Raw genomic sequence first — 57671 nt, forward strand, 5'->3', positions numbered from 1 at the left:
CCGGCTATGGGAAAAGTCTGGATCTCGCAGGGATTCATGTAGCCACATCGGACCACCTCCTTGGCTTCCGTCAGCTCAGGAGGATAATGGCTCTCATCGTCCTTCTCGTCCATATAGAGTCGGTAAACCCCGCACTCCTTTTTCACCTCCTTCAGCTCGAAGTCCCGAAGGATCTCCTCCGGGACAAAGCCGATATCAGCTCCCTTATCTCTGCTGTTTCCATAGCCTCTTAACAACTTCCTCATCTATCATCCATTGTCTCCTCAATAAAGGTAAGCTCTTTTCCACTCCCAGCACATCAAAATGCGAATTAGCCGTAGATTGCGGAATCTAAGATCGTGACGCTTACTTAGTAACGCAAGTGTCTCGCCCGTACAAACCATTTCGCGCAAGACTTTTAATTTGAATTTGTCGTCGTAGCTCCTCTGTTTCAGACCCGTTTTTTTGCTCTTCCGAGAGGTTTCTCCCGACTTTTTCGCTTCATTCTTGTTGTTCATTTTTTCTCCTCTATGTGTGTACTTTTCTATTGCACCACAGCTTTTGGTCTGCTAAAAAGTCGGGACACAAGAAAAAACAATCAATAAGTACCCGACTAAAGCAATAAAAACTCAGCCTGCGGAATTGAGGTGACAAGCAAAAGTTGTGAATAAAGAAATAAAAGAGTACATTCGTGGTAATGAAAATATGCTTTCATACAAAAAATAATTTAGCAATAGCCGTTTGTGAAACTTGGAATTATGAATTGCAGGGATAAAGTGCTTCAACACCTTGAGAGGTATAGAGTCAAAAGAATTAGTGAGTTTGGGACTGAAAAAGGAGAGTATGGAAAAGGATATTACTTTCATATTCTGCCTAAAAATGATGCAGATAAGAATATTATTGATCGAGGGTATCAAAACGATATTTTGGGTTTGCTGAAGTCTGAGAATATAAAGCGACATTATGGCTTTGCTAACTTAAATTCATCACAAGCAATGACACTCAATCTGTTTGGTCCGTTATGTGTGGAAAGAATCCTATCAACAGTAATACCACATATCCAAGATCAAGTACAGAGTGAGGCTTTGGTATATCAGTTTGAGAAGAAAGAAATGGACTTTTCTGAGATTGACTTTTACGTAGAGTCAGGGGATAAAAAGTTCTATCTTGAAGTAAAGTTCACGGAAAAAACTATAGGAACTAAAAGTCAATCACAACATAATGATGAAAGGTGGAATATATACTATAATGAGCCGATGAGGATAATTTTAAAAGATGAGTATAGGCCGTATGCGAGGAACATATTCTTTGATAAATATCAATTGTGGAGAAATGTACGTATGGTTAGTGATCCAGATAGTTTCGTATACTTTGTTTTTCCTCGCTTTCGTCGAGATTTAACTATAGAAGTCGAAGCTTCAAAACAATTTCTTCTTCCTAGTTTTGCAGATAAGGTCAAGGTCTTATATGTAGAAGATGTATGCAATACTATACTAAGTGAGTATTTAGATAATTGTAAGCTAATGGCACACTATACAGAGTTCCATGAGAAATATATCAGCGGAATAGACTGATTGCAAAACTAGGTGAGTTGTCTTATGAGTCCTATTTATAGGAAATAAAGCGAAAAAAGTGCTTTTGCAGTTCAAATAAGCATTCTGCATTACTCAATTTTTGGAATACTGCCTATGATCTTTTAGTGCCCTAGATTCCGCAAGCTGAGTGAGGGGCAAAAAAAGAAGGGTGAGTTATCTTTCGATTTCTCACCCTTTGTCGTTAGAAATTGTTACCTTTATCTTGTCGTAAATAAATGAATGACAATATCTAACACCCTATTAAGGCATAGCAATTATACAAGTAATTACTGAGGGAGCACATCAAAATGCGAATTAGCCCTTCTGTGCCACTCAGAAGCCTCCCCCCTCTGGTTGCTTTTTGGTCAAGGAATTGATATTGGGTATCTTTGGTTATCCACTAAGTGTTGTCATCTCAAAAAAAGATTATCACCATAAATCAATGAAAGGGAATTTGACCGACTACATGACTCTCCCAAGATTGAGCATAGCCTTTGTGGCACTTTTGGTTTTGTGGGCTTCATGCACGCATAGAGAAACGGGAGATGATCTTCTACAGCCGTACGAGCTGCGCTACAAGGCAAGCTTCCGATCGGTAGCTCTTACTTGGCAGAAAAATGATCAGATGGGAATCTTCTCACTCTCGGATGGTGTGGTCTTGGATGACAATATCCTATATACTTCAAGTGCGGGAGATGGTGTTTTCTTCTCCACATCACCAGTCCATCGATCGCCATCGTCCCCTCTTGAGATCATCGCGTACTATCCGTACACAGCAGAGGCTTCGCAGGGACAGATCCCGATGAACTATGCAGGTCAGGCGCAAGGAAAGGCTCCCGACTACTTCTATGGGAAGCTCTCCGACGTTACTTGGGTGGCGGAGCCGAGGGTTACCCTTAAGCGTATCAATGCTCTTCTGCAATTAGTAATCACTGCATCGCCGGACTTCGGTAACTTGTCGCATCTGGCTGTCGAGGCTGCTGATGTTCCTCTCTCAGCTTGCTTTGATCTGGTGTCAGACCAATTCCAGTCTCAGGGTGCGAGGGGTACACTTGATCTCGCTGTACGAGGTCGTCGCGCTCAAGCTGTGGCTGCAGCTGTGGTGGTGCCGGGCATTAACTATGGCGATCTGGCTGTGACCTTAAGTTTTGGTGGGCGCACAGTAAGGTGGCGTCCCTCTACTTATGTGGGGAAGGCGGGCGAAATGGCTACCTACCACCTGACCCTCTCCGGTAGTGGGAGCGGACTCTATGTACTCGAGACCAAAGGACCTGGTGAATTGTCTCAAGAGGCTCCCGAGGGTCCTATCGTGCTGACGCCGGACGGGCTGAAGGGCGAGCGCTACGATCCGTATGACCCAAAGTATGGCGCTAAGCCTATTGACCCGAGTGCCGGGATTGATCCTGTCCAGCCCTCACCGGTAGAGCCATCTGTCAAGGATAGTGAGGGTGGTGGCGTGCCAATAGATCCCAGTGCAGGCATCGACCCTCTCGCTCCGGCTGATATGGAACCCTCGATCAAGGAGGGAGATGAGCCCTCCAGTGGAGTGCCGATTGACCCGAGTGCGGGGGAAATCCTCCCTCTTAACCCCGGTGGTGACTTCACCGTCAAGGATCAGGATGCAGTACCTATTGATCCCTCCACTCCCGGGATCGATCCCACAGATCCGGATGAGCCCACGCCGGGAGTCGACCCCAATGACCCGCTTGGTAATGTCCGCCCCGGTGTGGTAGCGCAGTATCGAGAGGAGGCTGTGGCACAGAGTGCCAGACTGCTGGATCATGCCCTATTTGTTCGCCATATGGCGCCCGATGCATGGTTTACTGACGGAGGCGGTGGCACGAGGCGGAATTACTCCATTCTCTTTGATACAAAGTATCGTAGTCCCAGGTACGTTGCCTTCCCAATGTATCCAGGTGTAATAGGAAATACCAAGCGGTCCAATAGCTGGGACTACGATCCTGATCTCTCGAGATCCATTCAGCCTAACCTCTCCAAGTCTTATAAAACCCGTGGCTTGTCTCGAGGACATATGCTGTCTAGCGGGTCGAGAACAGCCTCCAGACCTCTGAATGAGACAACATTCTACTTCTCCAATATGCTTCCTCAGAATCAGTCTCAGAATGGCGGTCAGTGGCAACAGCTGGAGGGTAAGGAGCGCACTTGGGCTCAGCAGGTCTCCAAGTACGACACACTCTACGTAGTCTGCGGCCCGGTGTATAGCAGGGAGCCCCTACAGATGACCAAAGACCAAGATGGGAAGCAGATCCCGGTCCCGGATGCCACATACAAGGTCTTCCTCCGGCAGGAGAAGTCTACGGGCAACTGGCATAGCATTGGCTTCATTATGCCCAATAAAGCTCTCCCCGGTACGAAGTATAGTGATTACTCTGTGCCGGTCTCTGAGGTGGAGCGACAGACTGGGCTCCAGTTCTTCACCCACCTCCCGAAGGATAAGGCAGTGGGGGTGAAGTCGCAAAATGATCAGTCCCGCTGGAAGTAATCTCATCACGTCCCGAATCAGTATAAACGAATAGATAAATATGTCACGTCACACGATCTATCACACGCTACTTGTCGCAGTGTGCTTGCTCTCACTTGGGCTCTCCTCGTGCTGTCGGGGTCCGCAGTCCTGCTCGGCAGGCTGTGCTCCCGATGATGTCGAGGATCCGTATCTTATACGGTCCGGCAATCTCCGCTTGACAGGTATTCTCAAGGGCAACGACCTGCAGGCTGGCGCTCGCTGGCACGATCGTGATGCCATAGGTGTCACAGCGCTTCTTGATAGCAAGACACTGGTCTCTAATGTCAAGTATACTACGATGACATCCCTAGGAGGTCACTTCGTCGCTGCCAGGTCGGGCATTCGTCTGCCGGATGGTAAGAGTTATGAGTTGATTGCCTACTATCCATACACCGAGGAGCTTGCAGATGGGGAATATCTCCCCTTGACAACCACCTCTGCCCTCTACCTCTCTCGCCCTGTGACGGGAGTGGCTGCCGATCAGACTGAGACAGTCTTGGAGTTCTATCCCGTCCTCTCGGCTCTCAAGATTAGTCTCTCGGGCGTTGATCTCTCCGGTGCGAGACTGGAGCTGATCGGGGTAGCCCTGTCAGGTATGGTCAGTGTGAGGGATGGCTCGGTGACCATCGGGGAGAAGAAGGGTAGCTCCACTGCGTCCATCACTACCGATGGACCACTCTCCGGGAGTGCTGATCTGCATCTCCTCCCGGGTCAGAGCCTCAAGGGGATGACCCTGCGGATCTTCACCCGTGAGTATGTCTTCACTTTTCCAATCACTCAGGAGATCTTGCTCAAGAGTGGGACTCAGACTACCATAGAGCTGAAGCTGACGGATGGTGGTGATACCACCTCCGGCAAGATCACCACCTCGGAGGGCACCATCCTGCCGATGCAGGACGTGATCATTGACGCCGGCACCATATCAGTCGACTGAGTATCACACAAAAGAGGTTTTGACTGAGTATTTGCTTTTACTGCCAATCATAGAAAAAGGTATATATGTTTAGACGAAAATTAGTAGCGGCACTCTCGCTCATTCTTACTGTCTCCGGGGTCTCTCCGCTCTTGGCGCAGGAGGAGTCTCCCGATCCGGTCATCATCGGACGGGTAGTGGAGAGTGAGGGTGGTGATCCGGTCGCCGGTATACGTGTCCATCTGGAGCGGAGCGGTCTCTCGTGGATCACCTCTTCCGATGGGCGATTTAGGTTTGTCGTCCCCTCCACCGGGGTGGAGTACTTGAACCTATCAGGGAGTGATATTCTTGATCAGAGGATTGAGGTGACTATCTCCGACTATGGAGTTACGGACTTGGGAGATCTCCGGGTGCACGTGACTAAGATGGAGGCCGATCAGTCCCTCATCGGCATCGTCGATGCCTTGGAGGTGGGAGAGACGGGCAACGACCAGACGATTAGCCCCACGGTCGTCCTCTCCAATGACCTTTTTCTCAAGACTGCCGGCTTCCGCTTCTCCCAATTTCGCTACCGCAATAGAGGGTATGACAGCCGATATGAGCAGCGGTACATCAATGGCGTTGCCTTCAATGACTTAATACGTGGGGTCTTCAATTACTCCTCCATCGGGGCCATCAATGACCTTACGAGAAATGGTAATGTGATCAATTATGTAGGGCCATCGGACTTCTCCTTTGGCGACCTTGGAGGGTCACAAAATATCAATATGCGTCCCTCAAGCTACAGCCGAGAGGGTAAGCTGACACTCACTGGGACCAACCGCAATTACTATGCCCGGACGATGGTCAGTTACAATACCGGTCTGATGGACAGTGGCTGGGCTTTTACCGCTCTCCTCGGTGGTCGGTATGCCCATGAGGGGGTAGTGGAGGGCACTTTTTATAAAAATCTCTCCTATGCTCTCGGAGCAGAGTACCAGTGGGATGAGGGGCGTCAGGCACTCAGTCTGATCACCTTTGGCTCGCCGGTCCGTCGAGGTCAGCAGGGAGCCTCCGTCGATGAGGCGGTCCGTCTCGCAGGATGCTACAGCTATAATCCCAATTGGGGCTGGCAGAATGGCAAGAAGCGCAACTCTCGCATCGTCACCTCCTACGACCCCACCGCGATACTTACCTACGACTGGAAGCCCGATATGCTCACCAGCTGGACGACAGCGCTCGGGGTCCACTACAGTCACTACCAGAAGAGCTCCCTCGACTGGTTCAGTGGTGCTGATCCCCGCCCGGACTACTACCGCTATCTGCCCTCCTACTTTGCAGGAGCACCCGACGTACAGGACTACTATCGCTACCTGTGGCAGTCGAGGCGTATCTCTCAGATTAATTGGGATCAGCTCTATCAGATCAATGCGCTGAATAACCGGAATGGAGACGGCTCGGCAGTCTATATGGTACAGGGTCGCAACAATGACCTCTTTGAGGTCACTCTCAACTCAACCCTAAGTAAGCAGATCACATCTACCCTCAAGGTGACCGGTGGGGTAGGGTATCGCTTCGGTCAGGCAAGACAGTACCAGACGGTCGAGGACCTGATGGGTGCCCAGTATGCTCGCGATGTGGATAAGTTTGCTGAGCGGGACTTCCCCGGTGATCACGACAGGATCCAGAATGACCTCAATCGTGCGGACAGAAGAGTCTATGAGGGAGATGTCTTCGGCTACGACTACGGCTACGACCTGCACTCTGCTGAGGCGTGGGTGCAGAATAGCCATACCTGGGCTCACCTGGACCTCTACTATGGCGGTCGAATCGCCTACACGAATATGGTCCGTGAGGGGTATATGCGCAATGGTCGCTACCCTGATAGCTCTTATGGCAGAGGGCGCACCTACGGCTTTGTCACCGGGGATGCTAAGGTGGGCTTTACGTATAAGTTTAGTGGACACCATTTCCTCCTTGGTAATGCCGTCTACCAGTCACGCCCGCCATTAGTGTGGGATATGTACGTCAATCCTAACGTTACAGAGATCACTGTCGATGATGTCAAGCCCGTTTGTGATGCATCTGTCGATCTCAGTTACGTCTTCTCGACTCCTCGAGTGACGGGTCGACTTGGGCTCTTCTACACCAAGTTCTGGGACGATATGCGTAAGATCGCGTACTACAACGATGTGGAGCGGACGTTTGTTTACCACACCCTATACGATATGGAGAAGGTGCATCGTGGCATTGAGGCGGGCATCAGCGTCAAGGCTACAGACGCACTCAGTCTCGACCTCGTCGGTACTGTCTCCCAGTATTTCTACGCCAATGACCCGATGGGGGTTATGAACTCGACCAATGGTAAGATCGAGAATCGCGAGGAGAGGGTCTATATGAAGAATCTGTACATCGGAGGACGACCTCAGATGGTCGGCACCCTGGGTATCAATTACTTTGTTAACTATTGGTTCCTCAACTTCAATGTCAATGGCTTTGGGTACAACCACATAGATCCGGCACCTATCCGCCGACTTGCCTCCAGTTACATCGGTGTGCGCCCCGAGGGCGTCCCGGGGTATAATCCTGAGGAGTATGCAGCCTTCCGGAGCTTCACCACTCAGGAGCGCTTCAAGGGTGGATACACCCTTGATCTAAGCATCGGTAAGATCATCTACCTCCCCGGTCGTCAGAGGGTCAACCTCAATTTTTCCATCCAGAATCTCACCAATCGGAGGGACATCATCACCGGTGGGTACGAGCAGGGACGTGTCAATCTGAAATACCCCGAGCGCTTCGGCAATAAGCACTACTACATGCAGGGCATTAACCTCTTCTTTAATGCCGGCTACATCTTTTAATCACCAGACAATCCGAGATATACTACGATATGAAACAAGGACTAAAATTACTGGCACTCGCCGCAGCAGCTATCGTGACGATCTCGTCCTGTAGCGACCTGAAGTACGATGCACCGCTCCTCACTGAGCCTAAGGTGGAGGGTCTGACGCCCAATGTCACCATAGCTGAGCTCAAGAGAGAGTACTCTGACCTCGCTGATCGCACCTCTAAGGAGATCGAGTATGAGTATGTCCTCAAGGCGGTCGTCTCGGCCAACGACGTCTCCGGAAATATCTATAAGCAGATCTACATCCAGGATGAGACCGGAGGTATCGCTGTGAGTATCGATCAGAATGAGATCGCCGGGACCTATCCTGTGGGGCAGGAGGTCTTCATTGACCTCCATGGTCTTGCGATCAGTATGTATGGCGGTCAGCCGTCCATAGCTCATCCCACAGCTCAGAAAAATCGGATCCCCTTTGAGATCGTAAAGAAGAAGATGCTGCCCAACGGATGGCCCAATGCCGACCTCGTGCAGCCTAAGACTGTCAAGATCTCTGACCTCACCGATGATCTCGTGGGTCGCCTGATCCGCATTGACAATGTCTATTTTGAGCAGAAAGGTCAACCCTTTGCCCCAGCACAGGAGACTGTCAATCGTCTCGTTACTGACGCCAAGGGCGCATCAATCATTGTCCGTAATAGTGGTTATGCCGACTTTGCTGCCGACAAGCTACCTGAGGGTACCGGCTCGATCGTTGCGGTCCTCTCCAAGTTTGGCAACGACTACCAGCTCTTCCTCCGCTCTCGTGAGGATGTGATCGGCTTTGCGCCCGGTAACACCCCCCCTGATCCATCAGATAAAGGCGGTAGCGATACGCCGACACCCGAGACCGGGGGGGTGATCTTAGACGCCCCCTTCAGTAAGGATCTTGCACCCTTTGTGGCAGTAAGCGTCAAGGGCGAGCAGTCCTGGAGGATCAAGCACCAGAGCAATAAAACCACCGGTGAGGTTTATGACCACTTTGCTTTCATGAGCGGTCACGATGGCACCACCGGTCACGCCAACGAGGACTGGCTTATCTCTCCGCTCCTTGATCTGACCGGTGTCACCTCTGCGACCTTGACCTTCAAGCAGGCAATCAACTTTGCTACCTCCGCTACGATCAAGGAGTGTCATCAGCTAGTCGTCTCCACCGACTACAAGTCTGGCACACCCTCCTCCGCCACTTGGACCCCGGTCACCATTACACTGCCCGAGGGTAAGGGCTGGAAGTTTATGGACACCACGATAGACCTCCCCAAGTCCGTCCTCGGTCAGGGCGCCGTCCGCTTTGCCCTTAAGTACACCTCTCCTGATGGTCAGACCTCCTCGTGGGAGATCAAGGAGCTCAAGCTAAAGACTCTCGGAGGTGGCAAGGTAATCTCTGAGGGCTCCGGCTCTACAATAGACTCAATGAAGACAAAGAACTATGATATCGCCAACTAAGCCAAGGCTATCTCTCCTTGTGGGGATTCTCTTTCTCCTCACACTTACCACCTCTTGTGGCTCTTCGCGTCACTCAAGTGATCGGACCGCTACGTCAGAGACCAAGTATGAGGCTTATGCGGTCGCCTTCTATAATGTGGAGAATCTCTTCGATGCAGAGGACGATACTGACAACAAGGGGGATGATGAGTTTCTCCCCTCCGGTCCCTACAATTGGACCCAAGCGAAGTATGAGAAAAAGCTCCACAACATTGCCTCGGTGATTGCCCGGCTGGGGCGTGAGGTGACCCCCGCCGGACCGGCTATCATCGGTCTCGCTGAGGTGGAGAATAAGCGGGTCTGCGATGACCTCGTTTCTCGTCCGGAGATTGCCGATATGGGACTGCAGGTGATTGATGTCCCCTCACCCGACTGGCGAGGCATCGAGACGGCTCTGCTATACAACCCCAAGCTCTTCAAGGTCACCGACTACAAGGCCTACCATTATCCTGAGATCGACTTCCGCCCCGGCTACCGCACACGGGACCAGCTGCTTGTAAGCGGAGTGCTCGCCGGTGAACCCTTCCACGTGCTCGTCTGTCACTGGCCCTCTCGCTACGGAGGAAAGTCCTCCAGCATCTATCGTGAGACTGCCGCCAAGCTCTCCAAGCACATCGCGGACTCTCTATACAAAGACAACCCCAAGGCAAAGCTCATCATCATGGGGGACCTCAATGACGATCCGGTGGACAATAGTACCGCCAAAGTCCTGGGTGCCAAGCGTACTCCCGAGGAGGTTGGAGAGAGAGGATTCTTCAATGCCACCTGGGAGCCCTACGCCCAAGGTATAGGGACACTGACCTATCAAGGAAAGTGGAACCTCTTCGACCAGATGATCCTCACCGAGCCACTTCTTGACAACTCTCGGAAGTCGCTTAGCTTCTGGAGGGTGGAGATCTTCAATCGCTCCTTCCTCATTCGGCAGGAGGGCAGCCGTAAGGGGACACCGCACCGTACCTTTGAGGGAAACACCTTCATCAATGGCTACAGCGACCACCTCCCTGTGATCACCTACCTCGTCAAGGAACGGCAGTAGGGTAGCTCAACCTGATGCCCATCATAAGAGTGTATGCAGACGCATCGTCTGTGTACACTCTTTTTTTCTCTTGGATATAGTGTCATCCCCTTATTCCTCAGAGGTATTTCTATTACCGGTGTTAGTCGACACTAATACCGGTAGTAGTGCGCACTAATATCGGTATTAGAAAGAGGGCTGAGTCTAGTATAGTGGCCCTGCATGGCTCACCGACATCTTAGTCTCGGTGAGCTACTCTTTTCCTGACTATATGTAGCTAAAATCGTACATTTGTCCTACCAACCAGATACAGAAATTGCAGTATGAAACGAAATATAGAATGCCAAGTGGAGGGAATGATGTGCGAGGGATGCGCAAAGCATGTTCGTGAGGCTCTCGAGGGGCTCTCAGGTGTAGAGTCTGCAGAGGTCTCTCTTGAGGATGGTCGCATCTCAATCACCTACGATGATGAACTGACCGATACTAAGGAGCTTGAGGCTACTGTGCGTGATGCGGGCTACACTCTGGTGCTGCCCGGTGAGGATCCTGCGACTCCTAAGGGTGCCACTGCTCACCCCACCGATGAGCCCGAGGTGTCACAGAAGCGACTCTTCACCGTGACGGGGATGCACTGTGCCGCATGTGTAAGTGCCGTGCAGGAGCGGCTCCTCAAGACAAAGGGCGTGCGCGATGCGGAGGTCAATCTGATGGAGGGTCGGACACTCATCTCCTATGATGATCGAGAGACCTCTCCAGTCAAGCTTCGGGAGGCTGTACGGTCCATCGGTTACGATATGCTGATCGATGAGGACACAGAAGTACAGGACAGAGAGCTGATGAGCTCGCAAGAGAGAGCTCTTCGCCTTTTGCTGCGTAAGCTGGTCCTCACTGCCTTGCTGTCGATCCTTGCCATGGGTTTGATGATGACCCACGAGAGCATAGGTCTCTCTTCTAAGCTTACCTATATTCTCTCCTTTGCCATCGGAGCAATTATCTACATCTATGCTGCCGGGGATTACGTGCGTAGGGCGATGAAGCAGCTCACCAAGGGATCCTTCACGATGGACACCCTCATTGCCATAAGTACCACTGTCGCCTTTCTCTACAGCACCATCCGCTTCATTTTTGTAGAGGAGCCGGCACAGGTCGGGCTGATGCATACCTACTTCGATGTCATAGGGATGATTATGACCTTTATCCTCCTCGGTCGATACATTGAGGAGCGAGCCAAGAGACGGACTACTGACTCTCTCCGCAAGCTGATGTCCCTCGCTCCACAAGAGGCTATGGTGATGGTGGGTGAGAGCTTCGTCCGTCGCGATATTAAGGAACTGAGGATAGGGGATGAGGTCATGCTACGTAAGGGGGATCGGGTACCCGTGGACGGCATCCTCCTCTCAGAGGGTGCCTTTGACGAGAGCAGTATCACAGGCGAACCTATCCCGGTGGAGAAGGTGGCCGGAGATGAGGTCTTCTCAGGCTCTCTCTCTGTCGGCAGGGCTGCCATCATCCGTGCCACCAAGGTGGGGCGTAAAACACTTCTCGGCAGGATCATTGCTACCGTCCGTCGAGCGCAGGCAAGTAAGGCACCCATTCAGCGTATTGCAGATAGGATAGCATCGGTCTTTGTCCCTGCTGTGCTTTTCATCGCACTTCTTACTCTCTGCCTCTGGGGGTTCTGCTCTGACGCCCCGGAGCCTTGGCTTAGAGGACTGGATCATGCGATCAGCGTCCTGGTAATCGCCTGCCCCTGTGCCCTGGGGCTTGCGACTCCTACCGCCATCACCGTTGCCATGGGTAAGGCCTCTCGCAATGGTCTCCTCATCAAGGATGCTGTCGCTCTGGAGCAGCTGGGTAAGGTCACCGATGTCGTACTAGATAAGACAGGGACCATCACCATCGGACAGCCCAAGGTGGTCGATGCCAAGTGGACCACAGAGGACAACCATCTGCTGAAGTCGCTCTTGGTGCAAGCGGAGGAGAAGTCATCGCACCCGCTCGCGAGTGCGATCGTCTCTCGGTACGGTCATCGGGTGGAGGAGGATCTCCCCGTGGAGGTAAGGGAGACTGCTGGGGGAGGGATCGCCTTCGATTACAAGGGTAAGACTTATCGGGCAGGTCAGCGGCGATTTGTCGGCGATCCTGACTTGACTGAGGATATGCAGCAGCTGGAGAGCCTCCACCCGGATAGCACCCTTATCTATTACACCTGCGACGGAGAGCTGCTCGCACTGCTTGTCCTCGAGGATAAGCTGCATCCCGAGACTGAGATAGCTCTTAGTCGACTGAGAGAGCGGATCGGGGTAGAGCTACACCTCCTCTCGGGCGACACTCAGGCTCGGGTTGATACCATAGCAGCTCCCCTCGGCATTCAGAAGGCTCAGGGCGGCATGCTGCCCCTCGATAAGAAGAGCTATGTCGATGACCTGCGCAAGGATGGTAGGGTAGTTGCTATGGTGGGCGACGGGATCAATGACTCCCCGGCGCTTGCCTCTGCCGACCTTAGTATTGCTATGGGCAATGGCAGCGATATAGCGACGGACGTAGCACAGGTGACAGCCCTCGGCAACTCTCCCTTTGCTATCGAGCGCGCCATCCATCTCTCCAAGTCGACTATTCGAATCATCTATGAAAACTTCCTCTGGGCGTCCATCTACAATATTGTTGCAATCCCACTTGCTGCTGGACTATTCACCTCTGTGGTGATCGATCCGGCAGTGTCAGCCGCTGCGATGGCCTTCAGCTCCGTCCTAGTGGTGCTCAATTCGCTTCGACTCCGCTCAGTGCGACTGTGATCCTCCTTGGTATCAAGGTGTTTTACTAATAATAGGATCTAATAGGGCTCTGTGTGTTGCGGTAGCATTAATACGTCACGAAAAGAAGAACCAAAATCGGGGACGCAACACATTAGGCTATTAATTGCTACTTTTGCACGAAAGTAAGCAATAGTAATCTCAGAGCAAGTAATAATGGCCAATCACCTCCTTATCGTTGAGTCTCCTGCTAAGTCGAAGACAATCGGCAAGTTTTTGGGCAAGGACTTTACCGTCCTGCCCAGCTATGGACACATCCGTGATCTTAAGAAAAAGGGTATGGGTGTGGATGTGGAGCAGAATTATGATCCGCAGTACGAGATCTCCGATGATAAGAAAAGCGTAGTCTCAACCCTCCGCTCCGCGGCGAAGAAGGCAGACCACATCTGGCTCGCATCCGATGAGGACCGCGAGGGAGAGGCCATCGCTTGGCACCTCGCAGAGGTGCTGGGACTGAGTGAGAAGGAGAAGAATAGGATTGTCTTCCACGAGATTACTGAGTCTGCCATACAGAATGCTCTCAAGAACCCTCGAGCCATCGACCTCAAAATGGTTGATGCTCAGCAGGCGCGCCGCGTCCTCGATCGCTTAGTCGGCTTTGAGCTCTCGCCGATCCTCTGGAGGAAGGTCCGCCCCAGCCTCTCAGCCGGTCGAGTTCAGTCTGTGGCTGTGCGCATTATCGTGGAGCGAGAAAAGGAGATCCAGGACTTCGAGCCGGAGAGTTCTTTCCTCGTACGAGGCCTCTTCGTCACTCCCGATGGCGAGACATTCAGCGCTGACCTCACCGACCGCCCCGGATCTGCCTCCGATGCTAGAAAAGTCTTGGAGGATCTCATAGGGTCCACCTACACCATCAGCCAAGTGAGCGTCACTCCCGCTAAGCGGCAGCCGGCACCGCCCTTCACCACCTCTACACTCCAGCAGGAGGCGTCGAGACGCTTAGGCTATCCCGTCGGGCTCACGATGAGCCTGGCGCAGAAGCTCTACGAGGCAGGGCACATCACCTATATGCGTACCGACTCCGTGCATCTCTCCACTTTTGCCATCGGGGCATCTGCCTCTGTCATTGAGAAGGAGTATGGCAAGGAGTACGTCCGGACGCGCAACTATGCGACTCACACCAAGGGCGCTCAGGAGGCGCACGAGGCCATTCGGCCGGTCCATCCGGAGGCACCCTCAGCTGGAGCTACAGCCCAGGAGCGACGGCTCTACGATATGATCCGTAAGCGCACCCTTGCCACCCAGATGGCTGATGCCGAGCTGGAGCGCACCACTATGACTATTGACGCCTCCGGAGGACACTCCTTCCAGGCCAAGGGTGAGGTGATCACCTTCGATGGATTTCTCAAGGTCTACCTCGAGGGACGCGATGACGAAGATGATCCCGAGGAGAGTCAGGATACGTCTGCCCTACTGCCGCGGATGAAGGTCGGTGATAAGGTCTCAGCAGAGGATATCGAGGCTAGAGAGCGCTTTACTATGCAGCCTGCCCGTTACACTGAGGCTTCACTTGTCAAGAAGCTTGAGGAGCTCGGCATTGGTCGACCCTCCACCTACGCCCCTACCATCCAGACGATCCAGAAACGAGGCTATGTCGATAAGCGCACCCTCGAGGGTGTCGATCGGAGCTACCAAGTGCTTAAGCTAAGGGAAGGCAAGATCACTAAGTCCACCGGCAAGGAGCGTATAGGGGCCTCTAAGGGTAAGCTCTGCCCCACCGACACAGGGTTAGTGGTTACCGAGTACCTTGTGGAGCACTTCCCCAAGGTTATGGACTACCACTTCACAGCAGAGGTGGAGGAGGAGTTTGATGCCATTGCCGATGGGGAGAAGGAGTGGACTGAAGTGATTGACCACTTCTACCGCTTCTTCCACAGCAATGTCGAGGAGGTAATGAGTGAGAAGGAGGACCACAAGGTGGGCGAGCGTTACCTCGGTGACGACAGCGAGACAGGTCTCCCTATTTACTCCAAGATCGGTCGCTATGGACCAATGGTGCAGCTGGGTAAGTCGGATAAGGATGGCGAGAAACCACGCTTTGCCTCACTCCCCAAGGATCTCTCGATCGCTACCATTACCCTCGAGCAAGCTATGAAGTTGCTTAGGCTGCCCCGCGAGATTGGGGAGCACAAGGGTGAGGTGGTGACCGTGGACGTTGGTCGCTTTGGTCCTTACGTGCGCGTCGGTAAGTCTTTCTTTGTCAGCATACCCCGTGAGATCAGTCCCTACGAAATAGAGATGGATCAGGCCACTCCTCTGATCCTCGAGAAGGAGGAGCGTGAGCGTAATAAGTACATCGCCGAGTATGGTGAAGGGACCGATAAGCTCGAGATCCTCAATGGTCGCTATGGTCCCTATATCAAGTACAAGAGGAAGAACTACAAGATCCCTAAGACTACTGATGCGAAGACTCTCACCGAGGAGCAAGCACGTGCTATCGTTGCTGAGATAGACAAGAATGGTGGACCATCTAAGCGTCGCACCTCCTCGTCTACCAAGTCACGCAAGACCTCGACTGTCAAGAAGAAGTCGACCACCTCTAAGGCCAAGAAATAAACGTAGAGACATAATTATGAACGAAGAATACTATCTGCTCCTCGACACCTCCACTGAGGTCTGCTCTGTAGCCCTTGGCAGTCGGGATGAGATCGTGGACTACGAGGAGTCCAGCGGAACCAATAAGCACGCCGAGCAACTTGCTGCGATGGCAAGTCGTATGCTCAACCGATTCGATTACCGTCGGGACCTCCGCGGTGTCGGGGTCGCAGGTGGTCCCGGTAGCTACACCGGACTTCGCATAGGCGCCTCTTACGCTAAGGGTCTCTGCTGGTCTCTCGGCATACCACTCGTCTCCGTGATGACGACAGAGCTCCTTGCAATGACGCTCTTCGATATGGAGGATGAGCTTGACTACCCTAATGCACTCCTGATGCCGATGATTGACGCTCGCAGGATGGAGGTCTACACCGCTATCTATACCGGCAGCTATGGAGCTGACTACTCCGGTGTCGTTGTCCCTCAGACCGACATTGCTGCTGTGGTCCTCACTGATGAGAATAGTCAGCTCAGGATTAGAGAGATCGTCGGTGACAAGCTACTCTATTACTTTGGCAATGGGGCGGAGAAGGCAAAGGGGCTCTTTGATGAGCTTTTACCCGGCTCCCATCTCATCTATGACCTGCACCCTCGTGCCGATGCTATGCTCAGTCGTGTCATTGAGAGCATAGCGCATGGAGCGACTGAGGATGTCGCCTACTGGGAGCCCTACTATCTCAAGGAGTACGAGGCAAAGAAAAGTATCAATAAGGTACTCTCCCGTCTCATGCACGATGCCTAATCCGCAAAGCCGTATTCGGCTAAAATAGAATCTTAAGAGCTTCGGGCTTGATTGCGTATCTAAATGCGTGACTGAGCCCGAAGTTTTTCACCCCCCGACTAATCACGTACCTGATCTGGAGACGTCAAATGGGGCATATGGTTTGAAATGATCGGGCTAAGGAGGTATCATTGCACCCGCCTGCACATAATGGAATGTGGATCTTGGTGCATCCGTATGGGGAATTGTCGCTGAGGTCAACGGGATAAAGCCAAACTCTAATTAAGAAATAAATAATGGGAACGCTTAAAGACTTGGGAGAGAGTGGTATTATTCAGATGCTAAGAGCACTGACTCGGGAGCATATGCCCGGCTTAGCGCTTGGCATAGGGGATGACTGTGCGATGTTTAGCTTCTACGATGATGCTTACTACTATCTTGTCTCGACGGATATGCTTGTGGAGCGAGTCCATTTCAAGGTGGGGCAAATGACCCCATACCAGCTTGGTCTGCGGTCTCTTGCTGTCAATCTTAGCGACATTGCTGCTATGGGTGGCACACCTATAGCGAGCTTTCTCTCCTTGGCGTTGCCTCCGCACCTGGACGAGAGCTGGATCAAGAGCTTCAGTGATGGATATGCTTACCTGACCAACCTCCACCACACTGCCCTGCTGGGTGGCGACACGGTGCGGAGTAATGGAGATATAGTGGTTAGTGTCACGATCCTCGGCAAGGTACTTAAGGGGGATGAGAAGATTCGAAGTACCGCTCAGTCAGGTGATCTCATCGTGGTATCCGACACGCTTGGTGACTCTTGCGCAGGACGCTTGATCGCTGATGAGCGGAATAGGAGGGTTGAGGTCCATGGCACCGAAGAGCAGACCCACCTCCTCCAGCGGTACTACGAGCCCTCTCCTCGACTAGCTCTAGGTCAGGCACTCTCTAAGATCCCCGGTGTGCACGCTATGATGGATATCTCCGATGGACTTGTCTCCGACCTTCCCAAGATTCTGTCTCAGTCGCATGTTGATGCCACAATACAGCTAGATAAGCTACCCATCTCTGACGAGTTGGAGACAGAGTGCTCCAAGCGTACCAAGTGGAGCAGCGAGACTATGGCTGTGACCGGAGGCGAGGACTACGAGTTGCTCTTTACCATATCCGAGAGTGATCTTGACCAGTTGCCCGAGCCGGACCGAAAGAGTGGCATCCCGCCTCTTACCGTCATAGGCAGAGTCAGCTCTATGCAGGGTGGTGAGCCTGTGATCCACTGGGAGAGGAAAAAAAGGCATGTGACGAGGGACTTCCGCCCCTACAATCACTTCCGATAAGAGACACCCTTACCCATTGAGAAAAAGAAGAGTGTGTTCCTTACCCGGGTGGGTGGGGAACACACTCTTTTTTCTCTCAAAAGGGAGGACTTACAGTTGCTTGTCGATCAGACTGCGAAGCTCATCAAAGGAGCTTGCCCTCGCTACGATATCCCCTTGAGCATTGATCAGGAAAAGGGCAGGGAGGGAGCCTATGTTGTACAGCCCGATGAGTGAGGAGTATACCCCATCGGCGTCTCTCACATTGTGCCATGGCTGCTGAGCTACTCTGTTTTTCCACACATAGCTGTCCCCGTCAAAGCTGACCTGGTAGATCCTGAGACCACGTCCGGTGTAGGTCTGATAGAGGCTACTGATCTGACTCTGATAAGCTACGCTCCAGTCTGTGTCCATAGTGGTGAAGCTCAGCAGTGTCATATGATCCTTAGCTACTTCCGAGAGACGGACCTCCTTGCCATCGATGTTAGGAAGCGCAATGTCAAAGTAGCCGATTCGGTGAACCTCTGGACTCGACAGGGAGTCTACCTTAGCGATCTCCCGGGCGGCCTTCTCCTGCTGACGCACGACAGCTATTGAGCGAAGTGCAAGGTTGTAGAGATGGTCTCTCCGCTCACTCTCAGGATAGAAAGTGTCGTAAACATTAGCCACAGCGGCAAAGATGCGTGAGTCTTTCTTGTCGTAGATATTGAAAATAAGGTTGCCATCGATCTGCTGAAAGAGAGCAAAGTAGGCAACAGGGGACTTCGGATCCTCAAAGATCACCTCCTGGGCCACATCCTTGTAGCTCTGAAGAATGCTGTCCCTATGGCTGGCAAAGTCTACATAGGAGATCTTGCCGGCATCGTACTTCTGGACAAGCTGCGACATGGCAACATTAGCATCCAGCTGTGCGAGCCAGACGTGCTTGATCTTCTCCGCAGGGATCGAGCCCTCCACGGTGTACCCTGTGGCAAAGCTCTGTGCATCGCTATTGATGGTTATCGTCTCAATGGAGTCGACGCTGAAGGGGATCACTTGCTTCTCCAGCCGGAGTCGGTAAAACTCTGGGTACTCAGGCGCCGCACCACCCATCTTGTACTTCCCTCGCTCATCGAGTACGACAGAGTCGATCGGCTCGATGGCGGTCAGTCCCTGGTGCTCTAGGAAGAGTGTCTTGCCGACTGCACCGGTGATTGTCCCTTGGATCCTAAACTTGTTGCCCTCTCCGCTGCAGGAGGGGAGCATCACCAATAGACCCATGAAGAGGGTCGCTATGTGAGAGGTAAATAAGGTCTTATGACTCATTATACTAGGTGTTAGATGGCTGGAAATAGTGTCTTTAAAGTAAGTTGCTCACTACCGGCATCAACGTGGATGACAAGTACCCCCATACCCTCCAGCATCTGCCGGTCGAGGATGGTGGATCGGGAGGTGATGGTCTTGGTGTAGACCTTTTGTCCCTGTAGTGTGTATATTGAGAGGTCAGCTCCGCCCTCTGCACGATCGGCAAGCTGCACCAATACCTGCTCCCTACTTATGGGCGTGAGGGTAAAGAGGGGCTGGCTGGTCGCTGATCGGTCGGACTCGGGATCACCTATCAGCGGATCCATCCAGAGAGCGATGGTGCCGCTCTTGAGTGTCCTCTGGCTCCATTTGTTTCCCGACCGGGTCATCATCTGTCCGCCGGCTCCTCTGTATTGCTGGTGAAGTATGGAGACACCCTTGGGAAGAGACCGGGTGGGTATCGCCAGTATCAGCTCGCCCCTGTCGGACAGCTCAAGGGGTTGATCAAAGGGGATAAAGACCTCTCGGTACTTGATTCGGTCGTTCTCAGAGACAAGCGTACCGTGGATGATCTTGCTGAGATCTACCGGCAGAGTGAGTGCCGGTGTGTCATCCCCGGTGTATACCTCGAGGATCATCGTCTCCTTGTCGCTCAGCTCATTAGGCTTCACCTGAGACATATCCAGCATCACATAGGCTCCGTAGAGTAGGGTGTGAGGCTTCAGGATGTAGTGCTCACCGACCGCATCCGCACTGCCGAGGATCTCCACAGCGCTGAGCTGAGTACCCGGCCCGGAGAGAGAGTCTCCTGTCAGGGCGGAGGAGACATGGGTGATACGCTTTGCTCGGCTTCGGGGTGACCCATAGGGGTCTCGACCATCACACGTGAGGACACCGGCACCCCCGGGAGAGAGTGCACGTACAATGCTCTGTGTCGCTTCGCGATTCTGTGCCCAGACATTGGCAAGGGAGAAAAAGTAGTCCGCTGCCTTAGTTGAGCAAAAGGAACTACCGGCAGAGAGACCACCCATTACCCTCTTCTCCCTATCTATAAGAGGTGATCCCGATGAGCCGGCAGCCGTAGTCCCTACGTCCCAAGCGGTCACTTCGTAGTGCATATGGTCACCGAAGTAGTGCATGTCCGTCTTGCATGTGACATTGACCTTGACGTCCTTATTGTAGTAGTTCACCCTCTTCGTCATAGCAAGTGGGTGATGGATATTGATGTAACTCCCTTGCGGATGACTCTCTGCCGTCCAGCCGAGGTAATAGGGGCGGTAGCTCTCCGGGGGGATGTTATTGAGTCGGATCAGGCAGGCATCGGTCGGCTTGTCAAATCCCACAACTACGGCACCGCTTACCGACTGAGACATATCCGGCATCACCTCACCGCTACAGGAGGGGGACTCGTAATTAAAGATCGCCACAGTCCGCTCAGCCTGATGCTCTATGTCCATATGATTGAAGTTGACGGACAACACGTGAGCCGCTGTCAGGAGGTAGGGCGTGTTGTCTCCTTGAGTATTGCTGACCATAGTGCCACTGCCGATACCCACGCCGTTGATGACCACGACCACAACAGCACGCTTCATCTCATCAAGCCCCGGCATACAGACCACCTCGGGTGTACAGGAGAGTGACCTGCTGCCCCGACCAAAGTTAGAGCCAAAGATTGCCCGTGTGGAGAACGGTCTTACGCCATAATTGACCTCACTCAGGTGAAGTATCGGTTGCGTACCCGCCGGAGCCTGTAGCTCAATGACTACGTCATCCGACTCGATCGGCTGTGTCGCCAGAGTACCTGAGGGATTTACATTCTCAGCTCCAAAGCCCCCGAGGATCTTGCTTCCGTCACCGGTGTAGACGAAGAGCAGAGCTCCCTCCGGGAGGCTCACACGGTCAAAGAAAAAGCTCAGACTGAGTGCTCCGGGTGAGCTGATCCTGTACTGCCACACCTGTCGCCCGTCCCTCAGACCGGTGTGCTGACCCAATGTGAGAAGGTCAATGTCCGTCTCCTCCTTGTGTGCGAAGAGATAGACCCGGAGAGCCTCCTTATCTGCTGCCTCCATAGCATGCAGAGCAGAGTCTCTGTCAAAAGTCCCAAGTCGGGACACCGGAAGGTGCAGCACGCTTCTTGTCGTCTCCCCTCCACCAATGCCGACCGGGCGGCTACCCGGTGTGGCAATCTGAGCCGAGCAAAGAGCCGAGACGAGGAGGGCTACTCCGACTAATATATAGGTACGTAGTCTCATATCGCTACAAAATTACCTATTTTTTAATCTTAATCCGATCTGTTGGATGTTCATCGGTCAATTCTTTTACCGGTATTAGTGCGCTCTAATATCGGTAAAAGAATTCTCTAATATCGGTATTAGTCCGATCGCTCAGGGCTGTGGTCTGTCGGGCTGGATATGAAGGGTTTCGCTCTTCCCCTCTCCATAAGTGAGGATGAGTGTGAAGGGGACATTGCTGTGGACTGTGACCCTCGGTCTCTCCCCGGGTGCGCTTCGGCGAGCGCAGTGGAGGTCGATGGATCCCTCGGGACCGAAGGGGTATCGATCGATCCCGTGCGCCTCGAGCTGGCGGATGTCCCAGGTGATAGTCTCCTCCGGGTAGTCAGCCTCAATGCCGATGAGGTACTCAATCAGTAGAGCGATCGGTGCCAATCCACCCCAGCCGACAAAGTGATCCCGTGCCATAAATCCCGGCTCTATCTCCTCGGGTGCGTAGTACTCGTAGAAGGTACCTGTCCGCCTATAGACCTCAAGGACAGACTCATAGTGTCGCTTCGCAATCTTGTACGCAAGGTCTTTATAGCCTTGTCGCGAGAGACCCTTGATGACCATATAATTGGTCCCCGGCCAGACGCCTCCCTGCCAGTATCGACCATTGGGTCGGTACTTGGGATGATCGGCGGAGAGAGAGGGAATGGGGTGAGGACGGGCAAATTCGCACTCCTCGGTGAGGTGTGCGACGAGGCGATCCATACGAGGTCTGTCCAGCACGTCAGTCATCAGTGCCCAGAAGGCTCCGATCCCTTTTGCATCGCAGAGTGTGCCATCTCGATATTGGTCGTAGAGAAATCCGCTCTTCTCGTCCCAGAGCTGAGTATTGACATAGTCCTTAAGAACCAGAGCCTCAGTCTCATAGTCCTCGATCTCCTGCCACCGCTCGATGTAGAAGCCCATCTCAAGGAGCTGGTAGGCGGTCATGATCTGCTGGAGATTGGTGTCGAGCCAGATCATATGTCCGTGAGAGTAGATTGGGTTGTATCCCTCCGGCACACGTGGCATATTGTCCATCCCAGTTCCCCAGCCACTGCTCCAGTATGTCCCGTTGCGCCAGGTGCGATTGAGCCGCAGCCAGTCGTAGTAGCCACAGAGCACCGGGAAGACGCGGTGAAGTCGCCCAAGGTCTCCGTACTGATGGTAGTAGACCATCTCACACCATGGGAGAAGGTTGGGGCCGGTGGAGGTGGGGTCGTACCGCTCAAAGCAGTCGGCACCATCCGCTTTGATCTCCCTACAGATGAAGCCATCGGGGTGTTGCTTGGCGTAGAAATTGTCGAGCGTCCTCTGGAAGGGGAAGAATCGGGCACCATAGCGGGCAAACATCAGGATGAAGCAGTCGTCCCACATAAAGAGATTACCATTGTATGCTGTATCAATGTAAGTGGCGACAAATCCCGACCCTGCATCGGGCTGACGGATATTATTGACCGCGATCTTCCAGGCGTCCCAGTACATACGGATCTCAACGTCGTGTCCCTCCCAGTGTGGCAGAGGCAGGATTTCTCTTGCTTCGTCAAATGAACCGGGGCGAGTGATCTCCGGCTTCATCGTCCGGAAGACATTGTCTGTGACGAAGACATTCTTGACATAAGTATTCTTGTAGGGCAACTTGTAGATGGAGTCGTTGCCTGAGCTGATCTGCGATGAGGCGATGAGGGAGGAGACCACAAGGGTCAGTAGGAGGAGTGGTAATCTATTTCTCATAAGCATTATGGGTGTGGGGTATCAGTGAGTTGATTGGTCGGACTATCTGCAGTGGTGCAGTGATGTATGCGACGGTACTCCTGAGGAGAGACCCCGAGGACTGAGCGGAATTGTCGGGAGAGGTTCTTCGGGCTGACAAAGCCCATCTCATCGCTCAGCTCAGTGATCGGCCGGTCTCCTGTGAGCAAGAGGTGGGCCAGCTTATCCACCCGGTATTTCATAATGTATTTCTGGATCGTCTGTCGGGTAGCGCGCTTAAATCGCACCTCCAAGTGTCGTCTCGAGAGAGGCACCTGAGCCACGACATCCATGACCGACAGCGGTTGGGTGGCATGGTCGTGGATGAAGCGGATGGCAGTGGCTACCTCGTGGTCATTGATGGAGAGGATGTTACTGGAGGTCCGCTCAGTGATGCGGATGGGGCGCACGACCACATCCTCAAGGCGATCACTTCGCCCTGATAGGTAATGGTCGATCTGAGTGGCCGCTTCGTACCCTCCCTGTACAATGTCGAGTGCTATGCTGGAGAGGGGCGGATCAGCCAGACCACAGATGGTCTGGTCGTCGTCCACACCAAGGATGGCCACGTCTTGAGGAATGCTGATACTCGAGACGCTGCAGAGCTCGGATACACGGATCCCCTCATTGTCATCGCAAGCGAAGATCGCTGTCTCGGGTGGAAGACCCTCGAGGAATCGGATCAGATCCTCCTGGCGGAAGTCCCACACTTCATCGATAGAGGTCTCTCTGTAGTCGGTGAGCTGACTGCTCAGTCCCACCCTCTCTAAGTAGGACTTAAATCCGTAGTATCTCTCCTGAGACCAGAAGACATCCCGGTAGCCAATGAAAGCAAAGGAGGTGAACCCCTTCTGCACAAAGTACTCTGCTGCCATCTCACCGGTCCCTCGGTAGTCTCCCGTGACCGCTGAGAGTGAGGGGATAGGGACCTTGTAGTCCTGCGCCATGGCGAGGATACCCGCCTCTCTGAAACACTCGACCCGATCACCGGGATCAAAGCGCCCGATGATTGCATCAGCGCCCCAGGCTTTGGCCCACTGGAGGACACCATCTAGACCATGCTGGCTCTTGTAGCTGGGGGGCATACGGCATACGGCCCAGCGGTCGTGCTCCTGTGCATAGGCTTGGATGCCAGCGAAGAGCTTGTAGGAGTAAGACTCTGTAAAGTCTGTCAGGAGGATCAGTCGTATCATATCACTTGTCAGATGGCTCAAGGTAGAACATACTCTCAGGGATGGGCTGCCGCAGTAGACTCTTTCCTGTCAGTCCTACCTCGAGTGTCTGTCCCATATAGTCCTCGAAGTAGTCAATCCTCAGCCGGTGCAGACCTGCCTCCAGAGCGACTACTCCCTCACGTAGGCGAGCGCTGTGACCTCCGTCATTATCTACCACCTTAGCTCCATCAATGTAGAGCACAGAGCCATCATCTGAGTAGGTATAGAAGCGGTAGAGCCCACGCTCGGGTATGCGGATGAGGGACTCGAAGATGTAGCCAAAGTGGTCCTCACGATCTGCTCCCTCAATAGAGGGGTAGGGCAGGGCTCCCTCCTTGACAAGTGTGGCGGTGGGGATCTGATCAGTCTGCTTGATCGTCCCGGTATAGTAGCGGTACCTCACCCCGTGTGTCGCTGAATCGAGAGATAGTGCCGGCAGATAGTGGGCTGACTCCTCCTCGTTGGAGTCAAAGCCGGAGGGGTAGTAGAAGGTCGCTTCTCGGCCGCCGTCCGGGGTGACTATCCAGCTGTCAAAGCGCTGCTCGCCCTCGTGCAGGACGATCAGGCGTCCACCTCTCGGGAGGTCTCCATAGGCGTCCAGACCACTCACCCGGCCATATCCGAGAGTGATCCCGTCTCGGATCGACAGTGCATCATTGGCATGGTCGTGTCCACAGAAGACACCCATTACGCCACCTAAGTCCAGTAGTGTGCTGAAGAGTCCGCTATTGAGCGTGGAGGAGGAGATGCCTTCGCTGATATGCCCTTTTCCTTGATCTTTTAGCATCTCAAACTCCGGTATGGGTATGTGGAAGAAGATCATCGATGGAATGCTTACCCTGCCGCTCTCGTCAAGGGTTTGGGTATGAGTTTTCCTAAGCCAGTCGATCTGGTCGAAGTGGATGTGGTCGTAGTGGCTGACGAACTGGTTCCTGTAGTACTGTCCCGAGTCCAAGAGGTAGAGCAGGGCGGCGATCTCTCCACCGGTGGAGCTCTCTATGCGGATCTCTTGATTGCCCTTCCCCTCAATGCCCTCCGGTCCCCTGAGACTGACGCAATAGGGCGTCCCCTCGAGGAGATCATAGATGGAGTCCTTGGATAGTACCTCTGCGTCGTGGTTACCAAGGAGAACGCCGTAGGGCTGCCTCTCCTCCTCAAAGAATCGAGCGAGAGACCTCCAGCCCTCTACCGCAGGTCGCTCCGTGACTACATCACCGGTCAGCAGGACAAGGTCCGGTTGCTCTGAGCGGATCACCTCCCGAAGGATCTCGTAGGTGCGTGGTGTATTGGCGGAAGTGGGGTCGATGTGAAGATCAGTAAACTGAGCGATCCGAAACGTGCTGTCGGCTCTAAAGCGTAGCACCCCACGCTGATCTTGTGCCGAGAGGGTGCTTAGGCTCAGGAGGAGTAGGACGATGGGTATAAGTAGTCGCTTCATGGCTTGATGGTCTCTTGGGTGCATCGCTCGGAGAGTCCGAGTAGGTGCATAACTTTATGGTAAATCTCGGTATTGTGGTATATGCCGGTGAAGTGGTCTGCTGACGGACCATAGAGGTATATCGGTACCAGCACGCCACTATGCCCCCCGGTGGAGAAGTTTCCCTCTACTTCGCCCCTCTCCTCGTCTCCCCCGAGGATGGTGAGTCCTCCGGTCTCGTGGTCTGCCGTGACGATGACGAGCGTCTCGCCATCGCCCTCCGCCCACTTCATGACTGTCCCTATGGCTCGGTCAAAGTCTGCCGTCTCCTGCATCAGTAGGTCGAGATCGTTGGTATGTCCGTAGTCGTCCAGCTGGGATCCCTCAATCATCAGGAAGAAACCCTCTGGCGTCTGCTTCGCTAAGTGATCAAGGGCAAGTCGTGAGGCCTCAGAGAGTAGTTCGCCTCGCTCCAGTGGTACAGGTACGTCCTTCTCAGCATAGACACAGAGTTCGCGTCCGGACGGACTCTTCTCACCTGCGGAGAAGTCCTTGAGGCTTCGGGTGACGCGATACCCTTTCTTCTCCATCTCGCGGAAGATATTGCGCCCATCAGGTCTGTCGGTAAAGACCTTTGCGCCTCCGCCCATGATGAGGTCACAATTGCTACCGGGGAATTGCCCGATGATCTCATAGGGTGCCTCTCGCTCAGCGCTGTGGGCGAGGAAGGCAGCCGGGGTGGCATCGTAGAGACGGCAGGTGCTGATCACTCCGGTACCGAGACCGGCACTGTGGGCGTGATCAATGATGGTGGCGTAGGGGCTATCGAGACTATCCACAGCGAGGGTGTGGTAGCGAGCCTTGTGCCCTGTACTCATCGCAGTGGCGGCTGCGGCGGAGTCGGTCACGAGCTTGTCGAGTGCTGTGGTGATGACCAGTCCGGTGGCCTGAGCGTTTGAGAGATTGATGTGTCCCTTATTGACAGTACGGAGGGCAGCAATGTGGGCTAGGCTCATACCATCGCCGATCATCAGGACGACGTTACGTACCTTCGTCCCTCCCACTGGGCGAACAGTTACGGTCTCGTAGGTGGAGGGTAGAGTGACAGTCTGACGGCTCGGCTCCTGTGCCGAAGCAGAGAGACCTAAGAGCAGAAGGCTTATGAGGAGGTGTTTGGCTGTAGCTTTCATGGATTATTTGTGCTTGAGGGTGGGTGTGGTGTAGTCTGTCTGACCGCGTCGACGGTACTCTAAGCGAAGACCCTTGCCCTCGGCACCTTGCCAGTAGAGTAGGGTGAAGGGGTGGAGTCCGCGACTGAGTGCAACCTTGCCGGTTGCTGAGACGAAGGCGTGCGAGCCGTCATTGAGGACAATCGGTCGGTCGTGTATCCGTAGGACGGATCCATCATCGGAAGTGAGCCGAAACTCGTAGACATCGGTCTCCGGCACCTGGATAAATCCTGTGAAAGTAAGCGCAAAAAGGTCCTCCCTGTCTCGCATCTCGATCGAGGGCTGCTCGCAGACGCCGCGCCCGATGATGGGGAGCGAGGCGATCTGATCCGTACTCTCGACCGCCCCGGCGTGGAGCGTCCAATCGGCACCATCGGCACCTGAGGAAACATCTTGCGCTTGGGCGTACTCTGCCTTCGTGACGATGAGTGTGGTCGTGGGAGACGGGTCCAGTCCGTCTTTCTCGGCATAAGCTCGGAGGGTTGCGCTGCGAGTGAGGGTGATGGGCGTACCGGTATACTCCTTTTTCTCCCCCTCATCGATCGTGTAGTAGATTGTCGCTCCCGGGGTTGCTGAGGCTAAGCTTACGCTCACTTGGTCGTGGAAGAGCGTGATGTCATCCGAGCTGTAGACGGGAGACACGAAGTCCTTGCGGGTCATACTGTAGGGCCTCTCCTCTACCACGAAGTCATCCACAGGTTTGTCGGAGAGTGTGAAGGCGAGTGTGCCACCCTCAGTGAGCTCCTTGATGGTGACGAAGAGGCGGTGAAGCTCCTTCCCATTTAGGCTGATGAAGCGGACATAAGGATACTCTGCTGGATCCTTGTCGGTGGTAATGGTGAGCTTGCCTTTCGGGAGCGTCAGAGTCACCTCTCGGAAGCGAGGGGTGGTGATCTGGAGCTCTCCACTCACCGGTGTCACCGGATAGAGACCGAGGGCGGTGAAGAGATACCAAGCGGACATCTGACCGCAGTCTTCATTGCCGCTAATACCCTCCGGGGTGTCGTCGTACAATTCATCAAGGATCTGACGCGTCAGCTCTTGTGTACGGGAGGGACGACCGAGGTAATTGTAAAGGAAGGCAAGATGATGGCTCGGCTCATTGCCGTGAGCATACTGCCCGATGAGCCCTGTGATGTCCTGGAGGTCTCCTGCCGGTGTGGTATCGCTAAAGAGATTGTCGAGGGCATCGAGCATCCCGCCAGCTCCACCATGGAGAGCGATCATTCCCTCCACATCGTGCATAGGAGCGAAGCGATACTGCCAGCCATTGGCCTCGGTGTAGTCTTTGCTTACCTCGTAGGGGTCAAAGTCGGCTCCCCACGATCCGTCCTCATGTCGTCCGCGGAAGAACTTAGTGCTGCCGTCGAAGAGGTGAATGTAATTGTGAGCTCGCTGGTAGTAGGTGTCCGCAATCTCTTTCTCCCCGAGTGCCTCCGCCATTCGAGCTATGCACCAGTCATCGTACGCATACTCGAGAGTGCAGGAGACGGACTCGTTGTGCGTATTGGCGGGAATGAACCCCAGTCGGGTGTAGGCATCGGAGCCTTTCTTATTGATGTTGGAGGACTTGATCATTGCCTCGAGTACCTCCAATGGATCAAGATCCCCAAGCTGTCCGCTGAGGTAGGCATCAGCCAATACGGAGACAGCATGGTAGCCGATCATAGTGCGGGTCTCACCACTATAGAGCGGCCAGATGGGCAGCTCTCCTCCCTCGCGGTACATCTGCATCATAGATCGGCAGAGATCCGGTACTACCTCCGGGTAGAGCAGGGTAAGGAGGGGGTGCTCCGCACGGAAGGTGTCCCAGAGCGATAGGGTAGAGTAGCTCACGCCGGATGCCCGGTGGATCTCATCGTCCATACCCCGATAGCTTCCGTCGGCATCACTTATCCTATTGGGCGCAACAAGGGAGTGATAAAGGGCGGTGTAGAGGCAAGTGAGGTCCTCCTTCTTCCCCTCTTTTACCTTGACTTTAGAGAGAAGAGAACTCCACTGCTTTTCTGTATCGGCTTGTACTTGATCGAAAGTCGCGCCACATCTTGAGAGTTCCGCATTGAGATTGGCCTCCGCAGCCTCCATAGAGGTCTGTGAGAGCCCGACAAAGATCTCCACTATGCCTTCATCGCCGGCATCTAGAGACAGTATGGCCCGTATGGAGTCGCCCCTTGCGATCAGTCCATCGACCTCTTCTCCATTAAGGAAAAGCCTGGCTTCTCGTATCGGACGACTCAGGTGGGCGGCAAAGTAGACGTGCTGCCGAGGTACCCAGCCATTGGTGATCGTGTAGCCCCTCAGTGTACTCTCTGAGGTCAGTTCCAGTCCGCTCTCTACGATCTCGTCCCCTTTGATATTGACTAAGTCGATCAGGAGAGATGCTTCCTCTGCCCCCTTTGGGTAAGTATAGCGATGGACACCCATAAGGGAGCTGGCAGTGAGCTCGGCCTGAATGCCGTTATCAAGCTCCACGCTGTAGTAGCCTGCATGTGCCTCTTCGCGATCGTGGCTAAATCCCACCTTAGGTAACCGCTCCTCGTCAATGTGCTCAGTGTAGCGCTCGCTGTCGATGGTGGGGAGGAAAATCACATCCCCGAGGTCACTGCATCCGGTACCGGAGAGGTGGGTGTGGGCAAAGCCGTAGAGCGAGTAGTCATCGTAGTGATAACCTGCGCAGGCATCCCAGCCCTCCCAGCGAGTCTCCGGACTTAGTTGCACCATTCCCATCGGAGCCGTAGCTCCTGGGAACGTATGACCGTGAAACCCGGTCCCTACAAAGGGATCTACCCACTCATAGAGCTTGTCCGGATTAGGGGTGATCAGTTCTTCTTTGGTCCCCTTACCGCAGGAGCAGAGTAGGGAAAGTGTGAGAAGTAGTCCGAGCTGTATGGATGGTTTCATCTTCATGTCTTGGAGTTCTTTTTCTTACATAGCGTCATGATCGCCCGAGCCTCGGGCATCCCTGCGAAGTCCACAAAGTAGATCCCCCCGGGGATGCTCGCTCTCTTACTGAGTAGATAGTTCCCAAAGGGGTTGATGACCTCTGCTACCCTCTGTGGAGTGGTGTCGCCGGTACCGCTCAGGTAGATGAACGCCCAGTGATCGGTCTTCTGATCAGCAAGATCAAGCGCACGCTTTAGAGCAGTCTTCTTATCACTCATGTCAAAGGTGTCACTGACGATATACTCATCCTCCACCAATAGATCTAATGTACCGCCACATAGATTGACTAAGCGAGCCACAAAGGTGGTGTCGTCCTGAAATCCATCAAAGTAAGGCAGACAGACCTCCTCATCAATCCTTGTGCGGAGCAGGATGAGCAGATTGCCACGCACTTCCGAGACCTTGGTCTCTCGAGTAAGCTGTCCTCTGTAGAGGAGCCGAGCTACTTCGGGTCTCTCCAGCGCACGCCGAAGAGATTGACTGTATGCCTTCATATCTTCCTGTGAGCAGCGATCGTCATCCTCCTTTCGGAGTGACAAGATAACGAATTCGTCCGGATGGGTGGTGAGAAATTGGGTGAAAAGTGGCAGAACCTCCTCTGTGAACTCTAGTCCAAGCGACTCCTCACCATGATACAAATCCATATACCCGGACCCGTCGTACCTGTCAACGAGTCGGAGGTCAAAGGCTCGGACACCGACCTCCAGCTGCTCCTCCAGCGTCAGGTCTTGGCACCGAAGCTGAGGCGAGGCGCTAAAGGCTGCGGCATCATGCGTCCCCACGATCGCGAGGTCGATCAGTCTCGTCTCTGGTGCCCTCCCACAGCCTCCTATCATACCTAACGTCAGCAGTAGCGTGAGCAAGGTAGGAGTCAGTCTACTCTTCAGTTCGGGGAAAAATGATTGCATTTCTCATTGATAAATATAGAAATACCATACAGCCGCCTAGTAGAGAGCTGATCTAACTCTCGGCTAGGCGGCTGAATAATAAAAAGGTTAGGCTGACTTTAGACTCATCGATCTACAGCAGCTTCTACTTGCAGACGCAAACCTACGACCTTTCCCTCTTGGAGGTCAAAAAGCTTCTCACTTGACCTTAACAGATAAGACTTAGGGGCCATAATAAAGAGGGCCATGTCTCCGTTGCCAGAGAGGTTTACCATCTTTTTCTCATACCCCTTAATCTCATTGATCTGGCTAATCATTGACTTGCTTCCTGATCCAAGTAGGAAGATCGAGGAGGGAAATTTAGTTTCCGTCAAAAGTCGTTTGTTAAGAGCGTCCGGATCTCCGCTCTCCTTCAGTGTGACGAGACCGAGGTTTACGTCATAGCTGAGTTGCTTTTCCCCGGTTGCCATAAGCTTCAGACCGGCAGTAGTCAAGAAACAACCAGTTCCGGATAGGGATTTCCCTTCAAACTTTTGAGCCAAGTCCTTAGCTAAGAGGAGATTTCCGCTCTTTAGGGAGCTTGGGTTAAATATCGGGAAGCACTTAACTGCATCCGAAATGACCGCATTAGGGGAAAACTCTCGTCCATCCTTGCTGTATGGACTAACGCCCATAAGCATATAGGCAGATACTTTTTCTCTTGGGAGTGAAACTAATTTTCTGCACACAACTTCGTAGTCTGATAGAGAGCTCCCCAGATTTTCGCCATCCTTATTGGTAACAACCAAGAGAGATATGGTACGATTCTTATTCCACTCCGGAGTTTTTGTCTCCTCATTCGTGTCAGGAATTTTAGGCTCCGGCTGGGGGCTTGGTGAGGGCTTTTGTCCCCCACAACTGCTAAGAAATAGCAGGCAGCAGGCAGCCAAGGCAACCTTACTATTCCTAATCCTTCTATCAACTCCTATCATAATGTAAGGTCCATATATACGGAGGCGTGATCGGATATATCATAGCTGGCACCCTCGTGATTGATGCGAAAGGGATCAACCTTTGGGGATCCACACTTGATATCGGGTGTGGTGAGTATGTAGTCCACCCAATGGTTTGCTGTGATAGCGAGCTTATTCCCAAAGAGACCGAGCGCGTAACTAACCGTGCCGGGGTCAGTATTGAAGTCGCCCATCATAATTATGGGGCGATTTGTCTCAAAGACCTCGCTTCTCTTGAGAATTTCAGAAAGCTGCTCCACTTGCCCTCCTGTATGGTCCAGGTGGGTACCTACTACACGGATCACCTTCCCATTAGGCAGAAGGAGATCAGCCCAGAAAACGCTCCGAGGATCAGACGATCCCGTAGGCATTGACAGCCTACGGCAGTCCATCCGGATGATCGGATAGCGAGAAAGGATTCCATTCCCATAGAGTCCTGCACCTCTATTGAGCTCCGAGCGGTCGTAAGACTTACAGAAGTAGTAGTGCATTCCCAAATGCCCCGCAAGCTCCGCCAGTGGGTTACGATCGCCAAGAGCATCCGTGTAGACCTCAAGCTCGTTAATCACGCAGATGTCGGGCGATACTTTGTCAAAGGCATCAAAGAATGGCTTCATCACATACTTGTGACCGAGAGTAGTCTCAACAGCCCCCTCGAATGACTTGACATTATAGGTCATGACACGTATCGTCTGCGCCTCTGTTGTCCACGACAGCCATTGGGCAGTCAGGGCAAGAAAGAGTGCTATAGCGATCCGTCCTGCTCGATTAGTAGCCAACATTTTGCTTCAGGTGCTTAGAGCCGTCAATAGCGGACTGCGGGATCGGGAAGACCTTATTCACAGCAGGATTAAACTTACGTGCCGGCCAGACCTCGATCAGCTTCCTCTCACCCTTGCCTGTTGTAGGATCGTAAGTATTCCCATAGTAATTGAGATCAAATCCGTGTAGGGGTTGCTCTAGGAGATCAAAGTCACCCCAGCGCATCAGATCAAGCCATCTCGGGGTCAGGAACTCAAACGCCAGCTCACAGCGACGCTCTTGCTTGAGCTCCGCCTTGGTCCCTTGAGAGTTGGCAGACAGCCCGGCACGGGTCCTGATCTGGTTGAGGATAGAGACCGCCTCAGCATTTCCCTCTCCCTTCGTCCAGATCAGAGCTTCTGCTTTCATAAGCAGGATATCAGCATATCTCAGAACTACCATTCCGAGAGTAGTACACATAAAGTTACCATTGTTGAAGAACTCCTTACCTGCATTGTCAGCCGTCCTATAGGGACTGATCCACTTTGTCAGGAGGATATTCGCAGGGGTGGACGGCTGGCGTTTGTCATCAATGGTTCGGATTTCCTTTCCTTGCTTATCCTTGGAGATCTTGGGCTCTCCCAGCTTAAAGTCCAGATCCATAAATACTACTCTGTCACCGGGGCCTGCAAATGACGCTTGGCGACGCACATCACCCTCCTCGTATGCTTCGTAGAGTTCAGCTGTGGGGCAAAAGTATCCCCATGTGTTGAACCTCCCGAAGCCTCCGTTCTGGAAACTCATCCCATGCCACTTGGGTCCGGCTGCTGCTGTAGCTGATCCGAGGAATGAAAAAATGTACTCGGAAGAGAAGTTATTCTTGGCAGTGAATAGTGTTGAGAAGTCCGGGTACAGAGACCGCTTATCGACTCCTGAGAGTTGGATGATCTTATCGCAGTACTCTATCACTTTGTCGTAATACTTCGCATCGAATTGGGATGCATATAGCGCTGCTCGGGCGGCAAGGCCCCATGCTGCTGCCTTCCACGGACGCCCGTATTGGTCATCAGATTGCTGGGAGAAGAGAGGTAGGTGTGCAGCCGCCTGATCCATATCCGAGATGATCAGATCGTAATTCTCAAGGACACTCTTGGGTCGCTCGGAGTCCATTTCTGATACCGGTGTCTTGTCAGTAATGATGGGGATCCCTCCATTGGGACCATCATCGCCGTGCCAGGGAGCCAGCCAGAGATAGGCCATTCCACGATAGAAGTAGGCGTTGCCAAGGACGTAGTCTCTTAGCTCTCCATCTACATGGAGATTGTCTACAGCCTTGATCAGCTCGTTGGCTGAGCTGATCACCTGATACATACGATCCCAGTTCTCATTCCAGTCACGACCATTATTGGCGTCCATAGTGAAGTTCTTGATCTGAGCTGCTTCGGCTTGATTACGACCGGTGATGCAGTTGTCAGATGCGTTCTCCATCCACATGTAGCCACGACCTGTCGTTCCTTCCTCGCTCGTGAAGCGATTGAGTGCATCTACTGCGAGACGGAGGTTGTTTGGATCCTTGTAGAAGTCCTTATTTGTGTCTCCGTTGGCATAAGGCTCGTGATTGAGGAAGTCGCTATCAGCACACGAGGTAATGAGCGATCCGCTGCCGATAAGTATCAGCCCGGCGCAGAGTCCGGAGAGTATGCTTTTTGTATTGGGTGTCATAGTCGTATTCGTTCTTATTCGATCCATTATAATCAGAGACTGAGATTAAGTCCCAAGGAAAAAGTGCGAGACAGTGGATAGCGTCCGGCATCCACTCCATATCTTCCTACCTCGGGATCAATGCCACTATACTTGGTAAAGGTAATGAGGTTGGATCCATTGAGATAAAAGCGTACCGTTGCCCTGGGCATAGATATAGCCTCCATCCAGACCTTAGGAAGCGTGTAGCCGAGGGTCACATTCTTTAGTCTCAGGTAGCTGCCATCCTCAAGGAAGTAGCTGTTGGCGCTCGAGTAATTGCCATTCTCATCCTTTGCCACACCTATCCTCGGGATGCCGGAGTTGGGGTCAAAGTCGAAGGACTTCATCACGAGGGCGTTCATATTGCCCTCCACTCCGCGACCCGTGAGAGTCATCTGCTTGTAGGCGTTGTAGATCTGATTGCCCTGGATCCCCTGGAAGTCTAAGGAGAGGTCCACTCCATTCCAGCCGAAGTTGGCTCCAAATGAGAAGGTGAACTTGGGCATATAGGAGCCGAAGTACTTATAGTCCTTCGTATTGATGACTCCATCATTATTCTGATCCACAAACTTGATGTCTCCCGCCTTGGCATTGGGCTGTATGGGAGATACAGCACCGGTCTCAGGATCCTTGTGGGTATAGGCTGCCACCTCTTCGTTGCTCTTAAAGATTCCGTCAGCCTCCTGTAGATAGAAGGATTGCCATGGCAGACCCACCTTGGAGCGGATGGGTGACATACCATTGACGACCAGGTTGTCCTGGATGTAGTCACGACTGCCGAGGTCGAGTACCTCTGAGTTGATGATACTCATATTGGCAAATCCGCCCCATGTGAAGTCCCCCGAGCGATCATTGTAATTAAGCTGAAACTCCCAGCCCTTATTCAAGACGGAACCTACATTACCCAGAGGCTCCTCCTCGACACCCATCGTGGAGACGATCGGTACTCGCTCGATGAGGTCCTTAGTGAGCTTGTGAAAGTAGTCTACCGTGAGTGAGAGTCTGTCAAAGAGACCCAAATCAAGTCCCACTCCCCATGACTCCGTGGTCTCCCATCTGAGGTCCGTATTAGAGATACCCCTCTGGTAATAACCGGTTACTGTATGGTTGTCTATGCCAAATACAGTCTGGCGTGCTTGTGCCATAGAGACATTGTAGGCGTATGGATTTACGGTTGCCACGCTTCCTACCTGACCCCAGCTGGCGCGGATCTTAAGGAGATTGATGGCGTCCATATCCTTCATAAAGTCCTCACTGGAGATCTTCCACGATCCGGAGACGGCAGGGAAGACTGCCGAGCGGTGGGATGGGTCCAGCTTGGAGGAAAGGTCGTTACGCACGGAGGCAGTAAAGAAGTATCTGTCGGCATAGGAGTAAGCAATGCGACCAAAGCCGGAGATCATAGACTCCTCTACGATGCCCTCAGTCGGCTTGACTGGGATCTTGGTGGCATTGGAGAGGATGATCTTATTGAGATCCTCACTGGGCAGCTCCGTCCCCTCGACCCAGTTGTCACGCCAGTTGTCATACTGCATAGTGTACCCCGCCATCGCGCTGATGTGGTGGTCGTCCCCAAAGACCCGTGCATAGGTTGCAGTGGTCTCCCATATCCACCTATTGTGTAGGGAGTTGTAGATAGAGCGGGAGTTCTGCGAGCCACGGCCTCCGACCTCTCTGACAGCCGGTGTGAAGCCCTCATAGCGACCCCAGTCCTCACCGAGAGAGAGACGACTGATGATATCTAGTCCGTATAGTGGCTTGATATTCAGTGAAGTGGTGGAGAAGAGGGTTGATGCCGGCTGATTCTCGTGGAGTCGAAATAGAGAGGCTACCGGGTTATTGATCATACCATAGCCTGATATTCCCTGCTTAGCGTAGTATGCCGGGATGGTACCACCCCACACCTTATTTCCCTTTGCATCGAGAATTTCTTTTCCATTCTCGTCCATCTCATAGATGGTGGCAGCTGTGGGGTAGAAGGTTGCGTCAGCGAGGATTCCCTCGTGACCATAGTCGTTGATATTACCTCCCTGACCATTATCGTGAGTGAAGTGGAGACTCTGAGAGAGCTTCAGCCACTTATTCACTGTGAAGTCTGCATTGAGTCGTGCTCCAAAGCCATCTGACCACGTATTCTTCAGGATACCATCGTGGCGATCATACGATACTGATAATAGAGCACTAAGCCTCTCGCTACCACCGCTGATTGAGGCGGCCACATGCTTCATGGAGCCGAGGCGGAAGATCTCATCCATCCAATTGGTGCGATCAATCATCCCATATGGGTACAGGCTGACGTTAGCCACTGCGGGCAGAGCAGCTGCATCGCCATTCTCTACGACCTTATTCCACACCTTGATATACTGACCTGCTGTGGTTACCTGAGGTTTCTTGGTGATCTGGTCAAAGCTATAGGAACTGTTGATATCCACATGCAGGTTGCCCTCCTTGGCCTTCTTAGTGGTTACCACGATCACACCGCCGGATCCTACAGAGGCACCATAGATGGCTGCCGAGGAGGCGTCCTTCAGGACAGTAATGTTCTCTACATCCTCAATGTTGAAGGGTGCACCCGGTACGCCATCCACGACATAGAGTACCTGATCCCCACCGCGAGACCCTTTGCCTCGGATATTGAGCTCCGCGCCTTTCATAGGGTTACCACCATTGTTCTGGATGGTGACACCGGGCATACGACCCTGAAGCATATTAGCCAAATTTGCCGGGCGAGACTTTAGGCTCTCGTCAATATTCATGGTGGAGATCGAGGTGGAGAGGTCCTCCTTGCGGGAGGATCCATATCCGATGACTACAAGCTCTTCTAGTGCCTGAGTGTCCTCCTGCAGCACAACCTTCAGATCACTTGTGGCTCCATTCACCTTTACCTGCTTGGGCTTGTACCCAATAAAGGAGAATGAAAGGGTTACCTGATCCGGAACCTTGATGGTGAAGTGCCCATTGAGGTCGGTGGTCGTGCCAAGTGTCGTACCTATCGCTTGGATAGTCACGCCAATGAATGGCTCATCGATGGTCCCGTCAATAACGGTACCACTTACTGTAACCTCGTTATTCTTCTGGGCCTTGGCCTCCATGGACATACCGAGAGACCCAGAGAGGAGAAGGGTCACTATGAGGTATGACAAGCTCTTTATGATACTATTGCGTTTCATTCTTTTTATGCTCACTATGTTACTTGGCGGCGTTCGCCTTCTTGTTGTTTTCTATGATCTCCCTGACAGCGATCTCGGGGTCATGCTCATAGTACTCCGTCACCTGAGAGAGCCACAGCTCTGCCATATGGAAGTACCGGTCACCGCCACCTGAGCCAAGTAAGCTGGTGAGATCGGTGCCATCGTAGCGGGAGGTAGGCTCCAGTCTGATGTAGCGAGTGTCTGCAGGCACGCTGAAGTACTCGCAATTGACTCTTACACCACTCTCCTTGGGCATATCAAAGGTGACTGAGATCGGTGCTGACCAGCTGTTCCCGTCCTTGCTGAAGGAGACTCTAGCATCCTTGACAGAATCACCCTCCTTTCCGGGGCGGGGAGCGTAGCCAAGGATCATATCCTGAGCCGTGACACCGCTCTTAAGGTCGATAACGATGTTGTGGAGCTGGTTTACGTCCACCCAGCCATGCCAGTCAGAGTGGAAGTAGTTACCCAGATCTCCATCGGTAAGGTTCTCAATAGGGCCCTCAGACTCCTCCTGAGCATTTGTGCTGAGTTGATCAGCGCTCAGGTGGATATCCTTCCACGCCTTAGTGGTGTAAATCATCGCCATATGCTGGCTGACGGCAGAGGTGGTCATGGATGCTGAGGCGTCACCGGTACTACTGTAGGAGGTTACGGTGAAGTCAATCGTCCCGGCACACTCGGCTAGGCCGGAGGCGACCACCGATCCCTGCTCGGGCTTACCACCGAGCAGTACTTTGTGATTTAGGATTGGGTCAAAGTAAGAAACCATCACTCCGATGCAGTCGCTGTTCTCTTTCTTACCTGACATAGCCCACGAGATGGTGACCTGACCGGGTCCCTCCGACTTAGCGGAGACCTTCTCCAGAGGTATGGCACTTTGTGGCGCTGAAAGCTCGTTCTTATTGGTGTCGCAGCTGATTGTCATCAGCCCTACCGCCAGTGTGAAGAGCAAGGTTTTTGTTCCTTTCATATCCTATATTGATTAAGTAAAATAAAGTTCGCTTCCTTAAGTATGTAGTGCTTTAGAAAATAAGCTACAATATCATACTGTATGAAATCGATCCAAAGGTAGTGGTTTGATGTGGCAAAACTAATGCATTTTGACGACATTAATGTTACAGTCTTTCTTTTACGCAGTTTTCGATTTTGATGAATTGGTAGATAATGTTGATTTAATATTCTGGTAACAAGATGAATACAACGTTATTTTGACATTCTGGTGATGGGGAGCGTTATTACGGATGTTTGTCCTCTTTTTGCGTTAAGTCTTGTATAATGGTGATTTGAGCGTACCGCTCTTTTATTAGTTGGTGATCACCTGAGACCGCTTTTTCGGGCGACCACTAAGCCCCACACAATCAAGTCCTACGCATTCGTCTTTCAGGAGTAATTCTTTTACCGATATTAGTGCGCACTAATATCGGTAAAAGAATTCTCTAATATCGGTATTAGTCAGAGGGGAGATCCTGATCGATTTGAGCGATGATTTCGCGGTGATGTGAAAGGTGGTGAGAGAAAAAAAGGTACATTTGTGACTGTAAGGTCACGCCATGCAGATGGGTGTGAGCTTTGACGTGAGAATAAATTATTTGGTAACCAGATATATAATCAAGCTATGGCAGTATCAGAAAGCTTAATCGCCTCTGCACGTGAGAGAGCCCGCAAGTGGCTCTCTGAGGACTATGATGAGGAGACACGCCGTCAGGTGCAGCAACTCTTAGACGCTGAGGATCCATCGGCGTTGGTCGATGCCTTCTACAGGGATCTAGAGTTTGGCACCGGAGGTATGCGGGGCATTATGGGTGCCGGGACAAATCGTATGAATAAATACAATATCGGTGCTGCCACTCAGGGTCTCTCCAATTATATGATCAAGGAGTTTGGCGAGGACGCAGACCTTAAAGTAGTCGTTGGCTATGACGGACGTCACAATAGTAAAGTCTTTGCGCGTATCGTGGCAGATGTCTTTACCGCCAATGGCATCAAGGTCTACCTCTTCAAGAGTCTTCGCCCCACGCCGATGATCTCCTATGCGATCCGTCACTTCGGCTGTCAGAGCGGAGGGATGGTGACCGCCTCACACAATCCGCGTGAGTACAATGGATTTAAGGTCTACTGGGAGGATGGCGCTCAGATCATTGCTCCTCACGACAAGAACATCATCGGTGAGGTCAATAAGATCCGCTCCGTACGTGACATCAAGTTTGAGGGACGAGAGGACCTGATCACACTCATCGACGAGAGCTTTGATAAGCAATATATCGATGATCTGCTGACGACCCGCCTGACTCCTGAGGCGATCAAGGCTCATCACGACCTCTGCATCGTCTATACGCCGCTTCACGGCACCGGTAGTCAGGTCAATGTCCGCGCTATGGAGGCTGCAGGATTTGACAACATCCATCCGGTCAAGGAGCAGATGGTTGTTGATGGGGACTTCCCTACGGTGGACTCTCCCAATCCGGAAAACCCTGAGGCGATGAAGATGGCACTTGACCTTGCTCATAAGGTAGATGCCGATCTCGTCCTCGCCTCGGATCCCGATGCGGATCGTCTCGCTGTGGGGTGTAAGGATAATGAGGGGAAGTACGTCCTACTCACCGGTAACCAGACCTGCCTCCTCTATGCTTACTATGCGATCAAGCGGCATCAGGAGATCGGCGATCTGTCGGAGAGTGACTATCTCGTCAAGACCATCGTGACCACCGACCTGATCCGTAATGTGGCTGATGCCGGTCACGTCGAGCTCTACGACTGCTACACCGGTTTCAAGTGGATTGCAAGTGTGATGCGTCAAAACGAAGGTACTCGTCGCTACCTCGGTGGTGGTGAGGAGAGTATCGGCTACCTCTGGGAGGACTTTGTCCGCGACAAGGACTCTGTCTCAGCTTGTATCATCATGGGTGAGATCTTTGCGTGGGCTCTGGAGCAGGGTATGACACTCTATCAGCTCCTCGATAAGATCTACCTCGAGTATGGCTACTCCGTCGAGAAGACCATCAGCGTGGTTCGTCCCGGTGTGACCGGTGCTCAGGAGATCGAGGATATGATGAAAAACTTCCGTCACCATCCCCTCAAGGAGCTTGCAGACGAGCAGGTGACCGAGGTGCTGGACTACTCCACACTTGAGGGTAGAGATCAGGTGAGCGGCGAGACCTATACCCTCGACTTCCCCACCACCTCCAACGTCCTTCAGTTCTTTACCGCCAGTGGCACCAAGCTCTCTATCCGTCCCTCGGGTACGGAGCCGAAGATCAAGTTTTACATCGAGGTGCATGCCTCACCGAAGGACCCTGCTCAGCTGGCTGAGGCACGTCGCTCCTGCGATGAGCGTGTAGAGGCGATCCGTAAGCAGCTCGATATCTGAGTAATTAGATCAAGTTAATATTATAGTCAAGGGATGGGAGAGCGGTATGGTGCTGTCTCTTCCATCCCTTTCTGTTATGACGGATGAAAGTCTGTATTGCTGAGAAACCCTCCGTTGCTCGCTCCATTGCTGCTGTCCTAGGTGCCGGCGAGGCACACGACGGCTATATGGAGGGCAATGGGTATAGAGTCACCTGGACCTTTGGTCACCTCTGTGAGCTGAAGGAGCCGGCGGAGTATGCCACACGATGGCAGCGGTGGAGTCTCGTCCATCTGCCGATCGTGCCGGAGCGCTTCGGGATCAAGCTCAAGGAGGACAGTGGCATCAAGCACCAGTTTGACGTCATACGCAGATTAGTGTCGGAGGCCGATGAGGTGATCAACTGTGGAGATGCTGGTCAGGAGGGTGAGCTGATCCAGCGCTGGGTACTCCAGCTGGCTGACTGTAGGGTCCCGATCCGGCGTCTCTGGCTCTCCTCTATGACTGAGGAGGCTATCCGAGAGGGCTTTGATCATCTGCACGACTCTGCCGAGTATGAGCGACTCTACTATGCCGGTATGACGCGAGCGATCGGAGACTGGCTCCTTGGGATCAATGCGACTCGCCTCTATACCCTTAAGTATCGGACGGGGGACTCTCGCCGCCTGCTCTCTGTCGGACGAGTGCAGACACCGACGCTGGCCCTTATCGTCGAGAGGGCGGAGGAGATAGAGCACTTTGTCCCCGAGCCCTACTGGGAGATCAAGACGATCTACAGGGAGACCGCCTTCGCTACCACCGCAGGGCGATATAGCACGGTCGATAAGGCGCAGAAGATATTGGATAAGATCACGGGTAAGCCCTTCTCTGTCACAAAGGTGACGAAGAAGAAGGGGAAAGAAGCACCTCCGCATCTCTTTGACCTTACCTCTCTCCAGATCGAAGCGAATAAGAAGCTGGGGCTCTCAGCCGATGATACGCTTCGCACGATCCAGGCACTCTATGAGCGAAAGTTAGTCACCTATCCACGAGTAGATACCACCTATATCACTGAGGATGTCTACGCCAAGTGTCCTGAGATCCTTAATAACCTTTACCAGCGCAACCATGTACTAAGGGACCTTATTGCCCCGCTGGGACACAAGAAGCTCCGTAAGCTAAGGAGTGTCGTGGACAATAGTAAGGTGACCGACCACCATGCGATCATACCGACCGGTGAGGGTGGGGTATTTACCAGCAACGAGGAGCAACAGATCTACGACCTCATCTCGAGACGATTCCTCGCTGCCTTTTACCCCGACATGCAGTTTGAGCAGACGACGGTCCAGGGAGCAGTTGAGGGTGTACGCTTCCGTGCCAACGGGCGAGTGATTGCTGACCCAGGGTGGCAGGCGGTGGCGAAGCCCGATGAGGATAAGGAGTCTCAGGACGAAGAGCCGATGACTACCGTGATGCCTTCTTTTGTCGAGGGGGAGCAGGGACCACACCGACCGGAGCTGCAGGAGAAGCAGACCCGCCCTCCCAGAGCCTACACTGAGGCAACCCTCCTCAGGGCTATGGAGACTGCCGGTAAGCTGGTGGAGAGCGAGGAGATGAAGGAAGCGCTGAAGCAAAATGGCATCGGTCGCCCATCCACTCGCGCTGCCATCATAGAGACGCTCCTCAGTCGCGGATATATCCGCAAGCAACGTAAGACCTTGCTCCCGACTCCAGTAGGGAGGGAGCTGATCCATATCATACGAGACGATATGCTCAAGAGTGTGGAGCTGACCGGTCAGTGGGAGCGGAAGCTACGCCAGATAGAGAGTGGTGAGTATGATGCTCGGCAGTTCATCTCCGACCTTACTCAGAAGGTTACCCGGATGGTCACTGAGGTGATCCGGGATCCTCGCACTATGAGTGCTCTGATCGAGGAGGAGAAGACTGCTGTGTCAGAGACGGGAGAGAAAAAGAAGAAACGCCACTCCTCCGCTCAGTCATACAAGTCACCAGATGCTCCTCCTAGCGAGGGAGACCTCTGCCCTAAGTGTCGTCAGGGACACCTGCTTCGTGGGCGGACAGCCCTTGGTTGCTCAAGGTATGCGGAGGGGTGTGACTACCGATTTCCCCTTCCCGAGGAGTGACTTTAGACCAAGCCGTACTCCACCTCTGTACAGACACGCTCGATCATAGCGTCCCGTCCATAAGGGTCGTAGTCAGCCTTTAGAGAAGCGCCAAAGAACTTGGCAAACATATTCCAAAATCCTGCTGCAAAGCCACCGAGGAAGGAGTCGATCAGCTCGTAAGACGTGCTATTTGTCTCCCGCGTGATGAGCTTAAGGAGGAGCTTACCCTGGCGGAGAGTGAGCTTTTTCATCTCCGGCTTATATTGCTCGTAGAGCTCCTTCTGCATCCGCTTGAGGTGTGCCTCACGAGCCTTATCATCCGGTAGCGTCTGGAGGTACTCGTAAGTCTCCATCATCGTCTCGCTCACCATCTTAGCATAGGGGAGGGTGATCTTGACGTCTCTCACGAGACGATTATAAGCCCTGCGCTCCTCGGGCGTGGCATACTTCATCTCCCGATAGATAGAGACTGGACCGAGGTCCACAGTCGGGAGGCTCTCGCCGTACTCCGTCCGGACCGGCACCAGGAATCCCTGCACCTTTTTCCCCTCCATTGAGATCTGCTTCAGCTCCTCTCGGAGAGACTCCTGAGCCTCTCCCAGTGCCGAGGTCAGCACCAGGGTGAGGAGCGATAGGAGGACCCGATAGGGGATATGAAGTCTCAGAGGATGCACAAGTAAATGGTTCATAGTCATACAGTCGAGGACGTGTGGTACGCCCCCCTTATCTACGGCACAAATATACGCAAAATGCCCCCTCTTAATTCGCTCAAAGGCTGATTATAAGGGAGATTTAGGAAAAAGGAGAAAGTATAGTTTTTTTTACAATATCAGGAGTGTCCCTGCCATCACCGCCATACCTGAGATCACGCCGAGTATAGCTTGGTGGTGCTTCCCATACCGCTCTGCTGCTGGGAGCAGCTCGTCGAGAGAGATGTAGATCATCACGCCGGCGATGACCGCGTTGGTGGTATGGAGTAGGGCGGGTGTCAGGTAGGGCTGTAGGAAAAGGTATCCCACCAGTGCACCGACCGGCTCAGCCAGTCCGGAGAGGACACCTAGGAGCAGCGCTCGTGAGCGGCTCCCGGTGGCGTAGTAGATCAGGACCGAGACAGAGATGCCCTCCGGGATATTGTGGATCATGATTGCCAGCATAATCGGTAGAGCGGTGGTGGGGGACGACAGGGCGGAGAGGAAGGTGACCATTCCCTCAGGGAAGTTATGCAGCGTGATGATGAGACCGCTCATCAGCCCGATCCTCCTCAGCCCCTCCAGCGAGTGATCCTCACCGGCCCGCATCTCCTCCACCCCGTGGATCTCGTGAGGATTTTCTGTCTCAGGGATTGCTAAGTCAATCAGCAGTGTTGCCACTATGCCGCCAAAAAATGCCAGCACCGCATATAGCTCCCCTATGGATCCCCACGTCTCCACGAGAGAGACCCGCGCCTGAGACAGCAGCTCCACAAAGGAGATGTAGATCATCACCCCAGCGGAGAGTCCCAGACCAATGCAGAGGAGTGACTTATTGGTCCGCTTGGAGAGAACTGCGATCGCAGCACCGATGCCAGTAGAGAGCCCTGCCAGCAGGGTCATCAGCAGGGCTATGGTAAAATTGCCTTCCATAAAAGATCAGTGGTGTATCAGTATCATCGTCAGTCCCATAAAGAGCAGCCCCATGAGGATCCCAAGGAGAGAGGCGTGGCGTTTGCCGTAGCTGTAGGAGGCGGGGATCAGCTCATCGAATGAGACGTAGACCATAATGCCGGCAATTAGAGCGAGCATCAGGCCAAGGAAGAGGGGCGACTCCATTGGGGTAGAGAGGAATGCTCCGAGGAAAGCCCCGATAAGCTCCATCACACCCGAGAGAAGGCAGACCAGTAGTGCCCTCATACGCCCATATCCGGCGTAGTATATAGGTATGGCAATAGAGAGTCCGATCGGGAAATTGTGTATGCCGACAGCCAGCATAACGGGGATCCCCTCCATAGGTGCTTCAGTCGCTGTCAGGTAGAGCATCATCCCCTCAGGTATATTATGTATCGAGATCGCGACTGCCGCCGCCAGCGCAGAGATAAGGAGGGAGCGCTTCTCCTCAGTATCCTCCTTCATCATCCTCCCATCGCTGTGGTGGGTATGGTGCGCACTCCCGGGCAACAGTCTGTCGAGTAGAGCCATCATCGCCATCCCACCGGCGAAGCCCCCGAGAGCCAAGAGATGCCCTCGCTCTCCATAGAGCGAGACCAACTCCTCGCACGCCTCAGGGAGTAGACCCTGTAGAGCCAAGAATAGGAGGACGCCCCCTGCCAGTCCCATCCCTAAGGCGAGGAGCCGATCCTCGTGGGAGCCTCTCTTACCAATGAGTGCCAAGGCGCCCCCTAGGGGTGTCGCCATACCGGCTCCGAGGGTCAGTAGCAGTGCGTAGAGGTCAAGGCTCATGGATTAGTATCTGAATTTCGACGTGGGGATGGTATAAGAGTCGGAGCCAGACACTCCCTCGTCAGCCTTCATCGCCAGAGTGTCCTTGAGCCTATCAAGCCCGATCTTATGCGACCCCTTGAGTAGCCAGACACTCTCATCCGGCACTTCGATCACCTCCAGAAACGACCGAAGCCCCTCGATGTCTCGGAAGGTCATCGTCTCCGGTGAGGCGAGCCGGCAGAAGGTTTCGCCCACATAGAGCGTCGTGATCTCCGGCTCCCCCTCCATCAGTCTCATAATCTCCCTGTGCTCCTCGTCTGATGCGTCGCCCAGCTCCAGCATATCCCCGAGGATGGCAAACTTTGCCGGCTCCGGTGCTGTAAAGAGATTTTCAATGGCCGCCCGCATCGAGGAGGGGTTGGCATTGTAGGCATCCATAATCAGCGAGATGTGGCGTGGTAGCCTGACCACCTGAGAGCGGTCATTAGTCGGTGTGTAGGACTCAATCGCATTGGCAATCGTCGGCATAGTGAGTCCAAAGGTCACCCCGACTGCAAAGGCTGCGAGGACGTTGTGGTAATTGTAGCGCCCCACAAGATGGGTTCTGATATCCTGCTCGCCAAGGCTACAGCTGATCCGGAGGGAGAGGTAGGGCTGCTCCCTTAGGATCGTTGCCTTGAAGTCCGGCTCCCTCTCGTATGTGCCCTCTGCGAGACCATAGGTCACTTGAGCCTCGTCGGACCAGCGCTCGCGCAGGAGTGGGTCATCGAGATTGAGGAATACGACTCCCCCGCTCTCGTAGGCTCTCTCAGCGAGGATGCTCTTCTCTCTCAGCGTCCCCTCCAGTGAGCCAAAGCCCTCGAGGTGCGCCTTTCCGATCCCGGTGATCAGGGCGTGGGTCGGGTGTGCAATGTCGGCGAGTGGAGCCATCTCGCCCGGGTGATTGATCCCGATCTCCACCACCGCTATCTCGTGCTCTTCACTGAGTCGTAGGAGTGTGAGCGGCATGCCGAGGTGGTTATTGAAGTTACCCTCCGTGTAGAGGACCTTGTACCTCTGAGAGAGGACGACAGCGCAGAGCTCCTTAGTAGTCGTCTTGCCGTTGCTCCCGGTGATGGCGATGAGGGGGATCTTAAAGCTCTCCCGGTGTCTCTTGGCAAGCTGCTGCAGAGCGAGGAGTGTGTCCTCGGTGTAGATACAGCGCTCGTCCCGCTCAACGAGAGACGGATCTGAGACCAGCGCCACAGCAGCGCCGCGCTGCAGCGCCGCCTCTGCAAAGGTATTTCCGTCCACACGCTCACCGGGTAGAGCGACAAAGAAGTCTCCCTGCTCTACCTGCCTGGAGTCGGTGCAGATAGAGGGGTGCTCCAAGAAGACCTTGTAGAGCGACTCTATATCTTGATTATTCATATCCTCTTATCTCTAATTCTTGACAAAATTAGTCTAAAAGAGGTCCCCCCGCAAGTATAGCTCCTTTTCCCCTTGCCACAAGTTGTCGATTTGTCACGAGAGTTCGCCCCGGTCAGCGATCCTGAGGAGGTCGCCAAAGACGCCGAGCGCGGTCACCTCTGCGCCTGCTCCGGCCCCTCGGATAACGAAGGGGAGGTCGCCATAGCTCTCGGTGTAGATCTCAAAGCAGGAGTCTGCACCGCTGACCGAGCCGAGGGCGCTATTGGCAGGAAGGCTTCTGAGACCGCAGGAGAGTCGGGTAGCGTCAGTACCGTCCCCGATAGTCAGCTCTCCGACATATCTAAGCACTTCCCCTCGAGAGGTTTTTGAGAGGCTCTCGAAGTAGGACTGAGCCTCGTCCAAGCGCTCCATGAAGTGCTCTGCTGAGCAGTCCCTGAGGGACGATGGAACCAAATTCTCTACCTCAATGTCTGACATCTCTGCCGAGATGCCCACCTCGCGTGCGAGGATAAGGAGCTTGCGTGCCACATCGAGACCATTGAGATCCTGCCGTGGGTCCGGCTCAGAGTAGCCGAGACGGGTGGCGGAGCGGATAGCCTCAGCGTAGGAGGTGCTGTCACTGAGTGAGGAAAGGATGTAGCCGAGGGTGCCACTGAAGAGTCCTCTGATGCGAGTGATGCGGTCGCCTGAGAGGTGGAGGAGCCGGAGGTTGTCGATCAGTGGTAGACCGGCCCCCACATTGGTCTCATACCTGTAAGTTCGCCGGTGGCCCCTCAGGATCTCACGCAGTCGGAGGTAGTCAGAGTAGGGACCGGTATTGGAGATCTTATTGGAGGAGACGAGGTCATAGCCCTGCTCAGCGAGCTCGCAATAGCGGGCTGCGATGGCAGGAGAGGCGGTGTTGTCGATGACGACAACATTCTCTAAGTAATTCTCGTCTGCATATCGGATGATCTCTCGGATCGGGTCGTCGGAGGCGGGGGCGGCAGCCTTTCGCTCCCTCCAGTCGGTGCCGATGCCCTCCTTGTCGAGGAGGAGCTGCCGGCTACTGGCGATGGCGAAGAGGCGGAGGTCGACGGCTTTGTCGGAGAGGATACGCGCCCGCTCTCCGGTCACCCGGTCGAGGAAGGCGCCACCGACCGTACCGTGACCGATGCAGGCGATATGGATCCGCTTGGCGTGAGCAAACATCTCCCCGTGGATCACATTAAGCGCCTTCGGCACTTCTTCGTCACGGACGAGGAGGAAAAGGGTGTCGCCGGTAACGGCATTGTTGACCAGCAGAGGTGTGATGCCATTTCGGATAAGGGCGGAGTAGGGGTGGTCGAAGCCGGAGAGGCTGACCCCGATGAGGGCAATGACGGAGAGCCCCTTCGTCGCCTCGATCGTGGGGCGGTGGATGTCCCGATCAAACTCTCGCCTCAGTGCCGCCACGGCATGGTCCGCATCGCTCTCCGCTACAACGAAGCCGACGCCACGCTCCGTCGATCCCTGGGAGATGATACCAGTGCTGATGCCCTCGTCCCTGAGGACGGAGAAGATCCTAGCATCGAAGCCGGGGAGCCCCTTCATCTCGTGCCGCTCAAAATGGATCAGAGCCTTGCCTGAGAGGGCAGCGATGGCTCTTGCCTGCTGGGAGGATGGAAGAAGATGGACGAGCGTTCCCTCCTGGCGACATCCCTCGGGGCTGAAGGAGTCTAGTATGCGGAGGGGGATCTGCTTAGCAGCCAGTGGGTCGATCGTCTTGTAGTGGAGGATCTCCGCGCCCAGCTGGGAGAGCTCGGCCGCCTCGGTGTAGGAGAGCTCGGGGATCTTGTGCGCTGAGAGGACGATGCCGGGGTGAGCGGAGTAAATGCCGTCGATATTGCTGTAGTTGTCGAGCTGAGAGGCATCAAGGAAGTTAGCGAGTAGAGCAGCTGTGTAGTTGCTTCCATTTCTTCCGAGGGTTGTCCGCACCCCCTCGTTGCTTCGGGCGATGAAGCCGGTCACGATCGGGAGGGTGTCGGCGGGGAGGTGGGCAAAGTAGCTGCGCGTCTTATCCTCCGATTCTTTGAGCTCCACATTTGCCTCACCATAGGAGTTGTCGGTGACGATGAGGTCGCCGGCGTCGATCGGTAGGGCGTGAGGTAAGAGACGGGCAATGTGGTGGGCGGAGAAGATTTCCCCAAAGGATAGGACCTCATCCAGTGTCTTGGCACTGCACTCTCGTAGGAGTTCGATCCCCTCGAGGAGCCTGGTAAGCCGATCTGAGAGTCCTTCGGTCCCTTCTCCTTGGTCAGCGAGGAGCCGGTGAAAGCTCTCCCGCCAGGGCTTCCCGGCTTCGGCGAGGTGGGCCAGCTCAAGGAGGCGATCGGTAGTCTTACCTCGAGCGGAGACGACGACTAAAGGGGGAGTGTCGTCAGCCTCGGCAATTTCTTGGATGATATTGAGGGAGAGACGGAGGGGCTCTCCATTGGCGAGGGACTTGCCCCCAAACTTTAGTACACGCATACTATACTATTGTCTTATTTGGATTAGGAGAAGAAAGGACTCATGATCCGGCAGAGCTGGTCATACTCGATGAGGAAGGCATCGTGACCGTGGTCGGAGACGATGGTGTGGAGCTCCGCGCGCCCCTTGCCGAAGTGCTTGAGTCCCTCGATAGTCTCTCGGGCGACGAAGTAGGGGAAGAGCCGGTCGCTATCTATGGCGACGAGGTGGATGTCTGAGGCGATCCGTGACAGCTCTTCCTCGCTCCCCGCTGCATTGATCGTGGAGGTGAGGAAGGTCATCACCCTGTAGGCGCTCAGGCTGAAGCGCTCCTCTAGCTTGCGACCATGATAGTCGAGCCAATCGATCACCTTTGGGAGTCCGCTGTCCTCCACCTTTTTCCCCTCAAAGCGTTTGATGAGGGACATCGGCGTTCGGTAGGTGAGCATGGCGTGGACCCGCGCGTCGTGGATGGGGCGGTCGGAGTGCTCCAGTATCAGTCGCTGTACCTCGGTCTGAGCAAGAAGCCAGTCGGAGGCCTTGTAGTCCGTGGCGATGGGGAAGAGAAGGTCCGCCAGCGTGGGCTCGAGGGTGGCGATCTGCCAAGCAAGGCCACCACCGAGGCTGGGTCCGATGAGTGCGTAGAGGTGATCAACACGGAGCTCCCTCAGCACGAGCAGCCAGAGGCGAGCCACGTCCTTCACATTGAGCAGGGAGGGATCATCCAGTGGAGCAGAACCGGCATATTCATTTCCCGGAATGTCGATCGAGAGGATGGTGTAGCGGGCAGTGTCGATCGTCTGTCCGGGTCCGATCAGCTTTGCCCACCAGCCCTCCGGACCGGCGACAGCGGAGTTGCCGGTAAGAGCGTGACAGACAAGCACGATGGGAGCAGTGCCGAGGGCGGGACCTGTCACCTGGTAAGTGAGGGTGACAGAGGGGATACTCTCGCCTCGCCAATTGGTGAAGTCCGAGAGGGTTACTTGTCCGAGCATGATTGGTCGAGTGCGCTTTGGAGATCTGCCTTCAGGTCCTCGATGCTCTCCAGACCGATGGAGAGGCGTATGAGATCGTCTGAGATGCCGGCCTTAAGGAGCTCGTCCTCGGTCATCTGGCTGTGGGTAGTGCCGGCGGGGTGGGTGATGAGGGACTTGCTGTCACCAAGATTGGCAACGAGGGTGAAGAGTTGGGTGCTCTCGGTCACCCTGCGAGCTGCGTGGTATCCCCCCTTGGGCGCAAAGGTGATGATCCCCCCGCCAAAGCCATGAAGCGAAGTCTTGCAGAGGTCATTCTGCTCGTGGGAAAGAAGAGCAGGGTGGCGGACCCAAGCGACCTTCGGATTTGCCTCAAGCCACTCAGCCAGCTCACGACTGCGATCACTGATGGCGTGTGCCCTCAGGTCAAGCGTCTCCAGCCCCTTGATCATCTCGTAGGCGTTGAGGGGGCTGAGCCCGGTGCCAAGATCCCTAAGACCGATGGCTCGGAGTGCCGTGATGAGTGCCTGGGAACCAAAAGTCTCTGTGAAAGAATTATTGTTATAAGTCGGGCAAGGCTCAGATAGCTCAGGAAAGCGTCCGCTACCCCAGTCGTACCGACCGGAGTCGATGATCGCCCCACCGAGTGTCGTGCCATTACCGCAGACGATCTTGGTGAGAGCGGAGGTGAGGACATCGGCTCCCTCGCTGATGGCGTGGCTGATCCCCTCGGTGAGGGTGATGTCAGCCACGAGGGGCAGACCATGGCGGTGAGCGACCTCAGACGCCGCGGGGATATTGGTGATGGTGAGCCGTGGGTTGCTGAGCGTCTCGCAGAAGACCAGCTTGGTCCTCTCGGTGATGGCAGCCTCCACTTCTTCTGCATTATTAATATCTACAAAGGTGGTGGTGATGCCGAAGCGGGGGAGTGTAGACTCCAGTAGGTTGAAGGTTCCGCCGTAGATGCTATTGGAGGCAACGATGTGGTCCCCGGATCGGAGCAGGGTGAGGAAGAGTGTGCTGTGGGCACTCTGTCCGGTGGCGGTAACTACTGTGCCGACACCGCCCTCATATGCAGCGAGCCGTCTCTCGAGGACATCCACTGTGGGGCTGCCGAGGCGGGAGTAGAGGAAGCCCTCCTTGCGGAGCGCAAAGATGTCGATCGCCTCCTGCGAGTCAGCGAAGGCGTATGCCGTCGAGGCTACCAGCGGAACGGACACCGCATGGTGACCCGTGGCAAGAGGATCGTAGCCATAGTGAAGTGCAATAGTCTCAGGAGAGAACTTAGGCTGGGTAGTGTGTGACATAATGATGGGGTATAGTGTATGTGATGATAAAAGTGAAGCGAAACCTAACTGAGCTGTTGGCTCGTCGGTTTCGCCTCGTGTGTATGAATGTTGACTTCCGAAATTGTTATGGGATCAATTGTGGACACGATAGAGCCGACGAGTGTACGCAGTACATTCGCATCATCATCAGGGGCAGCATGCTGCTGAGGAATATGTAGCTCTTTTGTCTCATAACACTTGACTTAACAGTGCGACAAAGTTACGAAAATGCTTTTATGTAGCAAATTTATTTGCATCTTATTTTTAGAGCGGAATAAAATTGCATTCATTGTCTTTTTCTAAGAATATGTTTGCAGCTCCTTTGAGGGGTGAGTATCTGGTTAGAGGTAGAGAAAAATGAGTTACCTTTGGGTGCTGGTAATATAACTCACGAAATAACACCCTATGTTTACCTCAATAACCGTAGCTGAGAAGATTGCTAAGCTCCTACTGGATGCTCATGCAGTGTCGCTTAATCCTGAACACCCCTACACCTGGGCCTCGGGCTGGCATAGTCCCATCTATTGTGATAATAGAGTGACGCTCTCCTCAACGGAGATCCGGACACAGATTGCTGATGCACTGGTGGATCTGATCAAGGAGAAATTCCCTCAGGTCACAGCAGTCTCAGGTGTCGCCACGGGTGGCATTCCACAGGCGGCTCTCGTTGCTGATCGCATGCGGTTACCGCTCTCCTATATCCGCGCAAAGGCTAAGGATCACGGTATGCAAAATCAGATAGAGGGGGCTATAGATAAGGATGCCAAGGTGGTGGTCATCGAGGATCTTATCTCTACAGGCGGAAGCAGTCTTGCAGCAGCGAGGGCGCTACAGGCAGCCGGATATGAGGTACTCGGACTGGTCGCTACCTACTCTCATGGCTTTGCCGTCGCAGAGGATGCCTTTGCTGAGGCTTCTATCCCGATGTTCACTCTCAGTGACTACGATCATGTGGTCGCTGAGGCAGAGAGGAGAGGATTTATCCACAGCGATCAAGTAGAGACCCTCAAGGAGTGGCGAAAGGATCCGGCTAATTGGGGTAAGTGATAGACTTAGAATAGTAGTTAGATATGCAGGTAATCAATAGTAGACCATTTACCATAAAGAAGGATATAGATACCGTCTTTGATCTGGCGGGAGAGCCTGAGTCAGCTCGTCACTTCCTGAGCAAAGTGGGGGACAAGCCGATGTTTAAGGACGTCTCAGTGACAGATGATGCCATCAGTGCCAAGCTTCCTCTCGTAGGTGACATTACCCTTCGTCGTAATCGTATGGAGAAGCCCTCTCTCGTCAGCTACAAGGCTGAGGGCGCACCGGTGCCGGTGGAGTTGGTGCTCAACTTCCAGCCCGAGGGCGACAATACCCAGGCCCAGGTCTCTGTCGAGGTGGAGGCCCCGTCCTTCGTTGCCGGTATGGTGAAGACTAAGATCCAACCCCTGCTGGATAAGATGGCCGATAGTCTCGAACACTTGGACGTGGATCGCTTCCTTGGGAAAAAGTAAGTCAGAAGTACCCTACAGACTTTTCCCTATAGCCACAGCCCTGACACTGGCTGTGACTATGCTTTCTTGCGGGCATATCAGCTTAGATACCTCGATACCAGATACGCTGCCGAACCTTCCGGTAGCGTACACCATTGATCTTATGTCCGCTGAGGGGAGGTCCATTGCTTCCCCCCAGACTGCCATCCTTATCCTCACTCCTCGACAGCAGAGTGATCTGCTCGGTGTGGGAGGGCTGATAGTCTGCTATGGACTTCCGGGTGAGGTCGAGGGCGGAGGCTATGCGGCCTACGATGCCCAGTGCCCCCTATGCTATCCCACCCGAGGGATAGTCATGCCGGATCACACTCCGGCTGAGGAGACGCTGATGTCTGCTACCTGTAGCCACTGCTTAGCCGTGTACGATCTCTCACTCGGTGTGGGACAGCAGACCCGCAGGGATCTACCCCCTGCTGTGCTAAAGCACTATCCGACTATACTGCGGGGGAGAGACTTGGTGATCGGCAACTAAGACGAAGAAGAGACAAGATGAAAGGTCTAATGCTGGTGAAGCGGGTGAAAAAGGCAATTGCTGAAGATAAACTGAGGTAGGCTATGACAGAGAAACAGAAGACCAAGTGGGCGCTCAGGCTTTGGCGCGGACTGGGGAGGATCCCTCTTAGGGGGCTCTACCATCTGTCTGATTTCTTGGCTTGGGTGGTCAGAGATGTGGTCCGGTATCGTAGGGAGGTAGTGGATCATAATCTTGAGATCGCCTTCCCGAAGCTTACTCAGGAGGAGAGGAAAAAGATTGCTAAGGACTTCTACAGCTACTTCTGTGACCTGATACTGGAGGCTCCGAGGATGATGACTTGGTCTGAGGAGGAGATGAAGGAACACATCACCTTTGAGGGTATAGAGCAGATCTTGGAGGATACAGCTGGTGGACGCAATTTCACCCTGTACATCGGTCACTATGGTCAGTGGGAGTGGATCCCGTCCATCGCTCTCTGGCTCCCTGGGGTCACTTGTGCTCAGATCTACTCTCAGCTGCACGACCCGGTCTCTGATCAGATCATCCTCGCCAATCGGCAAGCTCATGGCAGTAAGTCGATCGAGATGAGGGATACGCTCCGGTATATTCTCTCTGCAAGGCAGTTAGGAAAGCCCTTCGGGGTGGGGTATGTGGCTGACCAGTCCCCCTCATCAGACAAGCTTCATCACTACATCGACTTCTTTGGTCGGCAGGTGCCTACGCACGTCGGGGCTGAGAAGATCACAAGGAGGCTGGGGCTGAGTGCTTACTTCCTTGATATGCATCGCATACGAAGAGGCTACTGGAGTGTGAGAGTAGTCCCGATGCCCTATGACAAGGAGGATGATCAGGGGGACTTCTCCCTTACACAGCAGTTTTACACCCTCTTAGAGGAGATGATCAGGAGAGAGCCGGCCTATTATCTATGGAGTCATAAGCGCTTTAAGTACGAGAAACGCTGAAGTGACGAAAGGAAAAAAGCAGGACGCAAAGTACTAAGGTTTTGCGTCCTGCTGTTGGTTGATATAGGTATCAGCCCAGTCGCTCAATAGCGTACTGGACCCTTTGCTTGGTCTCCTTGATACCGATGAAGTCGATGATGTCGTAGATGTAGAGCCCTATCGCCTCACCCACGAGTGCCACTCTGAGAGCATTCATCACCACTCCTATCTTATAGCCTTTCTCCTCCAGCCAGTCGTGAGTCTTCTCATCGAGTAGCTTTATATCGAGAGGTCTAGGGAAGGTGTCGATATACTCCATGTACTCTGTGAGTTGCTTGGCACTATCTTCCTTCCACCGCTTTTTGACTGATTTCTCATCGAAGTCGGTCGGAGCTTGGAGGAGGTAGCCTGTCTGTTCGACGACATCTGGGAGGAGCGTCAGTCGCTCTCGTGTCAGATCAAGGGCACAGACCAGCCTATGGTGGTCACAGGTGATGCCGGCCTGCTCAAGATACGGCATACAGAGGTCGGCTAAGCGGTCGAGGTCGCAGATCCGGATGTACTGCTGATTGAACCACTTTCCCTTCTCGTAGTCGAAGCGGGCACCGCTCTTATTGACACTGCAGAGGTCAAATCGACGGATGAGGACATTCATCGGCATAAGCTCTATGTCATCTCCGGGATTCCACCCCAGGAGAGCAAGAAAATTAACCACCGCCTCAGGTAGGTAGCCACTCTCGCGATAACCTGGGCTCACAGCTCCGTCCTCCGGCGACTCCCAGCGAAGGGGGAAGACCGGGAAGCCAAACTTGTCCCCATCTCTCTTACTGAGCTTTCCACTGCCCTCCGGCTTAAGTAAGAGAGGCAGGTGCGCAAAGTGAGGCATCTCCGACTCCCAGCCAAAGGCACGATACAGCAAGACATGAAGGGGTGTGGATGTGACCCACTCCTCTCCGCGAATGACGTGTGAGATCTTCATCAGGTGGTCATCCACTACGTTGGCCAAGTGGTAGGTGGGGAGATCATCGCTCTGCTTGTAGAGTACCTTGTCGTCAAGCTCCGAGGAATTGATGGTCACCTCCCCGCGTACCATATCGGTGAAGCTGATCGCCTCTCCCGGCTCTATCCGAAGTCGCACAACGTATGGCACACCCGCTTGCTCCAGTTCCTCGCACTCGCTCTCCGTCAGTGCGAGGGAGTTGCGCATACCCATACGGGTGGATGCATCGTACTGAAAGTTCTTGGTACTCTCCCGAGCCTTCTCCAGCTCCTCAGGGGTGTCGTACGCCTTGTAGGCCTGACCGCTCTCCAGTAGCTCACGGACATACTTGCGGTAGATGTCCCTGCGCTCACTCTGGCGGTAGGGTCCATACTCACCTCCCACACCTACACCCTCGTCGATATGGATGCCAAGCCAATTAAGGGACTCGATGATGTAGTCCTCTGCTCCGGGGACAAACCGACGAGAGTCGGTATCCTCGATTCGCAGGAGCATTTTTCCCCCTTGATTTTTGGCAAAGAGGTAATTGTATAGAGCCGTTCGGACCCCTCCGATATGGAGTGGTCCGGTAGGGCTGGGCGCAAATCGTACTCTTACCTGTGATGGAGTAGTATCAGTCATATCTGTATTCTTATCTTTCGTTCGTTCGCTCAGCGTCGCATGGGGTGTGATCAGTAGGGATCCTCGTCGTGCATTCTCCCTCCGGCATCACTCTCCGGATCCTCATCAGTGTCGAAGGACTCCTCGGCATCATCTTCGCTCTCATCGAGCTCTACCCCCTGTAGGGTGCGATTGAGATTCTGCTCCACGAGGGGAGAGACTGCCTCAAAGTTATTGATCGTAATGCTCTTCCAGATCAAGTCCTTGAGCTCTGCCACTCCCTCCCCGGTGACGGAGGAGAAGAAGCAGACCGGCACTCCCTCGGGAAGGGTAGCTCTGATCATTTCCTTGAGATCCTCATCGATGAGGTCAGACTTTGAGATACCCAAGACCCTATTCTTATCCAGCAGCGAGGGGTTGTACTTCTCCAGCTCTCCCAGCAGTATCTCATACTCCTCTGCGATGTTGTCAGCATTGGAGGGGATGAGGAAGAGTAGGGCGGCATTGCGCTCGATATGGCGGAGGAAGCGGAGCCCCAGCCCCTTACCCTCAGCAGCACCCTCGATGATCCCGGGGATGTCTGCCATGACAAAGGAGCGACCATCGCGGTACTTCACGATGCCGAGGTTGGGTACCAGTGTAGTGAATGGGTAGTTGGCCACCTTGGGCTTGGAGGTAGTGATGGCAGATAGGAGGGTCGACTTCCCTGCGTTGGGGAAGCCTACCAGTCCTACATCGGCCAGTAACTTCAGCTGGAGTATCACCTCCCGCTCCTCGCGCGCCTCACCGGGCTGAGCAAAGCGGGGTGCCTGATTGGTCGAGGTGGCAAAGCGGGTGTTCCCCTGTCCCCCACGACCTCCCTTGAGTATGCGGATCTCCTCTCCATGCTCTCGCACCTCGGTGATGTAGTCTCCAGTGTCAGCATCGTAGCATGCGGTCCCGAGTGGGACGTCGATGTAGATATCCTCTCCATCGGCACCGGTGCGATTGTTCTCGCCACCGCTCTTACCATTCTCTGCAAAGATATGACGATTGAAGCGAAGGTGAAGTAGCGTCCAGTAGTTTCGGTCACCCCTGAGATAGACATCCCCTCCACGTCCACCATCCCCTCCGTCAGGTCCTCCCTTAGGACTCCGCTTGGATCTGTAGAAGTGGACACATCCCTGACCTCCCTTGCCGCTCCGGCAATAGATCTTTACGTAATCGACAAATCCTGACTCAGCCATAGCACTTATTCTTTAGAGGGTGTTTCTTCTCATTACGAGAGAGCGATCTGCTGATCTCTCGGATTAGGCAACGTAGCTATCGATCGCCTTGATGATCCGCTCTGTGATCTCATCGATGCTACCCTCGCCCTCTACGGCAACGTACTTGCCTTGCTTGGAGTAGAAGTTGCGGACCGGCTCCGTCTCACTGTGGTAGACCTTGAGTCGCTCACGTGCCGACTCTTCATTGTCATCAGCACGGCCGGATACCTTCCCTCGCTCCAGGATACGGCTGATCAGCTCCTCTTCGCTGACCTGTAGCTCCAGTAGGAGAGTGACGCTCTCGCAATGAGTCCTCAGCATCGTGTCCAGCGCCTCAGCCTGAGCTACAGTGCGGGGGAAACCATCGAA

The 57671-nt window shown here is 53.8% G+C and carries 40 protein-coding genes and 1 pseudogene (1 of these 41 running past the window's edge); 17 read left to right on the forward strand and 24 right to left on the reverse strand.

Annotated elements, in window-relative coordinates; genetic code table 11:
- Positions 1-245: pseudogene (locus AC1EKE_RS01270) on the reverse strand (hypothetical protein); the annotation flags it as partial.
- A 477-nt stretch (positions 246-722) separates the two neighbouring features.
- On the opposite strand from AC1EKE_RS01270, the gene AC1EKE_RS01275 reads away from it, so the two are divergent.
- The 10 genes from AC1EKE_RS01275 (at position 723) to thiL (ending at position 17813) form a co-directional block, all read left to right on the forward strand.
- Positions 723-1553, forward strand: a complete 831-nt coding sequence (locus AC1EKE_RS01275) for a PGN_0703 family putative restriction endonuclease (protein WP_480307688.1) — start codon at positions 723-725, stop codon at positions 1551-1553.
- 466 nt (positions 1554-2019) lie between these two features.
- The gene (locus AC1EKE_RS01280; RefSeq protein ID WP_480307997.1) at positions 2020-4056 is read left to right on the forward strand and encodes a DNA/RNA non-specific endonuclease; all 2037 of its coding nucleotides are present in this window, start codon (positions 2020-2022) and stop codon (positions 4054-4056) included.
- A gap of 40 nt (positions 4057-4096) precedes the next feature.
- Positions 4097-5011: a fimbrillin family protein gene (locus AC1EKE_RS01285; protein WP_480307690.1), complete on the forward strand. Its 915-nt coding sequence runs from the start codon at positions 4097-4099 to the stop codon at positions 5009-5011.
- 65 nt (positions 5012-5076) lie between these two features.
- Positions 5077-7830, forward strand: coding sequence for a TonB-dependent receptor (locus tag AC1EKE_RS01290; protein WP_480307691.1), 2754 nt, complete (start codon positions 5077-5079; stop codon positions 7828-7830).
- A 29-nt stretch (positions 7831-7859) separates the two neighbouring features.
- Positions 7860-9299, forward strand: coding sequence for a DUF5689 domain-containing protein (locus AC1EKE_RS01295; RefSeq protein WP_480307693.1), 1440 nt, complete (start codon positions 7860-7862; stop codon positions 9297-9299).
- On the forward strand, positions 9283-10374 hold the full coding sequence (locus tag AC1EKE_RS01300; RefSeq protein WP_297126706.1) for an endonuclease/exonuclease/phosphatase family protein: 1092 nt from the start codon (positions 9283-9285) through the stop codon (positions 10372-10374). Before AC1EKE_RS01295 ends, AC1EKE_RS01300 begins: the two co-directional genes overlap by 17 nt.
- 302 nt (positions 10375-10676) lie before the next feature.
- Entirely contained in the window at positions 10677-13148 is a 2472-nt protein-coding gene (locus AC1EKE_RS01305; RefSeq protein WP_297126703.1) for a heavy metal translocating P-type ATPase, read from the forward strand.
- A 174-nt stretch (positions 13149-13322) separates the two neighbouring features.
- On the forward strand, positions 13323-15722 hold the full coding sequence (gene topA / locus AC1EKE_RS01310; protein WP_480307695.1) for a type I DNA topoisomerase: 2400 nt from the start codon (positions 13323-13325) through the stop codon (positions 15720-15722).
- Positions 15723-15738: 16 nt separating this feature from the next.
- On the forward strand, positions 15739-16503 hold the full coding sequence (gene tsaB / locus AC1EKE_RS01315) for a tRNA (adenosine(37)-N6)-threonylcarbamoyltransferase complex dimerization subunit type 1 TsaB (RefSeq protein ID WP_480307697.1): 765 nt from the start codon (positions 15739-15741) through the stop codon (positions 16501-16503).
- 275 nt (positions 16504-16778) lie between these two features.
- On the forward strand, positions 16779-17813 hold the full coding sequence (gene thiL / locus AC1EKE_RS01320; RefSeq protein WP_296158969.1) for a thiamine-phosphate kinase: 1035 nt from the start codon (positions 16779-16781) through the stop codon (positions 17811-17813).
- A 90-nt stretch (positions 17814-17903) separates the two neighbouring features.
- Here the strand turns inward: thiL and AC1EKE_RS01325 are convergent, their stop codons facing one another.
- Both AC1EKE_RS01325 and AC1EKE_RS01330 read right to left on the reverse strand, forming a co-directional pair.
- Positions 17904-19097, reverse strand: a complete 1194-nt coding sequence (locus AC1EKE_RS01325; RefSeq protein ID WP_480307699.1) for a redoxin domain-containing protein — start codon at positions 19095-19097, stop codon at positions 17904-17906.
- 11 nt (positions 19098-19108) lie between these two features.
- On the reverse strand, positions 19109-21145 hold the full coding sequence (locus AC1EKE_RS01330; protein ID WP_480307700.1) for a trypsin-like serine peptidase: 2037 nt from the start codon (positions 21143-21145) through the stop codon (positions 19109-19111).
- A 3-nt stretch (positions 21146-21148) separates the two neighbouring features.
- Between AC1EKE_RS01330 and AC1EKE_RS01335 the strand changes: the two genes are divergently transcribed.
- On the forward strand, positions 21149-21307 hold the full coding sequence (locus AC1EKE_RS01335; protein ID WP_480307702.1) for a hypothetical protein: 159 nt from the start codon (positions 21149-21151) through the stop codon (positions 21305-21307).
- 153 nt (positions 21308-21460) lie between these two features.
- Here the strand turns inward: AC1EKE_RS01335 and AC1EKE_RS01340 are convergent, their stop codons facing one another.
- From AC1EKE_RS01340 to AC1EKE_RS01390, 11 genes are all read right to left on the reverse strand, one after another.
- Positions 21461-23077, reverse strand: coding sequence for an MGH1-like glycoside hydrolase domain-containing protein (locus AC1EKE_RS01340; protein WP_480307704.1), 1617 nt, complete (start codon positions 23075-23077; stop codon positions 21461-21463).
- The gene (locus tag AC1EKE_RS01345) at positions 23077-24282 is read right to left on the reverse strand and encodes a XylR family transcriptional regulator (protein WP_480307705.1); all 1206 of its coding nucleotides are present in this window, start codon (positions 24280-24282) and stop codon (positions 23077-23079) included. The genes AC1EKE_RS01340 and AC1EKE_RS01345 overlap by 1 nt, the downstream gene beginning before the upstream one ends.
- 1 nt (position 24283) lies before the next feature.
- Entirely contained in the window at positions 24284-25741 is a 1458-nt protein-coding gene (locus AC1EKE_RS01350) for a PA14 domain-containing metallophosphoesterase (protein ID WP_480307707.1), read from the reverse strand.
- Complete coding sequence (locus AC1EKE_RS01355; RefSeq protein ID WP_297126680.1) at positions 25738-26910, reverse strand: alkaline phosphatase; 1173 nt, start codon at positions 26908-26910, stop codon at positions 25738-25740. The genes AC1EKE_RS01350 and AC1EKE_RS01355 overlap by 4 nt, the downstream gene beginning before the upstream one ends.
- A 3-nt stretch (positions 26911-26913) precedes the next feature.
- Positions 26914-29850: a GH92 family glycosyl hydrolase gene (locus AC1EKE_RS01360; protein WP_480307710.1), complete on the reverse strand. Its 2937-nt coding sequence runs from the start codon at positions 29848-29850 to the stop codon at positions 26914-26916.
- A 2-nt stretch (positions 29851-29852) separates the two neighbouring features.
- Positions 29853-30800 (reverse strand): PI-PLC domain-containing protein, encoded by a 948-nt coding sequence (locus AC1EKE_RS01365; RefSeq protein WP_480307712.1) that lies wholly within the window; start codon positions 30798-30800, stop codon positions 29853-29855.
- A 104-nt stretch (positions 30801-30904) separates the two neighbouring features.
- Entirely contained in the window at positions 30905-31750 is an 846-nt protein-coding gene (locus tag AC1EKE_RS01370) for a hypothetical protein (protein WP_480307713.1), read from the reverse strand.
- A complete protein-coding gene (locus AC1EKE_RS01375; RefSeq protein ID WP_480307715.1) occupies positions 31747-32553 on the reverse strand; it encodes an endonuclease/exonuclease/phosphatase family protein in 807 nt (268 codons plus the stop codon). Before AC1EKE_RS01375 ends, AC1EKE_RS01370 begins: the two co-directional genes overlap by 4 nt.
- Positions 32540-34234 (reverse strand): RagB/SusD family nutrient uptake outer membrane protein, encoded by a 1695-nt coding sequence (locus AC1EKE_RS01380; RefSeq protein ID WP_480307717.1) that lies wholly within the window; start codon positions 34232-34234, stop codon positions 32540-32542. Before AC1EKE_RS01380 ends, AC1EKE_RS01375 begins: the two co-directional genes overlap by 14 nt.
- A 32-nt stretch (positions 34235-34266) precedes the next feature.
- A complete protein-coding gene (locus AC1EKE_RS01385) occupies positions 34267-37425 on the reverse strand; it encodes a SusC/RagA family TonB-linked outer membrane protein (RefSeq protein WP_480307719.1) in 3159 nt (1052 codons plus the stop codon).
- A 19-nt stretch (positions 37426-37444) separates the two neighbouring features.
- The gene (locus AC1EKE_RS01390) at positions 37445-38419 is read right to left on the reverse strand and encodes a discoidin domain-containing protein (RefSeq protein WP_480307721.1); all 975 of its coding nucleotides are present in this window, start codon (positions 38417-38419) and stop codon (positions 37445-37447) included.
- Between the two features lie 645 nt (positions 38420-39064).
- Here AC1EKE_RS01390 and AC1EKE_RS01395 point away from each other — a divergent pair.
- Together AC1EKE_RS01395 and AC1EKE_RS01400 are read left to right on the forward strand one after the other, a co-directional pair.
- Complete coding sequence (locus AC1EKE_RS01395; protein ID WP_480307723.1) at positions 39065-40816, forward strand: phospho-sugar mutase; 1752 nt, start codon at positions 39065-39067, stop codon at positions 40814-40816.
- An 83-nt stretch (positions 40817-40899) separates the two neighbouring features.
- Positions 40900-42918, forward strand: a complete 2019-nt coding sequence (locus AC1EKE_RS01400; RefSeq protein WP_480307725.1) for a DNA topoisomerase 3 — start codon at positions 40900-40902, stop codon at positions 42916-42918.
- Positions 42919-42920: 2 nt separating this feature from the next.
- Here AC1EKE_RS01400 and AC1EKE_RS01405 read toward each other — a convergent pair whose 3' ends face one another.
- The 7 genes from AC1EKE_RS01405 to AC1EKE_RS01435 all read right to left on the reverse strand — a co-directional run bounded on the left by AC1EKE_RS01405 (position 42921) and on the right by AC1EKE_RS01435 (position 51477).
- Entirely contained in the window at positions 42921-43454 is a 534-nt protein-coding gene (locus AC1EKE_RS01405; protein WP_480307998.1) for a DUF4294 domain-containing protein, read from the reverse strand.
- Positions 43455-43721: 267 nt separating this feature from the next.
- Positions 43722-44522, reverse strand: a complete 801-nt coding sequence (zupT, locus tag AC1EKE_RS01410) for a zinc transporter ZupT (RefSeq protein ID WP_480307727.1) — start codon at positions 44520-44522, stop codon at positions 43722-43724.
- A 6-nt stretch (positions 44523-44528) separates the two neighbouring features.
- Positions 44529-45335 carry a ZIP family metal transporter gene (locus AC1EKE_RS01415; protein WP_480307728.1) on the reverse strand — a complete coding sequence of 269 codons (807 nt, stop codon included), beginning with the start codon at positions 45333-45335 and terminating at the stop codon, positions 44529-44531.
- Positions 45336-45338: 3 nt separating this feature from the next.
- Complete coding sequence (locus AC1EKE_RS01420; protein WP_480307730.1) at positions 45339-46727, reverse strand: UDP-N-acetylmuramoyl-tripeptide--D-alanyl-D-alanine ligase; 1389 nt, start codon at positions 46725-46727, stop codon at positions 45339-45341.
- A gap of 93 nt (positions 46728-46820) precedes the next feature.
- Complete coding sequence (locus tag AC1EKE_RS01425; protein WP_480307731.1) at positions 46821-49217, reverse strand: aspartate kinase; 2397 nt, start codon at positions 49215-49217, stop codon at positions 46821-46823.
- A gap of 23 nt (positions 49218-49240) precedes the next feature.
- Positions 49241-50191 (reverse strand): alpha/beta fold hydrolase, encoded by a 951-nt coding sequence (locus AC1EKE_RS01430; protein ID WP_480307732.1) that lies wholly within the window; start codon positions 50189-50191, stop codon positions 49241-49243.
- The gene (locus tag AC1EKE_RS01435; RefSeq protein WP_480307734.1) at positions 50176-51477 is read right to left on the reverse strand and encodes an O-acetylhomoserine aminocarboxypropyltransferase/cysteine synthase family protein; all 1302 of its coding nucleotides are present in this window, start codon (positions 51475-51477) and stop codon (positions 50176-50178) included. Before AC1EKE_RS01435 ends, AC1EKE_RS01430 begins: the two co-directional genes overlap by 16 nt.
- Positions 51478-51903: 426 nt before the next feature.
- On the opposite strand from AC1EKE_RS01435, the gene pyrE reads away from it, so the two are divergent.
- From pyrE to AC1EKE_RS01455, 4 genes are all read left to right on the forward strand, one after another.
- Complete coding sequence (pyrE, locus tag AC1EKE_RS01440; RefSeq protein WP_297126630.1) at positions 51904-52545, forward strand: orotate phosphoribosyltransferase; 642 nt, start codon at positions 51904-51906, stop codon at positions 52543-52545.
- A gap of 23 nt (positions 52546-52568) precedes the next feature.
- Positions 52569-53000, forward strand: coding sequence for a hypothetical protein (locus AC1EKE_RS01445; RefSeq protein WP_296165340.1), 432 nt, complete (start codon positions 52569-52571; stop codon positions 52998-53000).
- A gap of 58 nt (positions 53001-53058) precedes the next feature.
- Complete coding sequence (locus AC1EKE_RS01450) at positions 53059-53511, forward strand: hypothetical protein (protein ID WP_480307736.1); 453 nt, start codon at positions 53059-53061, stop codon at positions 53509-53511.
- A gap of 83 nt (positions 53512-53594) precedes the next feature.
- Positions 53595-54476, forward strand: a complete 882-nt coding sequence (locus AC1EKE_RS01455; RefSeq protein WP_480307737.1) for a lysophospholipid acyltransferase family protein — start codon at positions 53595-53597, stop codon at positions 54474-54476.
- Between the two features lie 70 nt (positions 54477-54546).
- Here AC1EKE_RS01455 and gltX read toward each other — a convergent pair whose 3' ends face one another.
- The 3 genes from gltX to AC1EKE_RS01470 form a co-directional block, all read right to left on the reverse strand.
- Complete coding sequence (gltX, locus tag AC1EKE_RS01460) at positions 54547-56076, reverse strand: glutamate--tRNA ligase (RefSeq protein WP_480307739.1); 1530 nt, start codon at positions 56074-56076, stop codon at positions 54547-54549.
- Positions 56077-56126: 50 nt separating this feature from the next.
- Entirely contained in the window at positions 56127-57281 is a 1155-nt protein-coding gene (obgE, locus tag AC1EKE_RS01465) for a GTPase ObgE (protein WP_480307740.1), read from the reverse strand.
- A gap of 63 nt (positions 57282-57344) precedes the next feature.
- Positions 57345-57671, reverse strand: the 3' portion of a protein-coding gene (locus AC1EKE_RS01470) for an adenylate kinase (protein ID WP_480307742.1). The gene runs 249 nt beyond the window's last position; 327 of the gene's 576 nt are visible here — the last part of the coding sequence; its start codon lies beyond the right edge, outside the window; the stop codon is at positions 57345-57347.

It is taken from the genome of Porphyromonas sp. C0041D3 (assembly GCF_056590575.1).

Excerpts from the sequence above, each read along its gene's own strand:
- AC1EKE_RS01280 (WP_480307997.1), top strand. The coding sequence starts at position 2,020 with ATGACTCTCCCAAGATTGAGCATAGCCTTTGTGGCACTTTTGGTTTTG.
- AC1EKE_RS01285 (WP_480307690.1), top strand. The coding sequence starts at position 4,097 with ATGTCACGTCACACGATCTATCACACGCTACTTGTCGCAGTGTGCTTG.
- AC1EKE_RS01290 (WP_480307691.1), top strand. The coding sequence starts at position 5,077 with ATGTTTAGACGAAAATTAGTAGCGGCACTCTCGCTCATTCTTACTGTC.
- AC1EKE_RS01295 (WP_480307693.1), top strand. The coding sequence starts at position 7,860 with ATGAAACAAGGACTAAAATTACTGGCACTCGCCGCAGCAGCTATCGTG.
- AC1EKE_RS01300 (WP_297126706.1), top strand. The coding sequence starts at position 9,283 with ATGATATCGCCAACTAAGCCAAGGCTATCTCTCCTTGTGGGGATTCTC.
- AC1EKE_RS01305 (WP_297126703.1), top strand. The coding sequence starts at position 10,677 with ATGAAACGAAATATAGAATGCCAAGTGGAGGGAATGATGTGCGAGGGA.
- topA (WP_480307695.1), top strand. The coding sequence starts at position 13,323 with ATGGCCAATCACCTCCTTATCGTTGAGTCTCCTGCTAAGTCGAAGACA.
- tsaB (WP_480307697.1), top strand. The coding sequence starts at position 15,739 with ATGAACGAAGAATACTATCTGCTCCTCGACACCTCCACTGAGGTCTGC.
- thiL (WP_296158969.1), top strand. The coding sequence starts at position 16,779 with ATGGGAACGCTTAAAGACTTGGGAGAGAGTGGTATTATTCAGATGCTA.
- AC1EKE_RS01325 (WP_480307699.1), bottom strand. The coding sequence starts at position 19,097 with ATGAGTCATAAGACCTTATTTACCTCTCACATAGCGACCCTCTTCATG.
- AC1EKE_RS01330 (WP_480307700.1), bottom strand. The coding sequence starts at position 21,145 with ATGGAGGCAGCAGATAAGGAGGCTCTCCGGGTCTATCTCTTCGCACAC.
- AC1EKE_RS01335 (WP_480307702.1), top strand. The coding sequence starts at position 21,149 with ATGCAGAGCAGAGTCTCTGTCAAAAGTCCCAAGTCGGGACACCGGAAG.
- AC1EKE_RS01340 (WP_480307704.1), bottom strand. The coding sequence starts at position 23,077 with ATGCTTATGAGAAATAGATTACCACTCCTCCTACTGACCCTTGTGGTC.
- AC1EKE_RS01345 (WP_480307705.1), bottom strand. The coding sequence starts at position 24,282 with ATGATACGACTGATCCTCCTGACAGACTTTACAGAGTCTTACTCCTAC.
- AC1EKE_RS01350 (WP_480307707.1), bottom strand. The coding sequence starts at position 25,741 with ATGAAGCGACTACTTATACCCATCGTCCTACTCCTCCTGAGCCTAAGC.
- AC1EKE_RS01355 (WP_297126680.1), bottom strand. The coding sequence starts at position 26,910 with ATGAAAGCTACAGCCAAACACCTCCTCATAAGCCTTCTGCTCTTAGGT.
- AC1EKE_RS01360 (WP_480307710.1), bottom strand. The coding sequence starts at position 29,850 with ATGAAACCATCCATACAGCTCGGACTACTTCTCACACTTTCCCTACTC.
- AC1EKE_RS01365 (WP_480307712.1), bottom strand. The coding sequence starts at position 30,800 with ATGCAATCATTTTTCCCCGAACTGAAGAGTAGACTGACTCCTACCTTG.
- AC1EKE_RS01370 (WP_480307713.1), bottom strand. The coding sequence starts at position 31,750 with ATGATAGGAGTTGATAGAAGGATTAGGAATAGTAAGGTTGCCTTGGCT.
- AC1EKE_RS01375 (WP_480307715.1), bottom strand. The coding sequence starts at position 32,553 with ATGTTGGCTACTAATCGAGCAGGACGGATCGCTATAGCACTCTTTCTT.
- AC1EKE_RS01380 (WP_480307717.1), bottom strand. The coding sequence starts at position 34,234 with ATGACACCCAATACAAAAAGCATACTCTCCGGACTCTGCGCCGGGCTG.
- AC1EKE_RS01385 (WP_480307719.1), bottom strand. The coding sequence starts at position 37,425 with ATGAAACGCAATAGTATCATAAAGAGCTTGTCATACCTCATAGTGACC.
- AC1EKE_RS01390 (WP_480307721.1), bottom strand. The coding sequence starts at position 38,419 with ATGAAAGGAACAAAAACCTTGCTCTTCACACTGGCGGTAGGGCTGATG.
- AC1EKE_RS01395 (WP_480307723.1), top strand. The coding sequence starts at position 39,065 with ATGGCAGTATCAGAAAGCTTAATCGCCTCTGCACGTGAGAGAGCCCGC.
- AC1EKE_RS01400 (WP_480307725.1), top strand. The coding sequence starts at position 40,900 with ATGAAAGTCTGTATTGCTGAGAAACCCTCCGTTGCTCGCTCCATTGCT.
- AC1EKE_RS01405 (WP_480307998.1), bottom strand. The coding sequence starts at position 43,454 with ATGGAGGGGAAAAAGGTGCAGGGATTCCTGGTGCCGGTCCGGACGGAG.
- zupT (WP_480307727.1), bottom strand. The coding sequence starts at position 44,522 with ATGGAAGGCAATTTTACCATAGCCCTGCTGATGACCCTGCTGGCAGGG.
- AC1EKE_RS01415 (WP_480307728.1), bottom strand. The coding sequence starts at position 45,335 with ATGAGCCTTGACCTCTACGCACTGCTACTGACCCTCGGAGCCGGTATG.
- AC1EKE_RS01420 (WP_480307730.1), bottom strand. The coding sequence starts at position 46,727 with ATGAATAATCAAGATATAGAGTCGCTCTACAAGGTCTTCTTGGAGCAC.
- AC1EKE_RS01425 (WP_480307731.1), bottom strand. The coding sequence starts at position 49,217 with ATGCGTGTACTAAAGTTTGGGGGCAAGTCCCTCGCCAATGGAGAGCCC.
- AC1EKE_RS01430 (WP_480307732.1), bottom strand. The coding sequence starts at position 50,191 with ATGCTCGGACAAGTAACCCTCTCGGACTTCACCAATTGGCGAGGCGAG.
- AC1EKE_RS01435 (WP_480307734.1), bottom strand. The coding sequence starts at position 51,477 with ATGTCACACACTACCCAGCCTAAGTTCTCTCCTGAGACTATTGCACTT.
- pyrE (WP_297126630.1), top strand. The coding sequence starts at position 51,904 with ATGTTTACCTCAATAACCGTAGCTGAGAAGATTGCTAAGCTCCTACTG.
- AC1EKE_RS01445 (WP_296165340.1), top strand. The coding sequence starts at position 52,569 with ATGCAGGTAATCAATAGTAGACCATTTACCATAAAGAAGGATATAGAT.
- AC1EKE_RS01450 (WP_480307736.1), top strand. The coding sequence starts at position 53,059 with ATGCTTTCTTGCGGGCATATCAGCTTAGATACCTCGATACCAGATACG.
- AC1EKE_RS01455 (WP_480307737.1), top strand. The coding sequence starts at position 53,595 with ATGACAGAGAAACAGAAGACCAAGTGGGCGCTCAGGCTTTGGCGCGGA.
- gltX (WP_480307739.1), bottom strand. The coding sequence starts at position 56,076 with ATGACTGATACTACTCCATCACAGGTAAGAGTACGATTTGCGCCCAGC.
- obgE (WP_480307740.1), bottom strand. The coding sequence starts at position 57,281 with ATGGCTGAGTCAGGATTTGTCGATTACGTAAAGATCTATTGCCGGAGC.